The 49798-nt window shown below is 41.4% G+C and carries 43 protein-coding genes, 1 tRNA gene and 4 pseudogenes; 27 read left to right on the top strand and 21 right to left on the bottom strand.

The features are described 5' to 3' along the window. Window positions 1-343: pseudogene (locus NWP22_RS18195) on the top strand (photosystem II q(b) protein); the annotation flags it as partial. A gap of 180 nt (window positions 344-523) precedes the next feature. Here NWP22_RS18195 and NWP22_RS18190 read toward each other — a convergent pair. After that, window positions 524-1027, bottom strand: a complete 504-nt coding sequence (locus NWP22_RS18190; protein WP_271733061.1) for a thermonuclease family protein — start codon at window positions 1025-1027, stop codon at window positions 524-526. Further along, complete coding sequence (locus tag NWP22_RS18185; RefSeq protein ID WP_280802211.1) at window positions 1021-2778, bottom strand: ABC transporter ATP-binding protein; 1758 nt, start codon at window positions 2776-2778, stop codon at window positions 1021-1023. Before NWP22_RS18185 ends, NWP22_RS18190 begins: the two co-directional genes overlap by 7 nt. A 41-nt stretch (window positions 2779-2819) precedes the next feature. On the opposite strand from NWP22_RS18185, the gene NWP22_RS18180 reads away from it, so the two are divergent. After that, window positions 2820-3767: an ROK family protein gene (locus NWP22_RS18180; protein ID WP_271733057.1), complete on the top strand. Its 948-nt coding sequence runs from the start codon at window positions 2820-2822 to the stop codon at window positions 3765-3767. A 67-nt stretch (window positions 3768-3834) separates the two neighbouring features. Here NWP22_RS18180 and NWP22_RS18175 read toward each other — a convergent pair whose 3' ends face one another. Next, window positions 3835-4773, bottom strand: coding sequence for a phosphoribulokinase (locus NWP22_RS18175; RefSeq protein WP_271733054.1), 939 nt, complete (start codon window positions 4771-4773; stop codon window positions 3835-3837). Between the two features lie 360 nt (window positions 4774-5133). Between NWP22_RS18175 and NWP22_RS18170 the strand changes: the two genes are divergently transcribed. After that, window positions 5134-6735 (top strand): peptide ligase PGM1-related protein, encoded by a 1602-nt coding sequence (locus NWP22_RS18170; RefSeq protein ID WP_271733051.1) that lies wholly within the window; start codon window positions 5134-5136, stop codon window positions 6733-6735. 346 nt (window positions 6736-7081) lie between these two features. On the opposite strand, the gene NWP22_RS18165 is transcribed toward NWP22_RS18170, so the two are convergent. Further along, a complete protein-coding gene (locus NWP22_RS18165) occupies window positions 7082-7291 on the bottom strand; it encodes a plasmid partition protein ParG (RefSeq protein ID WP_271733049.1) in 210 nt (69 codons plus the stop codon). A 423-nt stretch (window positions 7292-7714) separates the two neighbouring features. On the opposite strand from NWP22_RS18165, the gene NWP22_RS18160 reads away from it, so the two are divergent. From NWP22_RS18160 to devC, 7 genes are all read left to right on the top strand, one after another. Beyond that, entirely contained in the window at window positions 7715-8749 is a 1035-nt protein-coding gene (locus tag NWP22_RS18160) for an aromatic ring-hydroxylating dioxygenase subunit alpha (RefSeq protein WP_271733047.1), read from the top strand. Between the two features lie 93 nt (window positions 8750-8842). Further along, a complete protein-coding gene (locus tag NWP22_RS18155; protein ID WP_271733045.1) occupies window positions 8843-9856 on the top strand; it encodes an aromatic ring-hydroxylating dioxygenase subunit alpha in 1014 nt (337 codons plus the stop codon). A 140-nt stretch (window positions 9857-9996) separates the two neighbouring features. Further along, complete coding sequence (gene hemF / locus NWP22_RS18150) at window positions 9997-10998, top strand: oxygen-dependent coproporphyrinogen oxidase (protein ID WP_271733043.1); 1002 nt, start codon at window positions 9997-9999, stop codon at window positions 10996-10998. A 256-nt stretch (window positions 10999-11254) separates the two neighbouring features. Then, window positions 11255-11887: a helix-turn-helix domain-containing protein gene (locus tag NWP22_RS18145; RefSeq protein ID WP_280802210.1), complete on the top strand. Its 633-nt coding sequence runs from the start codon at window positions 11255-11257 to the stop codon at window positions 11885-11887. A 106-nt stretch (window positions 11888-11993) separates the two neighbouring features. Then, window positions 11994-13382, top strand: coding sequence for an FAD-binding protein (locus NWP22_RS18140; protein WP_271733041.1), 1389 nt, complete (start codon window positions 11994-11996; stop codon window positions 13380-13382). An 11-nt stretch (window positions 13383-13393) separates the two neighbouring features. Further along, window positions 13394-14617: an ABC exporter membrane fusion protein gene (locus NWP22_RS18135; protein ID WP_271733039.1), complete on the top strand. Its 1224-nt coding sequence runs from the start codon at window positions 13394-13396 to the stop codon at window positions 14615-14617. A 68-nt stretch (window positions 14618-14685) separates the two neighbouring features. Further along, window positions 14686-15843: an ABC transporter permease DevC gene (gene devC, locus NWP22_RS18130; RefSeq protein WP_280802209.1), complete on the top strand. Its 1158-nt coding sequence runs from the start codon at window positions 14686-14688 to the stop codon at window positions 15841-15843. A gap of 26 nt (window positions 15844-15869) precedes the next feature. Here the strand turns inward: devC and NWP22_RS18125 are convergent, their stop codons facing one another. Together NWP22_RS18125 and NWP22_RS18120 are read right to left on the bottom strand one after the other, a co-directional pair. Continuing rightward, the gene (locus tag NWP22_RS18125) at window positions 15870-17174 is read right to left on the bottom strand and encodes an efflux RND transporter periplasmic adaptor subunit (protein WP_280802208.1); all 1305 of its coding nucleotides are present in this window, start codon (window positions 17172-17174) and stop codon (window positions 15870-15872) included. Window positions 17175-17464: 290 nt separating this feature from the next. Continuing rightward, window positions 17465-18403 carry a serine hydrolase gene (locus NWP22_RS18120; RefSeq protein WP_280802207.1) on the bottom strand — a complete coding sequence of 313 codons (939 nt, stop codon included), beginning with the start codon at window positions 18401-18403 and terminating at the stop codon, window positions 17465-17467. Window positions 18404-18409: 6 nt separating this feature from the next. Between NWP22_RS18120 and NWP22_RS18115 the strand changes: the two genes are divergently transcribed. From NWP22_RS18115 to NWP22_RS18105, 3 genes are read left to right on the top strand one after another with little or no spacing between them, the layout of a single operon-like run. Beyond that, complete coding sequence (locus NWP22_RS18115; RefSeq protein WP_271733031.1) at window positions 18410-19114, top strand: C40 family peptidase; 705 nt, start codon at window positions 18410-18412, stop codon at window positions 19112-19114. A gap of 10 nt (window positions 19115-19124) precedes the next feature. Further along, entirely contained in the window at window positions 19125-20138 is a 1014-nt protein-coding gene (locus tag NWP22_RS18110; RefSeq protein ID WP_271733028.1) for a glycosyltransferase family 2 protein, read from the top strand. Between the two features lie 44 nt (window positions 20139-20182). Further along, complete coding sequence (locus NWP22_RS18105; RefSeq protein WP_271733026.1) at window positions 20183-21412, top strand: MFS transporter; 1230 nt, start codon at window positions 20183-20185, stop codon at window positions 21410-21412. Between the two features lie 63 nt (window positions 21413-21475). On the opposite strand, the gene NWP22_RS18100 is transcribed toward NWP22_RS18105, so the two are convergent. Next, window positions 21476-21549, bottom strand: a tRNA-Arg gene (locus tag NWP22_RS18100). Between the two features lie 162 nt (window positions 21550-21711). On the opposite strand from NWP22_RS18100, the gene NWP22_RS18095 reads away from it, so the two are divergent. The 3 genes from NWP22_RS18095 to NWP22_RS18085 all read left to right on the top strand — a co-directional run bounded on the left by NWP22_RS18095 (window position 21712) and on the right by NWP22_RS18085 (window position 22722). Then, window positions 21712-21969, top strand: a complete 258-nt coding sequence (locus tag NWP22_RS18095) for a 2TM domain-containing protein (RefSeq protein ID WP_271733024.1) — start codon at window positions 21712-21714, stop codon at window positions 21967-21969. A gap of 119 nt (window positions 21970-22088) precedes the next feature. Then, on the top strand, window positions 22089-22397 hold the full coding sequence (locus tag NWP22_RS18090; RefSeq protein WP_271733023.1) for a DUF3181 family protein: 309 nt from the start codon (window positions 22089-22091) through the stop codon (window positions 22395-22397). 94 nt (window positions 22398-22491) lie between these two features. Further along, window positions 22492-22722 carry an acetyltransferase gene (locus NWP22_RS18085; RefSeq protein WP_280802206.1) on the top strand — a complete coding sequence of 77 codons (231 nt, stop codon included), beginning with the start codon at window positions 22492-22494 and terminating at the stop codon, window positions 22720-22722. A gap of 2 nt (window positions 22723-22724) precedes the next feature. Here the strand turns inward: NWP22_RS18085 and NWP22_RS18080 are convergent, their stop codons facing one another. Both NWP22_RS18080 and cobW read right to left on the bottom strand, forming a co-directional pair. Further along, a complete protein-coding gene (locus NWP22_RS18080; protein WP_280802205.1) occupies window positions 22725-23195 on the bottom strand; it encodes an ABA4-like family protein in 471 nt (156 codons plus the stop codon). 14 nt (window positions 23196-23209) lie between these two features. Beyond that, the gene (cobW, locus tag NWP22_RS18075; RefSeq protein ID WP_271733018.1) at window positions 23210-24250 is read right to left on the bottom strand and encodes a cobalamin biosynthesis protein CobW; all 1041 of its coding nucleotides are present in this window, start codon (window positions 24248-24250) and stop codon (window positions 23210-23212) included. 101 nt (window positions 24251-24351) lie between these two features. Between cobW and NWP22_RS18070 the strand changes: the two genes are divergently transcribed. Together NWP22_RS18070 and NWP22_RS18065 are read left to right on the top strand one after the other, a co-directional pair. After that, window positions 24352-26847, top strand: coding sequence for a hypothetical protein (locus NWP22_RS18070; RefSeq protein ID WP_280802204.1), 2496 nt, complete (start codon window positions 24352-24354; stop codon window positions 26845-26847). Beyond that, window positions 26840-28147, top strand: coding sequence for a coiled-coil domain-containing protein (locus NWP22_RS18065; RefSeq protein WP_280802203.1), 1308 nt, complete (start codon window positions 26840-26842; stop codon window positions 28145-28147). The genes NWP22_RS18070 and NWP22_RS18065 overlap by 8 nt, the downstream gene beginning before the upstream one ends. A 107-nt stretch (window positions 28148-28254) precedes the next feature. Here the strand turns inward: NWP22_RS18065 and NWP22_RS18060 are convergent. From NWP22_RS18060 to NWP22_RS18050, 4 genes and pseudogenes are all read right to left on the bottom strand, one after another. After that, window positions 28255-28353: pseudogene (locus NWP22_RS18060) on the bottom strand (biliverdin-producing heme oxygenase); the annotation flags it as partial. Beyond that, window positions 28354-28551, bottom strand: a pseudogene (locus tag NWP22_RS18405) (Bpu10I family restriction endonuclease); the annotation flags it as partial. Window positions 28552-28585: 34 nt separating this feature from the next. Further along, window positions 28586-29728: pseudogene (locus tag NWP22_RS18055) on the bottom strand (IS4 family transposase). 44 nt (window positions 29729-29772) lie between these two features. Beyond that, window positions 29773-30225: a type I restriction-modification system subunit M N-terminal domain-containing protein gene (locus NWP22_RS18050; RefSeq protein WP_271733012.1), complete on the bottom strand. Its 453-nt coding sequence runs from the start codon at window positions 30223-30225 to the stop codon at window positions 29773-29775. 326 nt (window positions 30226-30551) lie between these two features. Here NWP22_RS18050 and pheT point away from each other — a divergent pair, with 326 nt between their 5' ends. Together pheT and NWP22_RS18040 are read left to right on the top strand one after the other, a co-directional pair. Then, complete coding sequence (gene pheT / locus NWP22_RS18045; protein WP_271733011.1) at window positions 30552-32987, top strand: phenylalanine--tRNA ligase subunit beta; 2436 nt, start codon at window positions 30552-30554, stop codon at window positions 32985-32987. 133 nt (window positions 32988-33120) lie between these two features. Next, complete coding sequence (locus NWP22_RS18040) at window positions 33121-33390, top strand: YciI family protein (protein WP_280802202.1); 270 nt, start codon at window positions 33121-33123, stop codon at window positions 33388-33390. A 144-nt stretch (window positions 33391-33534) separates the two neighbouring features. On the opposite strand, the gene NWP22_RS18035 is transcribed toward NWP22_RS18040, so the two are convergent. Then, the gene (locus tag NWP22_RS18035; protein ID WP_271733008.1) at window positions 33535-33726 is read right to left on the bottom strand and encodes a hypothetical protein; all 192 of its coding nucleotides are present in this window, start codon (window positions 33724-33726) and stop codon (window positions 33535-33537) included. 349 nt (window positions 33727-34075) lie between these two features. On the opposite strand from NWP22_RS18035, the gene NWP22_RS18030 reads away from it, so the two are divergent. Then, a complete protein-coding gene (locus NWP22_RS18030; RefSeq protein ID WP_280802201.1) occupies window positions 34076-36604 on the top strand; it encodes a sugar phosphate nucleotidyltransferase in 2529 nt (842 codons plus the stop codon). Window positions 36605-36730: 126 nt separating this feature from the next. On the opposite strand, the gene NWP22_RS18025 is transcribed toward NWP22_RS18030, so the two are convergent. Next, window positions 36731-38026, bottom strand: coding sequence for an ABC transporter ATP-binding protein (locus NWP22_RS18025; protein ID WP_271733005.1), 1296 nt, complete (start codon window positions 38024-38026; stop codon window positions 36731-36733). 172 nt (window positions 38027-38198) lie between these two features. On the opposite strand from NWP22_RS18025, the gene NWP22_RS18020 reads away from it, so the two are divergent. The 5 genes from NWP22_RS18020 (at window position 38199) to NWP22_RS18000 (ending at window position 41768) form a co-directional block, all read left to right on the top strand. Beyond that, window positions 38199-38378: a hypothetical protein gene (locus NWP22_RS18020; RefSeq protein WP_271733003.1), complete on the top strand. Its 180-nt coding sequence runs from the start codon at window positions 38199-38201 to the stop codon at window positions 38376-38378. A 48-nt stretch (window positions 38379-38426) separates the two neighbouring features. Then, a complete protein-coding gene (locus NWP22_RS18015) occupies window positions 38427-38972 on the top strand; it encodes a single-stranded DNA-binding protein (protein ID WP_280802200.1) in 546 nt (181 codons plus the stop codon). A gap of 38 nt (window positions 38973-39010) precedes the next feature. After that, on the top strand, window positions 39011-41116 hold the full coding sequence (gene pabB / locus NWP22_RS18010; RefSeq protein ID WP_280802199.1) for an aminodeoxychorismate synthase component I: 2106 nt from the start codon (window positions 39011-39013) through the stop codon (window positions 41114-41116). A 167-nt stretch (window positions 41117-41283) separates the two neighbouring features. Then, window positions 41284-41547 (top strand): helix-turn-helix domain-containing protein, encoded by a 264-nt coding sequence (locus NWP22_RS18005; RefSeq protein WP_280802198.1) that lies wholly within the window; start codon window positions 41284-41286, stop codon window positions 41545-41547. Next, window positions 41544-41768, top strand: a complete 225-nt coding sequence (locus tag NWP22_RS18000) for a hypothetical protein (RefSeq protein WP_280802197.1) — start codon at window positions 41544-41546, stop codon at window positions 41766-41768. The genes NWP22_RS18005 and NWP22_RS18000 overlap by 4 nt, the downstream gene beginning before the upstream one ends. A 587-nt stretch (window positions 41769-42355) precedes the next feature. Here NWP22_RS18000 and NWP22_RS17995 read toward each other — a convergent pair. From NWP22_RS17995 to glmM, 6 genes are all read right to left on the bottom strand, one after another. Beyond that, a complete protein-coding gene (locus NWP22_RS17995; RefSeq protein WP_280802196.1) occupies window positions 42356-43120 on the bottom strand; it encodes a COP23 domain-containing protein in 765 nt (254 codons plus the stop codon). Window positions 43121-43234: 114 nt separating this feature from the next. Next, a complete protein-coding gene (locus tag NWP22_RS17990) occupies window positions 43235-44140 on the bottom strand; it encodes a DUF5331 domain-containing protein (RefSeq protein WP_271732992.1) in 906 nt (301 codons plus the stop codon). 57 nt (window positions 44141-44197) lie between these two features. Continuing rightward, a complete protein-coding gene (locus NWP22_RS17985) occupies window positions 44198-44524 on the bottom strand; it encodes a (2Fe-2S) ferredoxin domain-containing protein (RefSeq protein ID WP_271732990.1) in 327 nt (108 codons plus the stop codon). Between the two features lie 121 nt (window positions 44525-44645). Continuing rightward, window positions 44646-45623: a cysteine synthase A gene (locus tag NWP22_RS17980; protein ID WP_271732988.1), complete on the bottom strand. Its 978-nt coding sequence runs from the start codon at window positions 45621-45623 to the stop codon at window positions 44646-44648. A gap of 264 nt (window positions 45624-45887) precedes the next feature. Continuing rightward, window positions 45888-46526, bottom strand: a complete 639-nt coding sequence (locus NWP22_RS17975) for a peroxiredoxin (RefSeq protein ID WP_271732986.1) — start codon at window positions 46524-46526, stop codon at window positions 45888-45890. A 150-nt stretch (window positions 46527-46676) separates the two neighbouring features. Beyond that, complete coding sequence (gene glmM / locus NWP22_RS17970; RefSeq protein WP_271732984.1) at window positions 46677-48125, bottom strand: phosphoglucosamine mutase; 1449 nt, start codon at window positions 48123-48125, stop codon at window positions 46677-46679. A gap of 481 nt (window positions 48126-48606) precedes the next feature. Between glmM and NWP22_RS17965 the strand changes: the two genes are divergently transcribed. Continuing rightward, window positions 48607-49323, top strand: coding sequence for a biliverdin-producing heme oxygenase (locus tag NWP22_RS17965; RefSeq protein ID WP_271732983.1), 717 nt, complete (start codon window positions 48607-48609; stop codon window positions 49321-49323). Window positions 49324-49798: the final 475 nt, after the last annotated feature.

The raw sequence follows: 49798 nt of genomic DNA, 5'->3' as shown, positions 1-49798 counted from the left end.
CATCGTAGCTGCTCACGGTTACTTCGGTCGCTTAATCTTCCAATACGCTTCCTTCAACAACAGCCGTTCACTACACTTCTTCTTAGCTGCTTGGCCTGTAATCGGTATCTGGTTCACCGCTTTGGGTGTAAGCACCATGGCTTTCAACTTGAACGGTTTCAACTTCAACCAATCAGTAATTGATTCTCAAGGTCGCGTCATCGCTACCTGGGCTGATGTCATCAACCGCGCTAACCTGGGTATGGAAGTAATGCACGAGCGTAACGCTCACAACTTCCCCTTAGACTTGGCTGCTGGTGAAGTTGCTCCTGTTGCTTTGACTGCTCCTGCAATCAACGGTTAATCATAAAGTTTAGCTGAATCGAAACCGCCTCTCAGAAATGGGGGGCGTTTTTTGTTTGGGTGAATATTTGACAGTATAAAATACAGATATTAATTGTCAAACTATAGTGAGGTACGCATCCTGACCGCCCTGGTCTACCTCAATTAGATCAAATCCGCCGTATTGTATTATTTGTTTAAACTATTTGTTGAAACGCCGAAAATCCCAAGGCATTTGAGGGCGGCGTTGATTCCAAAAACCTAATTTCTGACTCTTTGCAGATTTCTCGGCCTGCAATAAACTATTTCTCAACTCTGGACAATTGCGCAGGAAATAGTGATAAACTACAGCTTGCCCCTCTTCGACCATACTTAGGCTAAGATTGCGATCGCCCACAAACACCTCAGATACTAAGCGATTATATTCATCAGTATATAGGGGTTTGAGGCTGACATCTTGTCCAATAGGCAGTAATTGTTTTAATGTTGCAGTTGATCTACTCCCCCAGGGCTTCTGTTTTCGCTCCGGTGCGTCGATACAAGCTAAACGTACAGTAACTGTTTGTTCATCCCTTTTCACCTCAATAGTGTCGCCGTCTATAATTCTCAAGACCCTAGTGGTGGTATGATTGGTATTCCCAGGGAAGAATTGACATCCTACTACCGCACCACAAAGAACCATAAAAACCAGAATTTTTTTCAACATTCTTTTGAACTCTCTGTGGGTAGATGACCTTGTTGCTGTCTGAGATAAAATCGGGCGTAGCGTTGGTTAAGTGCTAATAATTCTGTGTGGGTTCCTGATTCAACAATTTTCCCTTTTTCCATCACTAAAATGCGATCGCATCGGCGGACAGTGCTTAAGCGGTGAGCTATAATAAACACCGTGCGATTCGCCATCAGTCTTTCTAATGCTTCTTGTACTAATGCTTCCGACTCAGAATCTAAAGCAGATGTAGCCTCATCTAAAATCAAAATTTGCGGGTTGAGAAATACCGCCCTGGCGATCGCGATTCTTTGGCGTTGTCCACCGGATAAATTTACCCCCCGCTCACCCACCCAAGTATAGTAACCCTCTGGTAACTGACTAATAAACTGGTGAGCGTTGGCAATTTTAGCAGATGCGGTGACTGCTTCCATCTCAAAATTATCTTGACCGAAAGCAATATTTTGGGCAATAGTTCCGGAAAACATCACAGTTTCTTGGGGAACAATACCAATTTGTCGCCGCAGACTATAAAGCTTAACATCGCGAATATCTACACCATCAACTAAAATCTTACCTGCTTGGGGGTCATAAAACCGAGGTAGGAGATTAACAAAGGTAGTTTTACCAGCACCGGAAGCACCCACTAAAGCGATGGACTCACCCGGTAATGCCAACAAATTGATATCTTTTAATACAGGTTCCCCTGGTTTATAGGTAAAAGACACATGACAATATTCTACTTGCCCTTTCACCGGCGGTAAAGCGATCGCCTCAGACTTTTCTAATATCGTCGGTTGAATAGCCATCAACTCAAAAACCCGGTCAACGGATGCTTCACCTTGCTTAAATTCGTTGTAGTTATGAGTAGTATGACCAATAGGGTCAATTAACAACGCCGCCGCAGTTAAATAACTAAAAAACTCTCCCACCGTCAAGTTATTTTGGGCAATTTGCCATGCACCCACTATTAATAAAAATATGGCACTGACAGCCTCTAGAAACCCCACTATAGGTATTTGAACTGCTTTGAGGCGTTCGGCGGAGTATTTAGCTTTAAAACTGCGTTCTGCTTCATTTCCAAACCGATCAATTTCATAATTTTCTGCCGCAAAAGCTTGGACTAAACGGATACCGCTAAATACCTCCGTGAGAATTGCCGATAACCCAGAAACACGATTTTGACTTTTAACAGAGTACTTGCGTAAACGTTCACCAAACCAGCCAATTAAAACTCCCATCAGTGGCGCTACAATCACTGTAGCTAATGTTAGTTGCCAATTCAGGTAGATCATGTAGACGGGTATAGCCACCAGCTGCAAAATACAGGGGATAAAATCGTGAAAGACCTTATTCACAACTTCCCCCACCCGGTCAACATCTTCAGTGAGGCGGTAAGATAAATCACCCGCTTTTGCCGTTTCAAAATAGCTCAAATCCAGTTTTTGCAGATGGGAGTAAACCCGCTTGCGGAGGTCAAAAGCTACCCTTAAAGCCACCTTAGCCATGTACATATCCTGCACAGACTGAAAAAAGCCCCGCACCAAAAAGACTAAAAGCAGCATTCCGGCTAATTGAGCGATCGCTACTATATCACCCTTACCAAAGGGTTCAGCCAATCTACCCGCAAGATTAATTAAGGTTAAAGTCGCCAGTACATAACCGATAATCCCCACAAATCCCTTAGTAATATTTTGCCAATGGGGTTTCAGATAAGGTAATAATTGCCAGTAATGAGAACGAGTTTTCAAGCTGTAAATTCCACAAAAATATTTTTTCTTGTTGAGACATTATGACACTAATCTTGGCCCTAGATTTTGGCGGTACGAAGTTGGCCGCAGCACTGGTAAATATTGGTTCTAGGGAATGGTTACGCCATGAAAGTTGTTTATCTCCAGATGATGGTAATGCTACCACCGACCTAGAAATCATGTACTCGCTGATTGACTCTTTACTAAAATCACAAAAACCTGATGCAATTGGTGTTAGTTTTGGCGGACCCGTAGACGCCACCACTGGAACTGTGCGACTGTCTCATCATGTTGCAGGTTGGGAAAATATTCCCCTTCAAGATTTACTACAAGATAAATTTACTGTTCCGGTGAGTGTAGATAATGATGCTAACGTCGCCGCTTTAGGAGAATATCGCTTTGGTGCTGGTATAGGAAACAACAGCTTGTTTTATATCACCATTAGCACTGGTGTAGGTGGTGGTTGGATAATCAACGGCCAGCCTTGGCGGGGTATGGGGGGAATGGCGGGTGAAATTGGACACATGGTTATAGATCCTGCTGGTCCTGTGTGTTTGTGTGGAAAGCGCGGATGTGTGGAACGGTTAGCTTCTGGCCCTTATATGGCGCAGAATATGCGGGAAACTTTGCAAAATCAACCCCACAGAGGCGAAATATTACGCAGGTTGGTAGGTAATAATTTAAATTTAATTACGGGAAAGGTAGTAAGTGCTGCTGCATCCCAAGGTGATGAATTAGCCCAGGAGATTCTATTCAAAGGTGCTTGGGCTTTGGGTCTGGGTATTGGTAACGTGGCGAATTTGATTAACCCCCACTTGTTTATTTTAGGTGGAAGTGTAATTAAATCAGGGGATAATTGGTGGGATGTAGTCCGCAAAGCGGCGCGAAAAACAGCTTTACCAGAAATTGATTTGACAATTGTTCCGGCCGCTTTGGGTGATGATGCACCCCTTTGGGGGGCTGTGGCTTTGGCTGAATTAGCTTGGTAATTGCTATATTATGGGCAACAAAACTCACAAAAACCCCCTATTGTATTGAGTACAGTTAAGTCCCAATTTACTGATACATCTGGGTAGCTTTGAGCATATGGTAGGTAATAATCAACTGTGTGAGCGCCAGAGGATAACTTTGCAAAGTTTCCCCAGTAGTTCCCGCAACTTTTCCTAGTTCGGGATTAACTTCGCGATCGCACACGTTGAGTAAGTAAGGCATATCGGAACATAAAATATGCTCTAATTTACTTACCTGTTCTAAAGTCGCGTGACCATCAACTTCCAGCACATCCACAGGTTTACTCATATCCCGGTCTAACCCTAAACGGATTGCCGAATCAGAATTACCATCAGTTAAGTTCAGAATTGAGGTAAAATCAGGATGGGGGATTGTCGGTCGTAACACTAACCGCACATTTAAATGTCCATTGCCATCATCAACATCATCACTAGGGGAATAAAAACTCACCACTATATCAGACCATTGTCGTTGGGGACGAATAAAACTTTCTGAATCTGGTTCACGCTTTTCTAGTTCTGCCAAAACTTCTTCAGGAGTGTACCCCCGCTTTTGGGTATCGCGTTTAACTTTCCATTGGGCGCGTAGGGGTTCCGGGGGCGCTAAATATACCTTCACGTCGTAGGCTTCACGAGCTACCCGAGTAGAATAACCGAGCAACCCTTCAATAATCACAAACTTCGTAGGTCGGATGTATTGTGGCGGCTCAAATGTACCTGTTTTGTGGCTGTAAACCGGTTTGAGAATGGGCTGTCCGGTGCGTAAGAGGGATAAGTGCTGCTGCATAATATCGAGGTGATTGCAGTCAGGATGCAGCGCCGTGATGCCAATTTCTGCACGTTGTTGACGATCATAACGGTGATAATCATCGGTACAGATGACGGTGACATTTTCAGGTCCTAGTACCTGAGCAATTCCTCTGGTCAGTGTTGTTTTACCTGCGGCGCTGTCACCGACAATTCCCAAAATTATTGGACGTCCCATGATTCCCCTCCGGATATGAACAACAAGTACAGTAATAAACGTTTTTAGTTAATTTTTACATTTTAGAAGGTAATTGACCCATTAACTCAACTCAAACATCCTGCGTAACATCTCTATACATTTAATTTATTCGCGTTTACTTATAATTAAGTAGGTCAATATAGTTAAACATCAATACATCCAACACCTGTTTGATAACTATTGAATCTGCTTATTAAGTTTTTTTAAGTTGAGTTAATTAGGTGTTTTTAGTGCTTAACTGAGTACTCAAAGAAGTGTTGCACATTCGGGGTATGTGATGCTTTTTAGTATATACCAGAGAGGTAAAGCAGTTTTGGGAATCAAGACGGACTAGGGATTATGGTGACGCTGAATATTTCAGATTCCGACAAAATTGATAAGTTTCGGCATCTTCAGTTAAGTTTATGCGATCGCTGGCCGACTATTGAACTATTTGACAATAGTGAGGCGGATATTTTAATTATTCCCTCCCTGAGCATCGACCAGCATGAACTGCATAAAGTAGAAGGCTGTGAGCATTATGAAGAAAGATTACTATTTTGTTTGATGCGGTTGCGAAATCCCCGCACTAGACTAATTTATGTCACTTCCATGCCCTTGCATCCTAGTATTATTGATTACTATTTACAATTATTACCAGGAATCCCATTTTCCCATGCCCGCAATCGCCTGTTACTACTTTCCACTTATGATGCTTCCCTCAGACCTCTAACCGCCAAAATTCTAGAACGTCCCCGGTTGCTAGAGCGGATTCGCCAAGCATTAAGGCTAGAAAAATCCTTTATGACCTGCTACAACTCCACATTTTTAGAGGCGGAATTATCTTTACAATTAAATGTACCATTATATGCAGTCGCCCCAAACCTACAGACATGGGGGACAAAAAGCGGTAGTCGCCAAATATTTGCAGAAAGTGGAGTACCATTACCAGACGGTAGCGAAAAGGTATGGAATCACCAAAATTTGGCAGAAGTTGCTAGTGATTTATGGGAACGCCAACCAACACTACAAAGAATAGTAATCAAACTCAATGAAGGAATTTCTGGAGAAGGAAACGCCCTATTAGATTTGCGCCCCATCATGGATGTAGCACCAGGGAAAGTTACTCGCAGCCAAACAATAGCCACAATTGGCGATCGCTTCTCCACTATGCGCTTTCAGTCCGCAAAAGAAAGTTGGGGGAATTTTCGCGCACGGATTAGGGAACTAGGGGCGATCGCAGAAGCATTTATAGAAGGAGAAAATAAGCGATCGCCCAGTGTCCAAGGACGCATCACACCTAGTGGAGAAGTAGAAATTCTCTCCACCCATGACCAAATTCTAGGCGGTCCAGACGGACAGATTTATCTAGGTTGTAAATTTCCCGCTGATTCTAGCTATCGGTTACAATTGCAGGAATTTGGTTTAAAAATCGGTAAAAAACTCGCCGAAAAAGGCGCATTAGAAAGATTTGGCGTAGATTTCATCACCGTTGACCAAGGAAATGGCCAATGGGACATTCAAGCCATTGAAATTAACTTACGTAAGGGTGGTACAACTCACCCCTTTATGACCCTGAAATTATTAACCAACGGACGTTACGACCTAGCCACAGGGTTATTTTACAGTCAACAAGGGCGGCCTAAATACTATATAGCCACCGACAACCTGCAAAAAGACCCATATCGGGGATTACTACCCAACGATTTGATGGACATTATCGCCCATCACCGGCTGCACTTTGATAGCGGTACCGAAACAGGGACGGTTTTTCATCTTATGGGTTGTCTTTCCCAGTTTGGTAAATTGGGATTAACCAGTATTGGCGATTCCCCACAACAAGCAGAAGACATTTATAACAAAGTCGTCCATGTTCTGGATGAAGAAACCCGCCGCGACAATCCGGATCTACCTTTGTTCTCAGATTACACTTTTCCTATAGCCGGGGATGGATATAACTAGGGAATAGGGAGGAATTTTGCACCCATACCCAGTCTTGATACTTTTTTTTGTCAGTGTCAACGTGACTGCGAATAAACTCGCCAGCGCCTTACCCCCATGTCTAAAACCAGACGGTTCTGGTCGGCGCTGGTATTGCGGTCAAATTTATGCAATATAATCCATGAAAATATTGCTACATCAGGGTTTCAACCATAGTTGTTACCCAATTATCACCAAATCCATCAGCAGTTATTCCAGGTTGGCATAATAGCATACCAAGCTTTAACAACTAACTACCCCGGTGTAACTACACACCCAGAGCAGAACTACAATTACAGTTGCAGCTTATTTAATCAACTTTTTGGAATCATGCGGACCTATTACCATTTTGACCTGTGGGCGATGGTGATATTTTCGGGGAATTTGGTAGTTCCATCTCATTTTTAGCTAACCAATCTTCAATAAGTTCAGCCGAAACATCAGACATATTCAATCCTTTAAAAAAGCAAATTGTTTTAAACCTGTCTTTAATTTCAGGGGGAAGGTAAACCCGAATCGAAGCTTCTCCTTGTGCCACACTATACTCCAAGTAATAAACTTATTAACCAGTTTATTCGTGTAATGGTTCATCAGGGAAAAATATTAACTAGTTGACTAATGCATCAGTTAATTGGTATAGTATCACCTGTACCCCAGGAAAGAGAAGTAAATCTATCCGAAAGATGACACATAACAAAGGCTATAGCATCCAGAAAGTGTCAGCACCAGCAAATGAATATCACAGGCGCAATAGCAAGCAAATTGATCTCAATTTGCTTAAATTAGCTGCAATAAATACCTGTAAGCAAAAGACAGCAGAAAAAATCTGTCAAAAAATGTTTCATCGCCAAACTACAGACTAAAAGCCACAAAAATCAGCAATAGCTTCATAAAAACCGATTTTTAGCCAAAAATTTAGGATCACAAAACTCCAATCAATTATTTATTTCAAAGCTGAGAAATGCTAAAAAATTTCTGGTACGCTTGTGAATTTACCTCAGCCGTTACTAACAAGCCTAAACAAGTTTTGATGTTAAATCAGAGATTTGTTCTCTATCGCAATTCTCAAGGCGAAGTAGTTGTATTAAAAGACCAGTGTTCCCATAGAGGTGCAGCATTATCTCTAGGTTGGCGAGAAGACAACTGTATCCGTTGTCCCTATCATGGATGGAAATTTCAAGCCGATGGGAAATGTGTAGAAATCCCTGCTAATGAAATGGGAACACCAATTCCACCCAGAGCTAATGTCAAGAGCTACCCAGTACAAGAAAAATATGGTTTTGTCTGGATATTCTACGGAGATTTACCAGCAGAATCACGTCCACCCATTCCTCCGTTCCCAGAATATCAAGACCCCAAAATGCATCCAATTTACTTAGAATATGAGATGCAAACTCACTATACCCGTGTCATAGAAAATGCACTTGACCCCGCCCATCTTTATGCAGTTCATGGTAATTCCTTTGGTGCGGGATTGGCAGAAGATACCACAGTAGATGAGTATGTCATTAAAGATGAAGATTGGGGCATAAGTACCAAAATTATCTACAGGAATTATACCCAGCCCAAAAATGGCATCTTTAAATCTTTTTTCGGTCCAAAAAAGACACAATTAAATGCCAAAATTAGCTTTTACCTACCCAATATAACTAAAATTGAAAGTGACTTTGGTCGTGGTAAAATTATCAACTATGCTATTCATGTTCCCGTTAATGACCAGAGAACCATTAGTAAACGAATTCAACTGCGTAATTTCTTTACCTATGCTTGGGCAGATAGATTATTTATCAAGTTTCATCATCAAGTTGGTTTAGAAGATAAAATAGTCACAGAGTCACAAATTCCCCAATTAATCCCAGATAATTTAACAACTGAAGTTCATGTTGCTGCTGATGCTATGAACCTGGCTTATCGCCAGATACGACAAAAATATTTAGCTATGGGATGGGGTTTGAATTATCATCAAAATCAACGAGAACGGTCATTGACAAAATAGATTTGATTTATTTTCACTTGTGAGGCTAATAATTATGAAAAAGTAATTCCCCGTTACGCCAATTACACAACGAAAAAGGAAGTAAAGGCGCTGATGTTGAAAAACTTTTGGTATGCTTGTGAATTTAGTTCTGCAATTACCAATAGGCCAAAGCAAGTTTTGATGTTCAATCAGAGATTTGTTCTTTATCGCAACTCTCAAGGAGAAATAGTAGCTTTAAATGACCAATGTCCCCATCGCGGGGCTGCTTTTTCTCTGGGTTGGATTGAAAAGGATTGTATCCGGTGTCCCTATCATGGCTGGAAATTTCAAGCTGATGGCGAATGTATTGAAATTCCCTCTAATCCACCTGATACCCCTGTACCTAAAAAAGCTCGTGTTCCTCACTATCCAACCCAGGAAAAATATGGTTTTGTCTGGCTATTTTATGGTGATTTACCAGCAACAGAACGCCCTCCTTTACCGACTTTTCCAGAGTACATGGTATCGACTATGCGCCCTGTATATGACGATAGTATAGATAATGCCAACTATGCTCGGCTCATGGAAGCTAATCTTGATTTTACCCATGTAATCGCCGTCCATAAAAAATCTTTTGGGCAGAGAATACCCATAAATACAACTATTAACTATCAAGTTGATAAATATGATTGGGGTGCTGTGGCTAAGGTTAACTATGAATCTTTAGGTAACTCCAAAAGTTTCTTAAACTTTTTATTGGGTGGACGACCAGAACTGAAAACAAAATTGACCTTATATCTACCTAATGTTACTCTGGCAGAAATTAGTGTGGGTCGCGGTAGTAGGTTTGATGTCAAGTTTGGCGTTTTAGTGGCTCACCTACCTATTGATGATCATACGACTCGTGTTAAACGGGTGTTATATCGCAATGTTTTACCATTTCCTTGGCTTGATGGATTTTTTAGAAAGCTTGACCACAAATTAGCACAAGAAGATACAGTAGTGGTTTCAAGTTTAAATTCTCAACCAATACCAAAAATATCAGAGGAAGTTCATGTAGCTGCTGATGCTTTAGATATTACTTTTCGGCGGTTTTTGCAAAGCTTTCAGACTGACTTTGATGGATTGAGTCAGGATAAAAACTAAAAGATAGGGAACCCCAGATCAGAAGGTTTTATTTTGGGTGCTGAGTTTATATGGGGTTGAGTTTTGTAGCAATAATGATTTCTGGTAGATAAATACACGCAGGTTGATATAAGTATTTGACTAATACTGGGGAGATAAGTATGAACCATGTACTGGAAAAAATCACTGAGGAACTAGGAATGCGTGGAGTTATTGATAAGTTTTTCAGGCGGATGTTTGATAATACTTGTCAGGCTCTGGAAGCGTTGGATGGTAAGCATCTGTGTGAACAGTCCTGGAATCGTGACCAGGAGGGAGTCTGGAAGGTGGGTGAAAGTAGTCAAGATGCTATCTATATTGACCGGGTTCTGCACAATGGTAATGTGTTGGAAAAGGTAGGGGTGAATTATGTAGCCATAGAAGGTGAGTTACCTCCGGGAATGTCTTTTCAGCAATCGGGCGCTCTGGGTACAGATGTAGCTGATAAAATCACCCGCAGTCAGGCTAACCGCTATTTCGCTACAGGTTCTAGTTTTGTCATCCATCCCCATAACCCCATGGCTCCCACTGCTCATGCTAACTACCGCTATTTCGAGATTTGTCATGGTGACCAACCGGTTTATTGGTGGCTCGGTGGTGGTGCTGATTTAACACCAGCATATCTGTTTGAGGAAGATGCAGTTCATTTTCATCAGGTGCATAAACAGGTTTGTGATCAGTATGATTCTTCTTATTATCCGCGGTTTAAACGGTCATGTGATGAATATTTCCACATACAACATCGCGGTGAACACCGCGGTATTGGGGGAATTTTCTTTGACCATTTAAATAATCAAGATCCGCAAAAACTACTTGATTTTGTGACTGATTGCGCTGATGCTTTTATCCCTGCTTATATGCCAATTTTGGAAAGGCGTAAAGATATGTCTTTTACAAAGCTAAATAAGTATTGGCAACATCTGGTACGTGGGCGCTATGTAGAGTTTATCTTATCATGCGATCGCGGGGTGCGTTTTGGTTTAGCTAGTGGTATGGTTAACCAACAAAGTGTTTTTAACTGTATGCCTCCCGCTGCTAGTTGGGAATATGATGATCAACCTATTCCCGGTAGCAAAGAAGCTATGTTAAAAGAAGTCTTGAAAAATCCTCGGGAGTGGTTGTAAATCGGTTTTGATGGCTCCCCAGATGATGGAACACAATTTAACATCAAAATTTAATATCAAACCAACATATAGCGACTACAGGTAATGAAGAAAGACTTTACTTTTAACAAAACCAGAAAAGATACATCTTTGAGCAGTGACATAGAAATAGATATGGCATTATCATGTCTTAATGCTTGTAAATATGTACTAGTGTGGATAATTATACTTTGCCTGTATTCCAGTATATAAATAATTTATTCAATCAGAAATGACCATGGAAAAGGAACTAGTTACAGGTAATCTCCGCATGGAAGATATCATCAATCTAGATGAATCTAAAGCCATGAATTTGTTTCGCAAGAGATTACAAAGATACAAAACTCTGGTTGCAGAAAAAGGAGATGCAGCCGCTTTTGAACAAATGATGGCAAAATATCCTGAACAACAAAAGGCGCTGATGGGTACTTTTATCGAGCATAACACCTTAGCGAAAGGTTTCACCCAAGCTGCACCCTTGCTGGGATTAATGGGTTTTGTGATGGATGTGGTAGATATTTCCCAAAATGGTACAGATGCAGCATTAGAAATACAAAGAGTTTGCCCAGTTTTATCCTTGGCGAAAGAGTACGGTTTTGATAGTCCTTGTCGTGTCTTCTGCGAAATGGAACAAGAAGCTACCAGAAGAGCTTTTCCGGGAATCAAGGCGGCAATTTTGAGTAAACAAGCAGAGGGTGACTGTGTTTGTGTATTCAAGTATGAAAGAAGTACAAATAATTTACCGGTGATGAACACAGACAATAAAATTACTTTATCTCAGGTAATGTCTCGGTTTTTTGATCTCATAGGATTAATTCCTAGTTTGTGCGCAATCGGTTGTAAAATGCTGAAAATTCGTTTTTTTCACTAGTATCAATTCCCATTAATTATCAATAAATAAACTGTGATTAATTAAACAGTTGCTGGGACATAAAACACAAGATTCTTAAGAAAAAACTATAATTTAAACTAAAGTTATGAGTGGTATACTTACAGACTTAAAACAGATTATTGCCGGAGAAGTTAGTAACAAAGAATCAGACTTAGAAGCAGTTTCTCAAGATTTTGGCAACATTATTAAAAAACAGCCCCAAATTGTGATTCGTCCGCAAGATTCTAGTGATGTTGCTCAAGCAATTAAATATGCTGCTCAACAGGGTTTAACAATTTCCTCACGGGGTGCGGGACGTTCTTTAAGTGGTCAATCTTTGAATCAAGGGGGAATCCTCTTAGATATGAGGAATCTCAATCAAATTGGTGATTTCCGCCCCGATGAACTCTGGTTCCAAGCTGACCCTGGTGTGACTTGGAAGCAAGTTATTGATACTGCTATACCTGATGGTGTAATTCCCCCAGTCCTGACCAATAACTTTGACGTGACTTTGGGGGGAACTCTCTGCGCTGCTGGTTTAGGTTTGAGTTCTTTTCGTTATGGTTCTCAAGCTGATAACTGTTTGGCTTTGGAAGTTGTGACGGGGACTGGGGATATTATTTGGTGTACACCGGAAGACAACAGCGAACTTTTCTATCATGTTCTGTGTGGCTATGGTCAATTTGGTATTATTACTAAAGTTAAAAATCGTCTGAGGAAATATCGCCCTTACACTCGCAGTTATTTTCTTTGCTATGACGATTTAGATAAACTTTTAGATGATGCACGTGGGTTAGTCACAGAAGGTCGGATAGATGGTTTAGTATCTTTGTTTTCACCCTGCTTGCAAGGAATGAGCAGAAAAGAAAATCAGATCAAACCATTAATTCAATGGTTTTACAGGATGCAAATTACTGTAGAATTTGATGCTGTCAATCAGGTAAATGATGCAGAATTGCTGGCTGATTTAAATTTTTATCGCCATATCCACACTGAAGACTTGACTTTTGAGCAGTTCATTCAACCATTAGGTCAAGTTCCTCATCCTGTCAATACTGCTAATACTTGGATAGATTTACTTTTACCTGGTTCTAGTGCTCAGGAATTTATTAAGATTGCTCTGGAGCGTATACCTAATTTCTTGGATTTCCGCACTTTACCTATAGGTTCTTTTTGTCTCAATTCTCGCCATCATAAATTACCCATGTTTCCTTTACCGGATGATGAGTTAATTATCGGTTTGGGAATGTATCCGAGTATTCCCCAAACTCAGGTGGAAGTTGTGTTACAGCAGTTAAATTTACTGACTGATTTGGGCTTCCAAATGGGGGGTAAAAGATATATGGCGACTTGGGCGGAATTTGATTTACCAAAATGGCGATCGCAATTTGGTGATTACTGGTTGACCGTCAATGAAATCAAAAGGAAATACGACCCCTGTGGGATTCTGAATCCTGGTTTCTTCAAGTATGAACAACCCGTTGGTGCTATGTAAGGAAATAGAGAATGTTGCGAAATTCTGAAAATTCCTCTCTACTCCCCCCCAATTTTCGCTGGTTATTGGCTCTGGGTATGACCTCGCTCACAGCTATGGGGGTGGGTATCCTGTCTATAACTCGTCCGCTCAATACTCAAACCCCAGGGGTGACTACCAAAGTTAGTCAACCAGTGATTTCAAAAGTGAATGCGCTCGGAAGATTGCAACCAGCTGGTGAAGTCATGAGAATTTCGGCTCCTACTGATGTTAGTGGTGCTAGTCGTGTGGCGCAACTTTTGGTGACTGAAGGTCAGGAAGTAGGCGCTGGAGATGTGATTGCTATTTTGGACAATCGCGATCGCTTACAAGCTAATCTTAAGGAAGCACAGCAACAAGTGCGAGTGATGAAATCACGGTTAGCTCAGGTAAAAGCTGGCGCACAACCAAGTGAAATTTCCGCCAGAAAAGCAACTGTGAGCAATCTGCAAGCACAGTTAGATGGTGAAATCCCAACCCAGCAAGCTACCATCGCTCGCTTAGAAGCTGAGTTACAAAATGCACAGATAGAATTTCGCCGTTATGAAAATCTTTATCAAGAAGGTGCGATCGCTATTTCCACTCTTGATACTCGCAGATTAACTTTAAAATCCGCCCGGGAAGAATTGAATGGTGCGCAAGCTAATTTAGCCAGAACACAACGCACCCTCACCGCCCAAATTCAGGAAGCTAAGGCTATTTTAGCCCAAACAGCAGAGATACGTCCTACAGATGTGGCTATAGCACAAGCAGAAGTAGATCGGGCGATCGCCACTGTGGAAAAAATGCAAGTAGAACTAGATTCAGCATATATTCGCGCCCCACAAGCGGGTCAAATTCTCCAGGTTCAAGCTCATCCGGGTGAAACCATCGGTGAGGGGGGAATTGTGGAACTTGGTCGAACTAATCAAATGTATGCGATCGCAGAAATCTATGAAAGTGATATCAGTAACATTCGCTCTGGTCAAATTGCGACTATTACTAGTCCTAGTAATGCGTTTGAGGGTGAATTAAGGGGAACAGTCGATAGTATTGGCTTTCAAGTGGCGAAGAAAGATGTGTTAGACAGTGACCCCACCACAGCTACGGATGCTAGGGTAATTGAGGCTAAAATTCGTTTAGATGCAGCATCTAGTCAGCAGGTAGCTAATTTGACTAATCTCCAAGTGAATGTAGAAATACTTACCAGTCAAGATGTGAGTAAGTTAATTAGGTAAAAGTCATAAACATACTGGGTGTTGCTCTAGTTTTTTTATCCTTTTTTTTCCTTAAATCTTAAATATTTATGTTTAAACGGAGAATCCCTTTGGCTTGGCGACAATTAATGAAGCAAAAGGGGCGGTTTTTAGTCGCTATTTGTGGTATTACTTTCGCTGATTTTTTGATGTTGATGCAGTTGGGCTTTCAGTCGGCTTTATATGATAGTAATACCAGATTTCATGAAGTTTTACAAGCGGATTTAGTCTTGGTTAGTCGCCAAGGGCAAAACTTAGGGCTTCTGAGTAGTTTTCCTCGTCGCCGTTTGTTTCAAGCTGCTAATTTGTCGGAGGTTGAGTCGGTTAATCCTGTCTATGTTCGTTTAGGTGTTTGGAAGAGTCCCCAAACTAAGTTAGATGAGTCAATTTTAGTGATTGGTTTTAATCCGGAAAACCCGGCTTTTAATTTACCGGAAGTCAATCAACAATTGGCTACGATTAAATATCCTCATACTCTATTATTTGACCGCAATTCTAGCGGAAAATATGAACAAGCGATCGCCCAAATATCTCAAGGTCAACCCGTCATCACAGAATTACAAGGGCGTAGGGTGCAAATTCAGGGTTTGTATGAGGTGGGCGCTTCTTTTGTGGCCAATGGTAGTGTCATCACTAGTGACCAGAACTATTTACGGATTTTTTCGGGACAAAAACCTGGTCAAGTTAACTTAGGTTTAATCAACCTCAAACCTGGTAGCAATGCTGATTTAGTCGCCAAAGCCTTAGAGTCCTACCTGAGTGATGATGTCCGAGTTTTCACCCATCAAGAATTTATTGATTTTGAAAAGCAATATTGGCGAGAAAATGGGGCGATTGGTTTTATTTTTTCCCTGGGTGTTACCATTGGCTTTTTAGTGGGTGTGATTATTGTTTATCAAATTATTTATAGTGATGTTATGGATCACTTGCCGGAATATGCCACACTTAAGGCTATGGGTTATCGCAATATATATTTAATGTTTGTTGTTCTTCAGGAAACATTAATATTAGCTATATGCGGTTTTATTCCCGGTGGTTTAGTATCGTTTTTTATGTATAATTTTACCCGTAATATTACTAAATTACCATTATTTCTCACGCCGGAGAGACTCATTTTTGTACTGTTATTAACAGTGAGCATGTGTTTAATCTCCGGTGCGATCGCCATGGGTAAATTAAAGTCAGCAGATCCAGCCGATATTTTTTAAACAAGAATCAATCTATAATTATAAAACTATTCAGGCACTATTGGCATACCATCTTTTAGATTCAAAACGCCTGAAGTAACAATTTTATCTTCTGATTGTAATCCTGCCAAAACTTGGTAATGATCATCTCTAATATTACCTAATTGCACCCGTCTTTGGCGAGCTATAAGTTGAGATATCCCTTGTGGTGATTCCTCTGTTGTCATCACATAGACAAAAGTTTCCCCACCTACGCGAAACACTGATTTGGTAGGGATTAATACCCCAGAACGCTGATTCCAAATCACTCTCGCCTGTACTAATTGATCAGGTCGTAACTGACCTTCGGAATTATTAAACAGTGCTTTAACCAAAACTTCTCGCCGCTCATTTTTAGCATCAGGAGTAATTGCAGATATTTTACTACTACTTATCACCTCAGCTTGTGGATTCAACACTTCCACGGCCATTCCCTGACGTAATTGGGTGCTTTGTTCCACCGGGACAAAAATATGCAGTTCTAAGGGTTGATTTTGAGAAACAGTAACTAGTGGTGTAGAAGTATTGACTAAATCACCTACTCTCACAGAAATATTACCAACTGTACCGCTAAAAGGTGCTGTAATTGTATAACTCTGGGGGTGGAGTCGTTGACTGCGAATCTCGGACTGGGTTTGTTGCAAGGTTTTTTCAGCTTGTGAGATAGTCAGTTGCTCTCTTTGAATCTGAGCATTAATCGCCCCAAGATCAGCCTTAGTTGTAGCCACCCGATTAGCATACTGATTTCGCGCACGTCGAGAGATAGCTCCCTGGGTTGCTAGGTAAGCATACTTTTGATAATCCTCTTCGTGCAATTGTAAATCAGCAACTTGAGATTGGCGTGCTGCTTCCAGAGACTCAAGTTTAGCACGGGCATTTTCCCGTTGTAACACAGCAGCTTGATAAGTAGCATTAAGCTCAATTGTTGCTGGTCTAGAATCTACTTGGATAATTGCCGTTCTGGCTGTAACTTGATCCCCTGGTTTGAGAAATATTTGGGTAACTTGTCCGGGAATTTTCGACTTGATCTCTACCGAACGCCCAGACTTTAAGCTAGCAACAAAATTTGAACTTTCATCGACTATACCAGAGCGTACTGTTAACACCTTGACCCTGACGCCGGGAGTTTTAATATTAGTAGGTACTGCTTGATGTGTAGGAGTCAAAACACGCCAAAATATAGCGCTACCACCTGCAATAATTAGTATAGAAGCTAACAATAATCTCTGCCATCTTCTTTCTGGCAACCGTGGCTGATATGACTTTGGCGAATGATTATCTCCAAAATTATTTGGCGGCTCAGGCAATGTCATGGCTAACTAAATATAAATAACTCAATAGTAAGTCATGATTCGATATTTTGCCATCATAACCATTCATTTAGGATCATACTTACTTAAAAATTTTGTGTCATATATTTTAATATAATCCTGAATCAATTATCTCTAAATCTATCCCAGGTTCAATAATTAACAAGATTATTAAGCCCTCCCCTAGTTCAGGAGAGGGTGGGGCTGAGGGTTGATAAATCCTCAGAAAAACAGATTAATACAACCGAATATTAGTAATATTCCCTTGTATCTGTGTTCTTACGAATTACAAATTATAAATTACTCATCCCCTTGGCAAATAGCCCAGAAATAAAAGGTAAGATATCCCGGCGTTTGGCGTTAGCTTTACCTTCAGTAAATACAACTAAGATGTAGGGAAGCTGTTCTGATAACTCAATATAAGCTGCGTCATGACGAACTTGACTTGTCCAACCGGCTTTTGACCAAATTTGAGTATTTTGGGGAAGTCCACCCCCCAAGAAACCTGTTACCTGATCCTCTTCTACATCGGTGGGTAAATGATTGGGGTTAAGACTACGTTTGAGCAAATTCATCATGGCTTGCGATCGCTTACTAGACACTGCCACCCCACCTACAATAGTATGAATTAACTTAGCCGTGGCATTAGTGGTCACCATATTGCGATTATCAAGCATTTCCCCATAAAATGCTCGTTCCCTACCATAGGGACCATCACCCCAAGTTTTTTGACAAATATTAATTGTCTCCAACTCTTCCCAACCCAAAGACTGGTAATAGCGGTTAATAATATGACGTTGATATTTCCAAGTTTCAAAGGGTGCGCTTGGTAACTCTGGACCGGAAGTAGTGCCACTCAGGACATCTACAATTAAGCTAGTAGCATCATTGCTAGAGTCCACAATCATATCAGTTAAGGCGCGTTCCAACTCCTGACAGGGTGGGGTCATACCTTTTTCCAGCCATTCGTGGACAGCGACTAAATAAAACAATTTGACCACGCTAGCGGGATAAATTCGCTCCACCCCCCTATAAGTAAAACCACGGGGTATAGGGCTCCAAAAAGCATCAGGAGTCAAAGCACCACCAGTATTTACAGGTACTGGAGGATCATAAACAATCCAAGTTATAGCCACTTGGTTACGGGCTAAACTGGGAAATGTTGCCCAAGTTGCCTCTAAAATATCATTACCAAGATTTTCGAGTTGTTCGTCTTTTCTAAAGAAAATCATTGCAGAATGCTCTCTAATTCAGAATCCCCAATCCTCAAGACATCGGCTCAAGAATACCAGTGTATTGCTAATTTGAATTTATATGATTCTCCTGAATGTATAAGCCTGAGCACTCAAGCAGCTACAGGGCGACATTTGCGGGTCACATTAAATCATCAGTTCTCAGCATTTGAGGTGTATTTATGTGAAGATGACTATCCAGGGTGGGTATCTTGTGCCGACTTGGATATATTACAACCTGCTACCACACTTTATCAGGCCAAATCATTTTCCCAGTCTGAGATCACAAAATTACTCCCTGATGTGATTAATTTTACCCAAAAATCCATGGAACAGTCTAATTATTATCTGTGGGGTGGTACAGTCGGTCCGAATTACGACTGTTCCGGGTTAATGCAGGCGGCGTTTTTGTCGGTAGGCGTTTGGTTACCCAGAGATGCTTATCAACAGGAAGCTTTTACCCAGAAAATTCATATAAATGAATTACAACCAGGGGATTTAGTTTTTTTTGGAACTGTAAAAAAAGCCACTCATGTAGGGCTATATTTAGGCGATAATTCTTACATTCATAGTTCGGGAAAAGACCAGGGACGCAATGGTATTGGCATTGATATTCTCTCGGAACAGGGGGATAGGGTAAGTCAGTCATATTATCACCAGCTGCGGGGTGCAGGTCGGGTGATTCAGAGTTATCAACCACACAGAAACTAAGGACGTTAATATGAGGAGTGGCTTAATTTCCCAGGGTTTAAATCAGGAAAATGGTTCAAGTGGGGTAGTTGTCCCCGATGTTTCGGTGGTAGTACCAGTGCGGGATGAGGTGGAAAGTTTACCACTTTTGCTCGCAGCGATCGCTACTAGTGTCAGCGCCAGTAATTTCAGTTATGAAATCATTTGCGTGGATGATGGTTCTACAGACGGATCGGCGGAATTTCTCAAGTCACAAGCCCACATCCGTAGTGATTTAAAAGCGGTGCTATTACGGCGAAATTACGGACAAACTGCGGCAATGGCCGCTGGGTTTAATTATGCGATCGGTAAAGTGATTGTCACATTGGATGCTGATTTGCAAAATGATCCGGCGGATATCCCCTTATTACTAGCTAAATTGACAGAAGGCTATGATTTAGTGAGTGGTTGGCGACATCAACGCCAAGATGCTCTAGTTTCCCGCCTAATTCCTTCTCAAGTTGCTAATTGGCTGATTGGTAAGGTGACGGAAGTCAAGTTACATGATTATGGTTGTTCCCTCAAGGCTTATCGGTCGGAGCTTGTAGCTGATATGAATCTCTACGGGGAACTGCACCGATTTTTACCGGCTTTGGCTTACATTGAGGGGGCGCGAATTACTGAAATTCCCGTACGTCATCATGCGCGGCGTTTTGGCCGCAGTAAGTATGGTATTTGGCGCACCTTTCGCGTCATGATGGATTTGTTAACTATTTACTTCATGAAGAAGTTTCTCACCCGTCCCATGCACGTTTTCGGGTTGCTGGGATTGGGATCTATAGTTACAGGTATGCTGCTGGGTATTTACTTGAGTTTTATTAAATTGGCTTTAGGGGAGTCAATTGGTAGTCGCCCTTTGTTAATTTTGGCGGTGCTGCTGTTAGTCACTGGGATGCAGTTGTTTTGCTTTGGTCTGTTGGCTGAGTTATTGATGCGTACTTACCATGAATCCCAAGGTCGTCCCATCTATCGGGTGCGGGAAGTAGTAGCCAAAAATGTTAAGTAACGTAACAATATGAGAAACACTCTGGAACTAAACTGACATTTATTTTGAAAGCTATTCAGACCTTAGACAGCCAACTTAGACGTAACCTGCTGATTTTGTTTACCGCAGGTTTATTATTCTGGTCTAGCATTGCCTCATTATTACCCACTCTGCCCCTATATATCGAAGATATTGGCGCTACCAGTCAAGAGATTGGCATTGTTATGGGCAGTTTTGCCATCGGGATGCTACTATTTCGCCCTTGGTGTAGTAGTTTAGCAGACCGTCGGGGTCGTAAGATTGTGTTGCTCATTGGGATGTCAGCAGTGGCTATTGCACCTCTGGGTTATGTGTTAGCAAAGTCAATTATCCCATTAATGGTGTTACGCGCCTTTCACGGTATCAGTATTGCCGCTTTTGGTACTGCTTATGTAGCATTGGTGGGAGATTTAGCCCCTCCTCACAATCGCGGTGAGGTGATTGGCTACATGAGTTTAGTCAATCCCCTTGGTGTGGCTATTGGCCCAGCTATGGGGGGATATTTACAAGCTGCTGCTGGTTATACTCCCTTATTTCTGTTGTCCGCGGCTTTGGGTTTTGCGGGAATGTTATGTATTGTCCCCCTGGGGAATCCATCTGTGGCTCACCAGCTGGACAATAACCCTGAAAATAATCTATTCTGGCGATTATTATGGGCTCCTCGTGTGCGTGTTCCGGCAATAGTCATGCTGTTGATTGGTATGGTTTTAGGAACTTTACATACTTTTGTGCCATTATTTATCAAATCCACTAATGTAGATTTGAACCCAGGACTATTTTACACAGTAGCGGCGATCGCCAGTTTTAATGTCAGGCTATTTATTGGCCGCGCTTCTGATAAATATGGACGGGGTTTATTTATCACCCTGAGCTTAATTGCCTTCACCTTAGCCATGGTGGGTATATGGCGAGCTAACAGCGCCCCTATTTTCTTACTCTCAGCATTTGTCCAAGGTGCTGCTTCGGGAACTGTAATTCCCATGATGGCGGCGATGATGACAGACCGCGCCCAACCCCACGAACGCGGGCGGATATTTGGCGTCTCTTTAGTAGGATTAGATGTTGGTATTGGGGTCGCGGGTCCGGTTCTGGGTGTCATTGCTGAACAAGTAGGTTACCGCCAGATGTTTGGTTATGGTGCTGCTTTGACTTTTCTAGCCATGATTATATTTCTCACCCAGTCCAGTCATAACCTGAATAATTCTCTCCGCTTTGCCTTGGGGCGTGGTGAAGATAGTTACGCCTTAGATAGATAATTCCAAGTATAGGAAAAGGCAAAAGTGATTTTTAAAAGTAAAAATCATTTCTGCCTTTCTTAACGGGCGAGGAGGGATTCGAACCCCCGACACCGTGGTCCGTAGCCACGTGCTCTAGTCCGCTGAGCTACACACCCTTACAACAAAATAATCTTAACACTACTATGAAAATAATGCAAGGCCATTTTTTATTTAATTCTGCCGAACTAACACACCTGAATCATGAGGGGTAAGCACAGATGGTGAATGTGTCTGCTAAAGTTGAGTAAGTACATGGCTCAAGTCTCAAATAAATCCTTATGCCTCCTCGTTGGCCTCGCAAACCCGACCGCAAAGATCCAGATTTCCGCAAGTTAGATGACCGGATGAATTTTGCTGTCCATGTAGCATTGACTACGGCTGTTAATTCCGGTTTATGGTTTGTCCACAACTTAAAATCGGCCACCTGGGAATGGCTACCCTGGTTAACCGCAGGTTGGATATTAGTATTGTTGGTGCATCTGATTTATATTAGTGCGATCGCCAACTATAGCGAAACTCCACCCAAATCTACCTGAAGATTGATTATTGCGGCTAGGGGGATTGTAACCTGTGGTGGTAGATCCCAATACATAATTGTGCGATCATGTGAGAAACCCTGACATTTAACGCTCTTTGTTGATATAAGGTGATTTTTATGGCTACAACCAACACCGCTGAAATACTGGAAGCCCTAGCTGCTGAAATTGGCGAAGCGGTATATATAGATATTGCCAAATGGCATCTTTATTTATCTGATGCGAAACTGCATACTGTAGTTGCTGAACAGATGTATCCCTTAATTACTTCCCAGACTGTCAATGAAGACACTGTTATAGCAGTATTAACATCTATCCCAGTCAAAATTGGCGGTGGGAGGAAAGAATTACCTTTAAATGATCTCCTCCCACTACAATGTCAAGTCAACTTGGTAGATATTTTAGAGAAATATCAACGCCAGATTTAAGTTCTGCTCGGTTGAGGTGAGGCGGTATATCTTCCCCAACAAAAAGATGAGGGGTATTTTCCATTGTACCTTCAAATTTATTGAGGTGATGAATATGTTTTTACAACTCAAAGATTCAGGTGATATTATTAAAGTCCTTGATTTTCAGGAATTAATTGATCCTAATAGTCGGGTCATCCGCGCCCAAGACCAATTAGGTCAAGAAGAACAAGAACCGGAAACCTATCAAAAACAGAATCTTGTATTTCCCTCTGGTGAAAGCCTACCGCTTTGTTGGGTTGATCCCAATTATCGACATCCTCAACTTTGCACATCTGGTCACTAACTCTAATTGCTAACAGAAACCGCTGGTTCTCCCACATCCTTAGTCTGTGAATTGGGGAAAAATGCCCTAGTGATCCAGTAGGTGACTATATGAGATAATAAACCTAGAGGTCCAGCAAACAAACATAAAGCCAGAGAATGAATTGTCCAGATACCTGTTTTCTGACCCTCTAAATATATCCAACGACCTACAAATAAATCCATGACCAGGAAATGAATCCATCCTGTTGCAGCTGCTGTTTCATTAGTAAAAAATCGCGCAATATCTGCTAACTGGGGATTAGATAAAGCGGCAGCATTTTCTGGGGTAATACTATTGACAAACAGATACAAATATGCACTAGCTAAAACTACAAAAGGTAGATATGATCCCATTACCCACCGTGTAAATTTCCAGTTAGGTAAGAAAATCATTAACGCCCAAAAGGGTAAAACGAAAATATTGGCAATGTCAAATAGTTGAGAGATATTCATACAATTAGGGGTGATTATAAAGCTACTAATTGGGATGCTATTTCCGCAGGTTTCAAATCACGACCAATGAAAACTAAACTGGTTTGTTTAGGTTCTTGGACTTTCCAGGGGCGATCGTAGAATTTGTCAAACCGCGTTCCTACACCTTGCATTACTAAGCGCATAGATTTATTCGGTACGGAGACAAAGCCTTTAATCCGATAGATTTCTTGTTGATGTGCTAGTTGTTGCAGTTGCTGTTGTAGCTTTTCTGGGTCAAAGCTCCGGTCTAATACTACGTGAGTTGAGGTAATTTCTTCGTCGTGTTCGTGGTCTTCCTCCGTGTCGTGATGACTGGGACGACTATCTAAATTATCTTCAACTGCGGCTTGAAATCCCAGTAAGATGGAAGCATCCACTTGACCGCGATCGCTTTCCACAATCTTCACCACTCTGGGTAACTCTTGCTTAATTAGTTCCTCAACTTCCAGCTTTGTCTCCAGATCCACTAAATCAGTTTTATTCAACACCACCAAATCTGCACAGGCCAATTGGTCCTCAAACAGTTCTTGTAAGGGTGTTTCATGTTCTAGGCTATCATCTGCTTGGCGTTGAGCAGCTATAGCCTCCGGGTCGCTAGCAAATGTACCTGATGCTACCGCCGCACAGTCTACCACGGTAATTACTGCATCCACTGTAGCAGCGGCGCGAATTTCTTGCCAGCGAAAGGCTTTAACTAAAGGTTTCGGTAAAGCTAAACCAGAAGTTTCAATCAAAATACAGTCAATGCTATCTCGTCGCTTAATTAACTGCTGCATCGTGGGATAAAACTCTTCTTGCACAGTACAGCATAAGCAGCCGTTAGTTAACTCAAAGATATTACTCCCCTGTTCCCCATCTTCAGGGCAAATCTCACAGGATTTTAACAACTCACCATCAATACCCAGTTCCCCAAACTCATTGACTAACACCGCAATACGGCGACCTTGGTTGTTTTGTAGTAGGTGGCGAATTAGGCTAGTCTTACCACTGCCTAAAAAACCTGTAATCACTGTTACTGGTATTTTACCGGACATTATATACTACCTTTACTCCCTGCGCGACAAAAATTATATACTCATGATAAACTGGAACTTAGACTAAATTTTTACATAGTTGACATTACTTCGAGTATTTCATGTGTAATTATACTATCAAAATCACCAGGGCTGTTATTCGGCATATCCTCAAGTTACATAATTATTTTGAGGATATAGCACAAGTCTTGACAGACCTGAGTCAGGGAAACCTGGGAGATAAAAAAAAATTACGGGGATACCAAGATTTATGGCGCACTAGAAGAGGTGATATTAGAGTTGTTTGGACTCAAAATAATTATGAAATTTTAGTAATTGCGGCGGGGTTAAGACGTGATGTTTATAAAAAAATCCCCATTGATATAAATCCAGAAGGTGCGATCACACTAGCCGAGCTACTGGGAATTGAACCAACACGTGTACGGCATCTCCCCACTTACCAATTTGATCATAAACGAGTTACTTCTTGGTATGAGTTTGTTTATGGTGGTTACTTGTATTCACCTCTTCTTACTCCTGAGCAACAAGCAATTTATCAGCAATTAATAACCTCCGCACCACCAAATCATATTGAAATTAATAGTTTTTTATTACAGAGCGCACCAGGTACAGGTAAAACGGTATGTGCTGCTTTAATAGCTTGTGAATTATTCAAAACAGCAGGTTGGAATGTTGCCTTAATTGTTCCCGAAGCTTTACGCTCTGATCTGGAAAACTTTACCGAGATAAAATCAATTTTACAGGACCAAGATTTAAATTCACAAGACCAAAGGGCAAATTTTTTCCTAGGTACTTTTAAAGAGTGGTTGCAGCAGGCGGAACCAAACATATATGCTCAGATTGCCACGGATGAAGAAGAGTTAACTGCTTTACAACAAGAACTCCGAAGAGTTCATATAATTGGTCACTCTGACGAAATCAAATATCGGGATTTAGTGTTATTTAGGGCGTTTGTGCTCAACGGAAATAATTTAAAAGAAAATAAAGATGCGCTCACCAGGGTAGGAGGAGTTAATATAAACAACTGGAAAGAAATACTAGGAGATAAAAAAACTTGGCTAGATGGGTTAAGAGAAATTACAAAAACTATTCCTCCACCAGCAGGAATTACAACGCTGTTGATATTTGATGAAGCTCAAGATTATTTAATGGCTGAAATTGAAGCTATCAAACAAATGTTGTTAAGATGGCATCAACATAGCCATTCTCATGTCCTCTGGCTGTTAGGAGATATGAATCAAAGGATTCAACCCACTGGTTTTCATTGGGGACAATTACAACTGAATATAACACATTCTCTGACATACAATTATCGCAATACCCAGCGTATTTTAGAATTTGCCAATATTTTTCACGATTTTGCACAAGCAGCTAACTTACAAAAAGACGGAGAACATTTACCTCATCCCAGTGATCCTAAAAACTGTTTTGAAGAGGGTGAACCCGTAAGGATTTTAGAATGCAACTCACCAGAAGAATTATCACAAGTTCTCTCTCGACTCAGTAAGAGGGTAAGATACACATCAAATCAAGATGATCGAGATGATCGCTCTGTTCTGCAAGAGCTTTCTAGCCGTGTCAAGTTAATCCATCAAGATATTGCTCATATTCCTCCAGAAGATCAGAAACCGGGAATAGATTACCTGAAGGTTACGGAAGCTAAAGGGAGGGAGTTTGACGCTTGTGTGGCTTTTTCCGTATTCCAGGGACAAGGAACACTATCAATGGAAGAAGCAAGTAATTTATATACAATTTTTACTAGACCTCGTTATAGATTACTAATCCTTACCACTACTGATGAAATTAAGCGCATTGGTAGAACCCATTTTAATCAATGTCAGGTTTTCAATTTTTCTAATGCTGATCAACCATTAGCATGGATTACAGAGTTTGCTAATGGAGAACAGGTATTTCAAGATCCAGATAGAATATCTAACCTCATTTATGAACGTTTACGCAGTCAGCCTTTGAGAATTTACTGGGATACCTATGCGGCTTTGAGAGCAGCCAGGCTTGACAATCAAACAGTATTAGAAATTGAGCAGAAAGCTATAGAATTTTTAAGATCACCTAAAAAGGATGAATCTCAAAAGGATGAATCTCAAAAGGATGAATCTCAAAAGGATGAATCTCAAAAGGATGAATCTCAAAAGGATGAATCTCAAAAGGATGAATCTCAAAAGGATGAATCTCAAAAGGATGAATCTCAAAAGGATGAAATTATTCTGCAAGAATTAACAGAATTAAGAGAATTAGAACAACAGCAACCTAGTACTTTTTGGAGTCCCATTGATATCGTTCCCCTGAAATGCCTATTATTAAGGGCTTTAGGTAGATACTGGGATGCAGTAGAAGAAATATCCCAATTACAGGAAAGCAACCCGGAAGAATATCGGTCTGTAGTAGAGCGCATTGCAAATGAACTTGAGCAACAAGGACTGATATATGAAGGGGCTAGAGTGAGAATGAGGATTGGTGAAGATATTCCTCAAGATTATCCATTCCGAGATATAATTGCCCATCAACATGGTTCCATTGTATCTGTCCTGTGCCAAGCTGCTATAAACCAAATTTCTCAAGGAGAAACCAATGACTAATGATCAAAACCGGACAGATTTAGAACTTGCTAAAGACCTTAAAAAACTCACCGAGGTAATTGATAATTCTCTACACAGAGCCAACGCAATTCTTGAACAAGCCAAAGAAGTTGAGGAAATAAGAATTGTAATTGCTGAAGTTCGCACTAGCCGTGATCAACTTATAGAATCTCAAAGGGAAGCCGGAGAAATTGGAGATCAACTATCTCAGAGATTAGAAGATTTACAAACTCTTGAAACAAATATTCGACAACTTGACGCTCAAGTATCCCGGAATTTAGAAGCTGTAGAAAGTTGTGGCAATCTTCTCGATGAATTAACGCAAGCAAAAAGAGAACTGGAGGAAATTGGTGTTACCAGTCTTGTGGAACAAGCAAGATTAATTTTGGAAGATGTAAATAATCTTACAGCAGAATCCCGGATGATTTTACTAACAACACAAAATTATTTAGAGCAATCTCAACAAATTAAGGAAGACAATCTGGCAATATCTACTGCTAATGCTAGAAGCATTAATGAGTCCATCTCACAGATTGATAGATATAATCAAAATATTGAAGCTCAAGTATCCCAGAACTTAGAAAATTTACAAAGTTTTAGCAATATTCTCAGGGAATTAAAGGAAGCAAAAAGAGAACTGGAGGAAATTGGTGTTACCAGTCTTGTGGAACAAGCAATATTAATTTTGGAAGATGTAAATAATGTCAGAGCAGAATCCCAGAAAATTTTACTAACAACACAAAATTATTTAGAGCAATCTCAACAAATTAAGGAAGACAATCTGGCAATATCTACTGCTAATGCTGCAAGCATTAATCAGGCTATCTCACAAATTGATAGATATAATCAAAATATTGAGGCTCAAGTATCCCAGAACTTAGAATATTTACAAAGTTTTGGCAGTATTCTCAAAGAATTAAGGGAAGCAAAAAGAGAACTGGAGGAAATTGGTGTTACCAGTTTTGTGGAACAAGCAATATTAATTATTGACAATGCCAAAGGCATTTTAACACAACTTGAGTCTATTAAGAGTGAAATAGACGGTATAGGAGGTTTAGACGAAATTAGAAACCTACTGCAACAGGTAGATAATACCCGTGTGGAGTTGACGAATTCAAACCATCAATTGTCATTGTTACAAGGAGAAATAAGGGAGATCCAATATTTGGAGAACTATTTACAAGATTTTGGCAGGGTTCGTAATCATAAACAACTTAGGCAGTTTTTAAGACAGGAGTTAGGATTTATAGGATTGATAGTTTACGTACTTCACTTACTAACTCGTAACAGAAAAAGATAGATGGCCAAGATCAGGTTTTGGGGGTAATTTCCCTCTGGTTGTCTTCATATACAGAAAACAATCACAGGGCCACTACCCCCATATATAGTCACTCCAACTCCAAAAAATTACGACTCAGTAGCTAGTTCGGTGTTACCACGTTGACGACGACGGGTGAGACTATTAAACAGCATCACACCGATGGACTTGATAAAATTACCTTCCAATTAAAAATATCCTCTATCTAGCACTACTTCTACCTGATCATGTCCAGAATCAGGAAAGCATTCATTCAGGTGAAAAATAAATCTTTTAAAACAATCTAAATTAAGAGGATGTTCATCAACATAACTGACATAGGTGTCTCTATTTTCTCTTCTGTCATTAGAATTTCTAAATTTACTTCGTATATCAGATGAAAGTCTTTTTGCTTTTCTGCTGAAGGGGGGACAAAATAAACTAAAAGACCGACTGTATAAGGTTCATAGCTCTTAGACCTTGTTGATAATACTTGCGCTTATTAGGATTTAGTCTCATTAATTGGGCTACCAAAGATTGACAATTATCCATAAGAATGACCCAAGTATAACCATATAGACCAATATAAAAACTGCTATGTCGTCTGGTACTACGGCTCTTTTCTTTAACTCTTCCGACATATTCTTGTACACCCTTGCGTTTAATCTGTTGTCCTTGAATTGTCGCTGATGTGTAGGCAATAGCTATTAACAAAATTAGTGAAATCAACCCTTCTCCCGTGACTTTTGTATCTTCTAAATTATAGCCTACTGTTTTAAAATCTCTAAACATTTCTTCAAGTTAAAAGCGTTGTTTATAAGCTGTAATGGCTGCTCCTAGCTCTGGTAAATCTGTGAGAATCAACCATCCTTATTTTGGTGCTATACCCTTGAGCTTCCGTTTCCATTTACAGGCTAAATTAAAATATCCAAAACCTTTAAGTTTCGTGACTTTAACTCCTGGTAAAAATAATGATAATCCTGGTGCTAAACCCAAATCTTTCAACTCTAACCAAATCTCCGATTCTTTTTTGATAAATTCATTTTTTCTTCACCTTAAACAAAAGCTTAAACCTTGCTGATTCAACCAATTTGCTAATTTTACCGAACAAAATTCTCTATCTCCTAACACACATATTTTATATTTTTTTACTATCGCCAAAATCTCGGTCAACGCTTCTGTTTGTTGTTTGAGATTACTATTTCCTTTTTGCTTCAATAATTCAAAATATATCGGTATTGCTCGTTTGTCCCACACTATGCTTATCATGAATAAATTTATACATGACCATTTAGTCCGGTCTATTACTAGATATATTGTTTCTTTGTTTTCAAAGTATGTCTCTAACCAAACTTCAATTATTGGCAACCATATTTTCTTTATTGTTAATTTTGGTGATGATAAAAATCTTTGTATTTTTTTGCGTCTGCTTTGAAATTTTATGGGTATTGGTAGCGCATTCGCTAAAGTTTCTAAACTCACCTGTTTGATTGATTGTAAAATATCGAGCAGGATTTTTAACAACAGGTATTCTCCTAGACTTAATTGACTTCTGATATAGTTTTGATAAAATGTTGGTATCATTTTCATTAGATAGGTCTTATTGACAATACTTGACCTATCTTTTTCTACCATAAATCGTCACATTCTTGACACTGCCTTGCTTTCAGCCTTGTTTGTCTCCCCTTCAGGTAAACTATATTATCAATGGGTAATACACCTTTGAGAGAGGGATTTTCCTTTTCTATGGCTTCCATCCCTTGATCAACTAATTGCCCAATCCGTGGGTTTTTAGCGTTACCCTGGAAATGTAACCATCGTGCAGGTATGGGAACATAAAATACATTTTCCGCCTTGTATTCGTCCCGATCTTCGGGGTCGGCGTATTCATCCTGTGCTAATTTATCGTAGAGTTCATTAAAAGCATCAGAGATGTACTTAAGGAAAATCAAACCCAAGACAACGTGTTTATACTCAGCAGCATCTAAGTGACCCCGCAATTTATCCGCAGCTTGCCATAATTTCTCTTCAAAGCCCAAGTTAGTGCTACCAGCTTTAGATTTAGTTTGTTTCTTGGCCACTTAGTCCCTCACCCTTTACCTGCTGTTGTCCTGGTTCTGATTGATTAAATCATACCATCAACTTAGTCAGTGATTTTACGTTGATTTTAGTAATACTTATGATTGTAAATCAATCAAGTAACAAACTCAGGGGGGAGTGTCAACAAAAATCTTTGCTCAACTCGCCATAAAACTGGGACGCTCTCACCCCAAATTTTCGGTAGGATGATTCAAGATGCAAAAGAGGCTAGGTAAAAACTAGATATTAGTATTCTCCCTCTTTGTTAGAGATACCTTAATTCCGTCTCTACAGCACTCGACAATATTTCAACAAGTAAGCACACTCCATGCGTATTTCTCTAAATTGGCTGCGGGAACTGGTAGAAATTAAACTGAGTCCAGAAGAATTAGCACAAACCCTGACAATGGCTGGGTTTGAAGTGGAAGAGATCGAAGATCGCCAAACTTGGGCTAATGGCGTGGTTGTGGGTAAAGTGCTTGAGCGTCAACCCCACCCCAACGCTGATAAATTAAGTGTTTGTCAAGTGGATATCGGCGCATCTGAGACTTTAAATATTGTCTGTGGTGCGCCTAATGTCAAGGCGGGTATTTACGTACCAGTGGCTACTACTGGTACTTATTTACCAAATATCGATTTAAAAATTAAGCCGGCAAAGTTGCGCGGTGTCCCTTCTCAAGGTATGATTTGTTCTTTAAAAGAACTGGGCTTACCTAGTGATGTGGATGGAATCCATATTTTCCCCCAGGAAAATCTACCTTTGGGTAGTGATGTGCGTCCGTTATTAGGTCTAGATGATGTAATTTTAGACGTTACTGCTACTGCTAACCGTGCTGATGCTCTGTGTATGGTAGGGATAGCCAGGGAAGTGGCGGCTTTGACTGGCGGTAAGTTAAGTATACCTCAACCTGAGACTACATCAGTATCCAGGGGTGCTAGTAATTTAAAATTAAAAGTTGCTGATACCCAGGCTTGCCCTGCTTATATTGGTACTGTAGTTGCACAACTGAAAATTGCCCCTTCTCCTGATTGGTTGCAACAGCGTTTACGGGCGGCTGGGGTAAGACCTATAAATAATGTTGTGGATATTACTAACTATGTTTTATGGGAATGGGGACAACCACTACACGCCTTTGACAAAGACCGTTTACAATCTGTTGGGGGCGGTGAGGGTCTGACTGTTGGTGTTCGCTTTGCTACTGCTGGGGAATCTTTGAAAACCCTGGATGGGGTAACGCGCAAATTGTCAAGCCAAAATTTGTTAATTACTGTTAACAATACACCGGTTGCGCTGGCGGGTGTGATGGGTGGAGAGGAAACAGAAGTCTATGACGGTACTCACAGTATTGTTTTAGAAGCTGCTTTGTTTGATTCTGTGGTTATTCGTCGTTCTGCTCGGAGTGTGGGGTTAAGAAGTGAGGCTTCGGGAAGATATGAACGGGGTGTTAATAGGGCTGAGTTAGAAATAGCTTGTAACCGTGCTTTATCTCTGATGAGTGAATTAGCTGGTGGGGTGATTGTCCAACAGGAAATTGCTGACACTCGCCCAGACCCATCTACTTGGAGTCGTTCTATATCTCTACGTCTTGACCGAGTTAATCAGGTGCTCGGTCCTGTGGATTTGGGAGAGGATACCGGAGAAATTACCGCCGCTGATGTGGAACGCATTCTGTCTGCTTTGGGATGTAACCTAACTTCTACGGGTGAACAAACTTGGAGGGTGACAGTACCGCCCTATCGTTACCGTGATTTAGAACGGGAAATTGATTTGATTGAGGAGTTAGCCCGTCTCTATGGCTATGACAATTTTTGTGATACTCTGCCAGAAAAGTCGGAGGCTGGTTATTTACCCGTAGATCAAGAGTTAATCCGGAAGTTACGCGCTATTCTCAGGGCGGAAGGATTAACTGAAGTGATGCATTATTCTTTGGTCAAACCAGGGGATGATAGACAAATTGTTTTAAGTAATCCCTTGTTTGGGGAATATTCGGCACTGCGAACTGATTTGATATCCGGTTTGATTGATGCTTTTCAATACAATTTAGAGCAAGGAAATGGTTCTCTGAATGGTTTTGACATGGGGCGCATTTTCTGGGAAGAAGAAGATGGTTTGGAAGAAACCGATGCGATCGCTGGTATTATGGGAGGGGACAGGTTTTTGGGTAAGTGGTCAAAAGGCGGTCGTGAACAACCTATGACCTGGTTTGATGCCAAAGGTATTTTGGAAAGTGTTTTTAATGCACTCAATTTAAAGGTAGAGTATCAACCAGATTGTCGCGATCAGCGTTTACACCCAGGACGCACTGCTTCTTTGTGGGTGGGTGGTAACAGACTGGGTATATTTGGGCAACTTCATCCCCAATTACGACAGGAGCGGGGTTTACCTGATTCTGTCTATGTGTTCCAGCTAGATGTTAATGTGTTGTTGGATGCCATTGATCAAGATGAAATTCTCATTCCCACTTTTGTGGCTTATTCTACCTATCCAGCGAGCGATCGCGATATTGCATTCTACGCACCTGTAAACGTCTCGGTGGCAGAAATTGAAAAATCTATTCACAAAGCCGCAAAGGGACTGCTGGAATCTGTAGAATTGTTTGATGAATATCGTGGTGAAAATGTCCCCCCAGGACAACGGAGTTTAGCTTTTCGTCTAGTATATCGAGGGAGCGATCGCACTCTTACTGATACTGAAGTTGAGCCTGTACATAATAAGGTTCGTGAAGCTTTAGTGGAGAAATTTGGCGTTAGTCTCAGAAGTTAATTAACAGTGATTGGAGGTTTTGACCATCAAAATCTCCAATCTTGAAATTCAAGAATTGCCCATCTTAACTGTCTCAGATATATAGTAGAATCTTGGGAAAGAAGTATATTTTCAAGATAAAAAAACAGTAATTATGCCGAAATACATCATGTGGGGAACTTACTGCGAAAACGTTTTGGAAAAACGGGACCCCTATCGTCAAGACCACTTAGATGGGTTAGCAAAACAAAAAGCATCAGGTTTACTGATTACTCTCGGTCCGACCAAGGATACTACTAAAGTGTTTGGAATTTACGAAGCTGAAGACGAAGGAACTGTGCGCCAATTAGTGGAAAATGACCCCTACTGGAAAAATGGCATCTGGACTGAATATTTTGTGAAAGAGTGGATTCAAGCCTTTTGAATAATTATAGGGTGCGTTGACGAACGCGTAACGCACCGAGAAATTTTCTGTTACGGCTAGTCTAATTCACTCCCTCTAACTCTCACAGCTTCGGATACCTATTGAACATTTACCTCAACTGGACTGGCTTGATTAATGAGTTTATTAGCCTTTTAAAGCTTTTCTAAAATTGCGCCGATATGACTTATTGGCAATAAATAAAGCTGGCCATAACAATGATAAACTCAGGCGATTAGATAAAGTTTGACTGAAATTAGTTCGTTCAAACCCATTCCATAACTTCCAAACACCACCCACATAAACCACTATTAAGCCAAAAATAATTAACTTGATCATTGTCATCGACTCCGTTATTGACACTTAAAATCTGTAATCTATGATACTTACTCTCGGCAAGTTCATATTTTACAGCTAGTTAACATTGAGCAAAATGAAGTACCTAATGCCACCATAAAACATAGAGACAAGAAAAACCAATTGAAAGTCAAAAGATCCCAAATTTTCCTTGTTCCTTGTTGTGTCATGGCTTCCTGATGAAGAGATCATAAATCTGCCTATTTCTCACTAGATGCTTCTTAGGTAAGTTACTTAAATACCAATATCCATAGGAGACTAAAGAAAGAACATACAATATACTCTCACGGGTGTGTAAGCAGCAAAAACTGCAAATAACTAAGGAGAATTTATGCGTGCAGTACTGATGGCAGGCGGTTCGGGTACTCGGCTTCGCCCGTTAACTTGTGATCTGCCTAAACCAATGGTGCCTATTCTGAATCGGCCCATTGCCGAACATATCATCAATCTACTAAAGCGACATCAAATCACAGAAGTTATTGCTACATTGCATTATCTACCAGATGTCTTGCGAGACTACTTTCAAGATGGCAGCGATTTTGGCGTGCAGATGACCTATGCTGTGGAAGAAGACCAACCCCTAGGAACCGCAGGCTGTGTCAAGAATATTGCCGAACTGCTGGATGAAACATTTTTAGTGATTAGCGGTGATAGTATCACAGATTTTGACTTAACAGCGGCGATCGCATTCCACAAGCAAAAACAATCAAAAGCCACCTTAGTTTTAACCCGAGTTCCCAACCCCGCAGAATTTGGAGTGGTAATTACGGATGAAGAAAGTAAAATTAGGCGCTTTTTAGAAAAACCTTCTAGCAGTGAGATTTTTTCTGATACCGTCAACACAGGTATTTACATTCTGGAACCAGAAGTATTAGATTATCTACCATCTCATACAGAATGCGACTTTTCCAAAGACTTATTTCCCTTAATGCTGGAAAAAGGTCAAGCCCTGTATGGTTACATTGCTAAAGGTTACTGGTGCGACGTTGGTCATTTAGATGCCTATCGTCAAGCTCAATATGACGCCTTAGATCGTAAAGTAAAACTTGACTTTGCTTATCCAGAAATTTTACCAAACTTGTGGGTAGGGCAAAATACCTTTATCCCCTCCACAGCCATAATTGAAACTCCCGCCCTAATTGGTGATAATTGCCGGATTGGGGCCAGAGTGCAAATTGAAGCAGGAACCATCATCGGAGATAATGTCACCATTGGCGCTGATGCCAATCTGAAACGACCGATTTTATGGAATGGGTCAATTATCGGAGATGAAGGACATCTGAGCGCTTGCGTGATTTCTCGCGGTACCCGTGTTGATCGGCGCGCTCATGTCTTAGAAGCGGCTGTAGTGGGTTCCCTGTCTACTATAGGGGAAGAAGCACAAATCAGCCCTAATGTCAGGGTTTGGCCCAGTAAAAAGATTGAATCAGGTGCAGTGCTCAATATTAACTTGATTTGGGGGAACACTGCTCAAAGAAACTTATTTGGGCAGCGTGGTGTACAAGGATTAGCTAATATTGACATCACCCCAGAATTTGCTGTGAAGTTGGGATCTGCTTACGGTTCTACCCTGAAACCCGGTTCTAAGGTGACAGTTTCCCGTGATCAACGCAACATTTCTCGCATGGTTACCCGGTCATTAATTGCTGGTTTGATGTCTGTAGGTATTGATATTCAAAATCTCGATGCTACAGCTATTCCCATAGCACGGACAGTTATACCCACAATGTCCGTCGCCGGTGGGGTTCATGTACGGGTACACCCAGATCGCCCTGATTATATCCTGATTGAATTTATGGATGCTAAGGGGATTAATATTACCAAAGCTCTGGAGAAGAAAGTTGAAGGAGCTTATTTTAAGGAAGATATGCGGCGATCGCAAATTCATGAAGTTGGCGATGTAGCCTATACCAGTCAAGTAATTGAACGCTATTGCACAGCCTTTGAGAAGCTGTTAAACGTTGATACCCTGCGCAACAGTCGAGCCAAAGTAGTAATTGACTATGTTTATGCTGTATCTGGGGCGGTTTTACCACTCATGTTAGATAAATTTGGGGCTGATGCAGTGGTACTGAATGCGAGTGTGAATAAATCGGCCATGTCAGTTACCGACCGCGAAACACTGCTGACTCAGCTGGGTCATGTAGTGGAGGCGCTCAAAGCCAACTTTGGTGTGCAAGTCTCAGCTAATGGGGAACAGTTGATTTTAGTTGATGAATCAGGCTTTCCCATCCGGGGGGAAATTTTAACAGCACTGATGGTAGACATGATATTAACATCTAACCCCAGAGGCACGGTAGTTGTACCTGTTCATGCTTCTAGTGCTGTGGAACAAGTCGCCCGTCGTCACGATGGCAGGGTAATTCGCACTAAAGCTAATCCTACAGCTTTGATGGAGGCTTGTCAAAAAAATTCTAATGTCGTCTTAGGCGGTAGTGGCGAAACTGGTTTTATTTTCCCCCATTTACATCCGGGTTTTGATTCCATGTTCTGCATCGCTAAGTTAATTGAGATGCTGACTATTCAAGAGCGATCGCTGGCTACGGCGCGTTCAGAATTACCCCGTGTGGTTCATAAAGCTTATACAGTCCGTTGTCCTTGGAGTGCTAAAGGAGCGCTGATGCGTTATTTAGTGGAAACACACCCAGCCCAAAACCTAGAGTTAATTGATGGGGTGAAAATTTGCCAACCCTACGATGATAGTTGGCTATTAGTTTTACCAGACGCCAGCGAGCCTTTAGTACATTTGTATGCCAACAGTAATGATCGCGATTGGGTAGATGAAACACTCAGAAACTACCGCACCCGTGTTCAGACCTTCGTGGAAAGACAACAAGAATACCAACCAGCAGAGGTGTAAATATTGATAGGATAGCGTGGCGATAGCCATACAATAGTGGTTATTTAGAAGTCATTCTTAGACCACTGGGAAGCTCGGAAGTTAAGTGTAGACTTGGTTAGTTTTGAGTAGGTTTAACAAAGCGGATTAGCCGGGGTAACCTATCGCTAACTCAGTTTGAGGATCAAAAAAGTGCAGTTTTTCTGGATTTAACGAGAACCATAATTCCTCACCAACCTTGACTAATCTATCCGGTGGAACTCGCACCTGTAGATAGTTGTCTGTATACTCAATTTGAGATTCAGGTGGGGAAATTCTCACAGACACAAAAGAATCATTGCCCAGATTTTCTACCAAGTCTACTTTGACGGGTAAATTTTTGGTCGCTGGTACACTCAAAATTAAGTGTTCCGGGCGAATACCTAAAATGATGGTTTGCTGATCATATTTCCGCAGGGGTGTCGCCCAAACGTCTGGGAGAGTGAGGCGAAAATGGTTATGGGTAATTAATAACGGAGCATGGAACCTCACCGGAATAAAATTCATGGGCGGGGAACCAATGAATTCAGCCACAAAGCGGTTAGCAGGATGGTTATAAAGTTCTAATGGGGATGCGACTTGCTGAATTTGACCTTGATTCATAATGGCAATGCGATCGCCCATAGTCATAGCCTCGGTTTGGTCATGGGTGACGTAAATGGTGGTGGTTCCTAGTTGGCGTTGCAATTTGACAATTTGGGCGCGGGTTTGGGCCCGCAATTTAGCATCCAAGTTAGAAAGGGGTTCATCCATTAAAAACACTTGGGGGTCACGGGCGATGGCTCTTCCTAAAGCTACCCGTTGTCTTTGACCCCCCGATAGCTGTTTGGGTAAACGATTCAGCAAGGTTTCCATTTGTAATAATTGGGCAACATTTAGCACCTGCTGATCTACCTGCCTTTCTTGATCAGAAATGTAACGTAGTCCTTTAGGTAACTTTCTGGTGATTCCTACAAGGATATTTGTCGCCCATGTTGGGAGTGAGGAGTTTTGACTTTCCCCATTGCCTAATGGGCGGCGACGGAGTCCAAAAGCAATGTTGTCATAGACAGTCATGTGGGGGTAGAGGGCGTAATTTTGAAACACCATGGCAATGTCTCTTTCTTTGGGTGGTAGGTGATTAATTAAGCGATCGCCCACCCAAATATTCCCTGCTGTCATCGCTTCTAACCCGGCAATTAACCGGAGTAGAGTGCTTTTACCACAACCTGAAGGACCCACCAGCACCATAAATTCACCATCGGCGATGGTCAAATTAATTCGCCGTAAGACATTGATAACTTCTGCCGGTTCTGGGGTAGCATTTTTTTTATTCCTATGACTAGGAAAGGTTTGGGATGCTACACTTTCCCCTTTCCGCTGGGGAAACGTTTTATAAATATTTTCTAAAACAACTTGCGCCACGAGTATCTGAAGTAACGGTAATTATATGGCTGACTCCGCACAGGGGAAGGTATGGCTTACCCCACGCTACGCTATCAGCACCCATGATATATGTTACCTGTGACTAGGAAAAGTAAAAAAACTGTAACCAACAAAGCAGACTACCCTAGATTTATGAGAGTATTTTTTGCCCATGAAGTGGTATGATTGTACTACTCATGCAGAATTTAATGCTCGTTGTAGTCAGGCGAAGGTAGGGAATGGTATCGCAAGTACTATTCAAAGCGATCGCTTGGCTTTTATGCTAGAAAAGACTCAAAGCTCAAAGTGTATGTCAGGAATTCATTTAGGCAAATTAAATATAGTTAGCTAATTAAAATCTTATTGCTTGATCAAAAACTTGTCCAATTAGGAGGATTCAATGAATAGCTGCGTTTTAATGGCGGAAATCATTCAAGAACCACAATTACGCTATACAGCGGATAACTTAGCAATCACAGAAATGCTGGTACAGTTCCCCAATTCTCAGCGTGCAGAAGACCAGTTAGTTACCCTAAAGGTAGTGGGCTGGGGGAATATGGCTACAGAAATTCAGCAAAACTACCACCAAGGCGATCGCGTGATTTTAGCAGGACGCTTAGGGATGCACACTGTTGAGCGTCAAGAAGGGTTTAAAGAAAAACGGGCTGAATTAACAGTACAACAGATTCAACCTCTAGGAAGTAATTTTACATCATCCACAACGATAAATTCGTCAGTCACCTCAACACTCCTACAAACAGCATCCCCTGTTGTTACACCTTCACGCAACGAAGTTGAATTACCTCCAGTCAGCGCCCCGACTCCCGTTGGCGCTGCACCTCAGCGGAACAACTTCCCATCCACACAGCCAGTCCAAAATTTTGAACGCACTGCTTATCCCCCTGTGAACGAGCAAGAACAAGATCCCGATGACATTCCTTTCTAAGTCGGGGATGGGAACTGGGTCACAAGAACCGTTGAGTAATGAGCAAGGGGAAACATGAAGTGCGATCGCTGATTATTGATAACTACGACTCCTATACATTTAATCTCTATCAGATGCTCGCTCAGGTGAATGGAGAACTTCCCCTGGTAATTCGCAATGATCAGATTGATTGGAAGGATGTAATCAAACTCACATTTGACAATGTTGTGATTTCCCCTGGTCCGGGTCGTCCAGAAAAGGTCTCGGACTTTGGTATCTGCGGCCAGGTGATTCAAAATCTCCAAAATCTTGATGTACCCCTGCTGGGTGTTTGTCTTGGTCACCAGGGACTAGCTCATGTATACGGCGGTACTGTAACTCATGCACCGGAGGTGATGCATGGGCAATCTAGTAAAATATATCACAATAGTTCTGCTCTATTTGAGGGAATTCCCCAGGGCTTCTCTGTGGTACGCTACCATTCCTTAATGGTTGCCCAAGAGTTACCCAACTGTTTAGAAAGAGTCGCTTGGACAGAAGCCGGATTGATCATGGGGCTGCGTCATCGGTATTTACCATTTTGGGGTGTGCAATTTCATCCCGAATCAATCTGCACTGAATACGGCTGGAAGATTTTAGAAAACTTCCGTAATTTTACTAAGAACTTATCCCCGAACCGAGAGAGAGAAACTAAGTATCAAGACAGTGCCAAAAAATTGACTCGACAAAATCCTATTCTTCCTTGCCAGTACAAAGTTTATAGTCAAAAACTGGATATCTATCCAGATCCAGAACAGGTGTTTGTACATCTGTATGGCCAAGCCACACAAGCGATCGGTAAAGATACTCACGCCTTTTGGCTTGATAGTAGCTTAGTTGAGCCTGGTCTTTCTCGCTTCTCTTTTATGGGAGGAAGTGGCGGTTTAAATAGCTTGTTGGTTGAATACCGCACGGAAACTAGAGAATTAACTATTACCCAATCTGGTCAAAAGACACAGATAAATGTCAGTATTTTTGACTATCTTCAAAGTCAAATTAATGAGCGTAGTTATCAGTCTGATGAGCTACCCTTTGACTTCAATTGTGGGTTTGTGGGCTACTTTGGTTATGAAATCAAGGCAGAATGTGGTTCTGAGTTAGTTCATTGTGGACCCCTTCCCGATGCTATGTTTCTGTTAGCTGATCAAATCATTGTGTTTGACCACCAAGAACAAACTACCTATCTGGTATGTCTGGCCAAACAGCATCAAACTACAGCAGCAAAGGAGTGGTTAGAGTCAACAGAAAAACAACTGCGCACACTCCCAGACCTTCCACCTATTGTACCGCCCCTTAGTCATACCCCCATCAATTTCCGTCTGAGTCGTTCTCACCAGACCTACATAAATGATATTTACCAATGTCTGCACAAAATTAAGGACGGGGAAAGCTATCAAATTTGTTTGACTAATAAACTTTACACAGATGCTGCTCCCGATCCATTATGCTTTTATCGTACCTTACGCCGAGTTAATCCGGCTCCTTACTCGGCATTTATGCGCTTTGGTGAAGTTGCTATTGCTTGTTCATCCCCAGAACGATTTTTACGTATTGACCGCGCTGGGTGGGTAGAAACTAAGCCGATTAAAGGAACTTTAGGCCGTGGTCAGACTCCAGAGGAAGATAAAATACTGCGGGAAAAACTGCTCAGTAGTGAAAAAGACCGCGCCGAAAACTTAATGATTGTGGATTTGTTACGCAATGATTTAGGTTTGGTATGTGAAGTGGGTAGTATCCAGGTGACAAAGTTGATGGATGTGGAAACTTACGCCACAGTACATCAACTTGTGAGTACGATTCGGGGTTATTTACGCGCGGATATGACTGCTACTGATTGTATTAGAATGGCGTTTCCCGGTGGTTCGATGACGGGTGCGCCGAAAATTAGAACTATGAAGATTATCGATGAGTTAGAATCTGAAGCTCGTGGAGTTTATTCCGGTGCTATTGGGTTTTTAGCTCTCAATGGTGCAGCAGATTTAAATATTGTCATTCGTACCGCAGTGTTGACTCCTAGAGGGACTTCTATTGGGATTGGCGGTGGTATTGTGGCTTTATCTGAACCGGAAGCTGAGTTTGAGGAGGCTTTTCTCAAAGGTAAGGCGTTAATTCAGGCTTTATCGTAATTTATGATCATAGTTTTTGAGAATCCGCGATCGCCTCTCCTATTAAACTGGACGGACAAACACAGGAATCTTGTTAATTAGCTCAACCCACCTTTTATCCTGTTTTGGGATTATCCGAAAATAGGTTTATTGTACTGACATACATATAGTGCTAAAGCCAAAGCCCTATGAAATCTATCTCCAGCCATGAGTATGAAATATTCCGGCGCTGTATGATTGCGGCACGCAAGGAAGCACAACTTACTCAGGAATCTCTCGCTAAATCTCTTGAAAAACCCCAATCTTTTGTTGCTAAATATGAGAATGGCGAGCGGCGCTTGGATGTCGTTGAGTTTATCATAGTTACTCGGGTAATTGGCGTGGATCCTTGTGCCATTCTGAGGAAGGTTGAACAACAAATATCTAAAGCATCTTGTGAAGAAAAATTATGAACACACAAGATGTAATCAAACTCGCGGCTGAGTATTTAGCTAATTTATCGGGGCATACATTTGATGTTTTAAACATATCTAAACCTATGACAGTTAATGCAGCTGTCAATTTAGCTAAAGTGATCTCGAAGCTTTCACCATTACTGGGAAATCTAATCGAATTTAACACTGTTGAGTTTTTAAATAAGCAGGATGATTTTGCTGAATTTGGAACATGGTAGAGGCAAGATCCGGGATTCCCTGATGCTATCTTTGTGGGAAACATTCAACCAATACCAGGATTAGAGATTAAAGCATGGTTTCCATTGGCAACAGAGATAACAGCGCGATTCAAAGATAGCCAGAATCACTTTCAATTTGATCAAACTCACGTTGCGATATTGGCATGGCTACCTGAGAAGATTATTTACGGAAACCCTCGTATTTTAGAGGATGTTTGATAAGTCATGATTAGTGTATCAAACATTGTTTGACCCCACCCTAACCCTCCCCTTGTCAGGGGAGGGGACTGGATTTTATTGTTTTTTGTGTGTTCCCCAATCCTTCCCATTCCCCAATCCTTCCCATTCCCCAATCCTTCGGTGTTCGGTGTTCCCTGTTCCCTAATATAAAAATTACCTGTTTAATACTTTCCAAACAACCTCTTAGGGTAATAAGACTTACGCAAGATTGGACTAAAAACCTAGTTCTGATGTACGGGTGATTCATGAATTACCCCTACTTTCGTTCTGTTTTGCGTAAGTCCTGGGTAAGTCTAGATAAATCTTACCCTAGAGATAGCCTTGGGGACTAATCAAAATTGCCAGTGTTAAGGGAAACTATTAGGATTCAAGCGACGGCGGTTTGCAGGTGCTGACTCAGGGTTCTGGGTAGTGCTACTGGTCAAAGTTCCACCATCTTCACGGGTGAGGAAAGGTTTTAAATTAATAGCGCTTCTAGATGCAGTCATGGGATTGTTACCACGACCTAGAACTGTGCGCGCTAAGTTGTCTAATCCATTTACTCTTCTACCATTGGTAATATAAGTATTCACGGGTACTGTCTGTCTTCCACTGTCAGCGGTAATCAAGTTTTGGAAAACGTCATTGAGTACTACAAATGGGTCTTTATCACGGGGTACAGTCAACACAATCCGACATAAAGGATTAGCCCGTGTAGTCACACAAACTATGTTTTCATTATTTTGTACAGATGTTTGCAGTTCTTCCAGACCATCTGGGCGATATAATTCTAAGCGACTGGCAATAGCTTCACAGCGTCTTTGGGGACTCCAACCACCACCTAAAGTCCTAGGTGCAGCCCAGGGGAAGAATTCTCCTGGTATACTTTGTGGTTGGTACATGACAGTGTACTGTCCATTATAAAATTGACAAGTAAACCGAGTGCCACTAGTTACGGTTGGTGTGTTTATGGGTGGACTTGTTGGCGCTGATGTATCACCTGAGGGTATGGTGGGTACAACCACCTCACCGAAACTAGAATCATTAAATTGAGCTAGTGCTGCAGAATTACTCATTAGTAATGATAAGCCAAGACTGCCCAAACATCCAAACTTGAAAAGTTGTGCAAACATAAATGATTTCCCACTCTCAACCTAGTTAGGTGTTGATAACTTCAGTGACGAATAATTGGGGATTTTTGATTCATCAAAGATGCTGCTTTTTTTGTAGAAGTAGCGGCCTCAAGATTACATGGAAATAGCTTGTTCTGGGTTATAGTTTCTACCCTGACAAAACTCATCTATCCAATTCGCCAGACTACGACTATGGGTACTAGGTGATGGGGTGAGTTGAGGGCGAACATTTTTCGGTTTTGGCGATATTTCCCCCTGATTCCGGGAAACTGGGCGTTTGAGGTAGTCAAGTAGGAATAAAACCCCAGTTAAATAGTTTTTTTGTAGTAAAAGAGTCCAAAACTTCATAGGTAGATGATCAAACCGAGGATCTCGGACTTTTGCACAAGGTCGAGTTTTGGCTTTGTGAATTACCTCCATTGTCATTGCTAGGGGCGATCGCCTTTCCCCTACTGTCAGAGGTAATCGCACTGGTTGATATTGACGTAGTAAATTGGCAGGTAGTTTAGTAGAATATGCTATTTTAGCACCCGGTGCAGAAGTAACCTTAGTCGCCATTGCAACCGTGGGAATAATTTCATGATTTTTTGTATACGGTGCAACAGATTCAGGCAAGCGCGGCAGATTAACATTCGCAGTGGCAGGACTAGCAATCTTAATAGTAGGTGCAACTAAAGCCACATCTTTGGTTTGAGTATAATTTTCTGGCAAAGATTCCCTTTCCCACTCACTTGTAGAATCCTCAGAGTTAATTACATCTAATTCTTGGTCAGGATTAAAGTTAAGACCTAAAGCTGTAACTATCTGATCGGGATTACTATTTAAATCCACCATAAAAGAAAGATAATCCTGAAATTGCGGCTCTAAAACCGACAAAGTGGCCAAAATAAACCCAGATGAAGGACGACGCAGACCATTGTAAGTACCCCAAACCCTGATTTTTGCCAGCCAAGAGCGATTTTGCTGGTAGTAACTCAGCCACTTAATTTTCACGGACTGGCGCAGCTGCTGAATATTCATGGATTTTCCCCTTGGTCAGAAATTGAGTAGTATTTTATATTTTGGATTTACTTAATATTAGCGATGAAAGCGACGATATAGCATTTTTTTGACACTTTCACCACCTAACAAATGTTGTTTTACCAGTAGAGGTACTTCATCGGGTTTAACGCCGCTATACCAAACCATATCGGGTAAAACTAGCACCATTGGCCCGTTACCACACTGTCCTAAGCAGCCACTGGCTATTATCGTTACATTGGCAACTGGTAAACTTGTAAAAGCGGCTAATACCTTTGCTGCACCTTGCTTTTTACAAGTACGATTTTGGCACACTCGCACACATCTAGCCGCAGACTTTGGGTCTGTCTTTGGGAAGTTGGATGGTTGACTTATATTTGACATTGCTCTATCAAGTGGTAGATATACAGCAAAAATATTGACTGATAAGCTCCCTCTCCTTACCTAGGAGAGGGTGGGGCTAAGGTTTAATCAGGTGAGATATTCCTAGCGCCATAACCAACTACTAATCACTAATGACTAATCCTTTTGAGGCTAGCCATTGGTGATTGAATATGCGTGACTGATACCGGGAACCACTATCACATAATATGGTAGCAATAGTATGTCCTGGTCCCATCTGCTTTGCTAAAGCTACAGCCGCGCCAACATTAATCCCCGTGGAACCGCCCATTAATAGCCCATCTTTCCGCAGCAGTTGATATACCACCCGTAAAGCCTCTGTGTCATCTATCTGAATAGCGTCGTCAATGGGTGCGCCTTCCATATTGGCAGTGATGCGGCTATTACCGATGCCTTCTGTAATAGAACTACCTTCAATCTTGATTTCACCGGTTTTGATGTAGCTATACAGTCCACTACCTAGGGGGTCGGCAACTACACATTTAACAGATGGATTTTGTGATTTTAGGTACATTGATACACCAGCAAAAGTACCACCAGTACCAGTTGCAGCTGTCCAAGCGTCAATTTTCCCCTTTGTCTGTGCCCAAATTTCTGGGGCCGTGGTTTCGTAGTGGGCGAGGCGGTTAGCTAAGTTATCAAACTGATTAGCCCAAATAGCATTATCTAATTCGGCGGCGATTCTGCCAGATAGTTTAACGTAGTTATTGGGGTCTTTGTAGGGAACTGCGGGAACGGTGCGCACTTGTGCCCCCAGGGTCGTGAGTGCATCTATTTTCTCTTGGGATTGGGTATTGGGAATAATAATTAGGCATTTATAGCCTTTAGCGTTGCAAATATGCGCTAGTCCAATACCAGTATTACCGGCGGTTCCTTCAACCACAGTACCACCGGGCTTGAGTAGGCCTTTTTTTTCCGCATCTTCAATAATATAAAGTGCAGCGCGGTCTTTGACGGAACCCCCAGGATTCAGAAATTCTGCCTTACCAAGGATTTCGCAACCCGTTTCTTCACTAAAGCTGTTTAGGCGAATTAGTGGTGTGTTACCAACGGTGCCAACAAATCCATTTTTGATATCCATTTTGATTTTACCTGAGTTCTTGTCTATAAAAATTTTGCCTGATGGCAGTGTTCAGATGTACAGATTCTGCCATGAATATCTCTTGCTTTGGGTCGGTCTCAAGACCAGCTATTGAGCGATCGCTTTTGTTGTGTTATTAAAGGATTTGCACCCTTGGCCACTGTGACAAGAAGACGGTTTAATCTAGATTGATAGGCAAAAACGCCAAGGTATCGTCTGGTCTTGGCGCTGGGTTTAATATTGTAAGTGGACTAAGGAGCAGTTTTACTTGTTAGGCTGAGGGGTCATTCTCAGATAAGGCTTAATTTCTTGGTAGCCTTTGGGGAATTTCTCTTTGAGAACTTCTGGATCTTTGAGTGAGGGGACTATGACACAATCATCCCCATCTTTCCAGTCAGCAGGTGTAGCTACGCTGTAATTATCGGTCAGTTGTAGAGAGTCAATTACCCGTAAAAGTTCATCAAAGTTGCGGCCAGTGCTGGGGGGATAGGTAAAGCTCAGGCGCAGTTTTTTATTAGGGTCGATGATGAAGACAGAACGCACGGTGATGTTAGCAGCTGCGTTGGGGTGAATCATATCATAAAGGTCAGAAACCTTTTTGTCTGCATCGGCGAGAATTGGGTAATTGAGGGCGGTTCCTTGAGTTTCTTCGATATCTCCTACCCAGCCATTATGGGAGTCAACATCATCAACGCTCAGGGCGATGGGTTTGACGTTACGTTTGTCAAATTCCGGTTTGAGTTTGGCCACTGTGCCTAGTTCAGTGGTACAAACGGGGGTGAAATCAGCCGGGTGAGAAAACAGCACTACCCAGCTGTCACCTGCCCATTCATAAAAGTTGATATCGCCGTGTGTGGATGCTTGTGTAAAGTTAGGTACTGTATCACCAAGACGGAGAGTCATGTAAGATTCCCTGTAATTTAGAAAGGCATATGTATTCTACTTTGCCATCATGACACAATACACGGTTTTCCTAGAGGCTTTTAGCACTTTTTAACAAAATTTCATTTTCCCGTCAAGACTGGAAAATCAACTTATGAAAATTTAACAGTTTTAAACTGCTAGGTGCTGCCGGACTTGAGATACTAATTCATCTGTCCAGTGGTTAGCCAATTCATCATTAACAGCTTCTACCATGACTCTGATTACCGGTTCTGTACCGGAAGCCCGGACTAATATTCTCCCCGCATCACCCATTGCAGCTTCGGCTTGGGCGATCGCTTGTTGCAAGGGTTGGCAATCTTGCCAATTTAATCGCCGATCGCGATCTGTAACTCGCACATTCCGCAATAATTGGGGGTAAGTTTGAAAACTTTCATCTACCATTTGACTGAGGGGAACACCCGCTGCTGTCACCAATCCTGCTAGATGTAATGCTGTTAACAACCCATCACCGGTAATGGCATAATGGCGGCAGAGAATATGACCAGATTGTTCACCACCTAACATCCCCCCTGTGCGCATCATTTCTGCTTGCACATATTGATCACCTACGGCGGTGCGAATTAACTTCCCACCCTGTTTTTGCCAAGCTCTCTCAAAGCCTAAGTTAGCCATGACTGTAGAAACAATCAGGTTATCTGGTAGTTGTTGCTGTTGTTGTAGGTGTCTACCCCATAGGTAAAGGATGTAATCGCCATCTACTGGCCTACCAGTATGATCTACAGCTAAAATGCGATCGGCATCGCCATCAAAGGCAAAGCCCAAGTCTGCGTTATGTTCTTTGACCGCGGCTTGCAGAATTCCTAGGTGAGTCGATCCACAGTTAACATTAATGCGATCGCCATCAGCTTGATTATGTAGGCTGATCACCTCCGCCCCCATGGCGGTAAATACTTTGGGTGCTAACCCCACCGCTGCACCCCACGCTAGGTCTAAAACAATTTTCAGTCCTTGCAGATTGACCTTTTCCGGCAAGGATTGCTTTAAGATGTCCCCATACTGGTCTACTAGTTCCCGGCGAGAATAATGCCGTCCACAATTAGTAACTTTACCTGCAACTCCATCACCCCTTACTCCCGCCTCGATTTCCGCCTGCAAGGCTGGAGATAATTTAGTACCATTACCATTAAAAATCTTAATCCCGTTGTCTTCTGGTGGGTTATGACTAGCAGAAATCATCACTCCACCTATGGCCTCACTCATACTGGTGAGGTAAGCCACGGTAGGAGTGGGACATAACCCCAAATACCAAACCTCCACCCCGGACGCTGTTAACCCCGCACTCAACGCCATTGCCAGCATATCACTAGAGTTTCTGGAATCTTGCCCCAGGATAACTGGCCCTGTGTGACCACCATGTTTTTGCAAAATCACACCCGTCCAGAAACCCACTTCCAAAGCTAAGGGAGCATTTAGTAATTCTCCTACTTGCCCACGAATACCGTCTGTACCAAATAAGCGGGTATTAGCTACTGAACTTAGGTTTAACCTCCAATTGTGAGATTCACATGGATAACTACCTTGAACGTTACTTTGGTTTGTGTTGATAGATGTCACCATAAGTTCAATATCCCACGTAATTACAGGTTGACTCAGCAGTTATACTTGAGTTAAGTTTCTCTGTGTAAGTAATATATGCGCTTTTTTTGGCGAAAATCATTTGAATCACACATTATTATGTGACAATACTGTATTATCCTTTCTCAATTGTCAATATTTAATATTTACCGAGTTTTATCTTATTTAATGGTTTTCAATTCAATTATTCCTTTCTACACTTGTTAGCTGCTATTTAGCAATTTGAACACAGGCGGAATAACTAGGATTGATACCAGGATGGTAAAAATCAGATGTTTTAGTTTTGACTTCACCCTGGTGGTAGTGGTCTATAGACCCTTGGAGCAACCTACAAATTCAAGATACTTAAAAAAAATTAATATAAATTCTCATCAAATAGTTCTAATCTAACATCTTAATGGCTTTTTTAGTCATTCATAAATCCTAAATTCGGCAATTAACCTTTTAACTTGAGAGATTTAGTATGAGCAGCAATTTAGCAAGCAAATTACGTGTAGGCACTAAAAAAGCCCATACAATGGCAGAAAATGTGGGTTTTGTCAAGTGCTTTTTAAAGGGAGTTGTAGAGAAAAACTCCTACCGAAAACTAGTTGCTAACTTTTACTTCATCTACTCGGCCATGGAAGAAGAGATGGAAAAACACCGTCAGCATCCCATTGTCGGTAAAATTAACTTTCCCCAACTCAACCGTAAGCAAACTTTAGAGCAAGACCTAAGTTACTATTTTGGTGCTAACTGGCGGGGGGAAATTCAACTATCGCCAGCAGGTGAGGCTTATGTGCAACGCATCCGCGAAATTTCCCAAACAGAACCAGAATTATTAATCGCTCATTCCTATACCCGCTATTTAGGTGACCTATCAGGGGGTCAAATCCTCAAAAACATTGCAGTCACAGCCATGAACTTGTCGGAAGGTCAAGGTACTGCTTTCTATGAGTTTGCAGAGATTACCGACGAGAAGGGATTCAAAACTCAATACCGTCAAACTCTGGATGAATTACCTATTGATGATGCTACAGGCGATCGCATTGTCGATGAAGCTAACGCCGCCTTTGGGATGAATATGAAGATGTTCCAGGAATTGGAAGGTAATTTGATCAAGTCCATCGGTGTGATGCTGTTTAATAGTCTCACCCGTCGTCGTCAACGTGGTAACAGTGAACTAGCTACTGAGTCGTAATTTTTTGGAGTTTGAGTGACTATATATGGGGGTAATATCCCTGTGATTGTTTTCTGTATATGAAGACAACCAGAGGGAAATTAGCCCCAAAAAATTAAACAATTTAGTAAAATACTTTTTAGGCGACATTGAAAACACTGATGAAGACAAAAACTGTTATCAAGAACTCCCCTATTGCTATAAGCTATAGGTTTTTGCTAGTCAAGTATACAAATCTATTGTATCTTAGGGTTTCATATTAAAATGACATCAATAGTATTCCCAAATATTGAAACTATAGTGGAGCGTGTAGCACAGATTCAGATAGATAAAAACAGTGCTACACAATCATTTCTGGCTCTACCGTACTTGTTATGCTAATTTAACAACTGGTTCGAGGGAACAGGGAACAGGGAACACACCGAACAGAGATTAAGAAGGAATATTCAGGCATTTTCTTCAATAACCAACATTATTTCCCTTATACGGTAAGCCT

The organism is Anabaenopsis tanganyikae CS-531 (assembly GCF_029891675.1).
Taxonomy (GTDB): Bacteria; Cyanobacteriota; Cyanobacteriia; order Cyanobacteriales; family Nostocaceae; genus Anabaenopsis; species Anabaenopsis arnoldii.
Note: the sequence above shows the minus strand (reverse complement) of the source record. Positions and strands in the feature narration are given on the sequence as shown.

Excerpts from the sequence above, each read along its gene's own strand:
- NWP22_RS17980 (WP_271732988.1), bottom strand. The coding sequence starts at position 45,623 with ATGGATATCAAAAATGGATTTGTTGGCACCGTTGGTAACACACCACTA.
- NWP22_RS18175 (WP_271733054.1), bottom strand. The coding sequence starts at position 4,773 with ATGGGACGTCCAATAATTTTGGGAATTGTCGGTGACAGCGCCGCAGGT.
- NWP22_RS18080 (WP_280802205.1), bottom strand. The coding sequence starts at position 23,195 with ATGAATATCTCTCAACTATTTGACATTGCCAATATTTTCGTTTTACCC.
- NWP22_RS18085 (WP_280802206.1), top strand. The coding sequence starts at position 22,492 with ATGTTTTTACAACTCAAAGATTCAGGTGATATTATTAAAGTCCTTGAT.
- NWP22_RS18155 (WP_271733045.1), top strand. The coding sequence starts at position 8,843 with ATGTTGAAAAACTTTTGGTATGCTTGTGAATTTAGTTCTGCAATTACC.
- NWP22_RS18000 (WP_280802197.1), top strand. The coding sequence starts at position 41,544 with ATGAACACACAAGATGTAATCAAACTCGCGGCTGAGTATTTAGCTAAT.
- NWP22_RS18035 (WP_271733008.1), bottom strand. The coding sequence starts at position 33,726 with ATGATCAAGTTAATTATTTTTGGCTTAATAGTGGTTTATGTGGGTGGT.
- NWP22_RS18190 (WP_271733061.1), bottom strand. The coding sequence starts at position 1,027 with ATGTTGAAAAAAATTCTGGTTTTTATGGTTCTTTGTGGTGCGGTAGTA.
- NWP22_RS18180 (WP_271733057.1), top strand. The coding sequence starts at position 2,820 with ATGACACTAATCTTGGCCCTAGATTTTGGCGGTACGAAGTTGGCCGCA.
- NWP22_RS17965 (WP_271732983.1), top strand. The coding sequence starts at position 48,607 with ATGAGCAGCAATTTAGCAAGCAAATTACGTGTAGGCACTAAAAAAGCC.
- NWP22_RS18030 (WP_280802201.1), top strand. The coding sequence starts at position 34,076 with ATGCGTGCAGTACTGATGGCAGGCGGTTCGGGTACTCGGCTTCGCCCG.
- NWP22_RS18160 (WP_271733047.1), top strand. The coding sequence starts at position 7,715 with ATGCTAAAAAATTTCTGGTACGCTTGTGAATTTACCTCAGCCGTTACT.
- hemF (WP_271733043.1), top strand. The coding sequence starts at position 9,997 with ATGAACCATGTACTGGAAAAAATCACTGAGGAACTAGGAATGCGTGGA.
- NWP22_RS17990 (WP_271732992.1), bottom strand. The coding sequence starts at position 44,140 with ATGAATATTCAGCAGCTGCGCCAGTCCGTGAAAATTAAGTGGCTGAGT.
- cobW (WP_271733018.1), bottom strand. The coding sequence starts at position 24,250 with ATGTCCGGTAAAATACCAGTAACAGTGATTACAGGTTTTTTAGGCAGT.
- pabB (WP_280802199.1), top strand. The coding sequence starts at position 39,011 with ATGAGCAAGGGGAAACATGAAGTGCGATCGCTGATTATTGATAACTAC.
- NWP22_RS18125 (WP_280802208.1), bottom strand. The coding sequence starts at position 17,174 with ATGACATTGCCTGAGCCGCCAAATAATTTTGGAGATAATCATTCGCCA.
- NWP22_RS18120 (WP_280802207.1), bottom strand. The coding sequence starts at position 18,403 with ATGATTTTCTTTAGAAAAGACGAACAACTCGAAAATCTTGGTAATGAT.
- NWP22_RS17975 (WP_271732986.1), bottom strand. The coding sequence starts at position 46,526 with ATGACTCTCCGTCTTGGTGATACAGTACCTAACTTTACACAAGCATCC.
- NWP22_RS18135 (WP_271733039.1), top strand. The coding sequence starts at position 13,394 with ATGTTGCGAAATTCTGAAAATTCCTCTCTACTCCCCCCCAATTTTCGC.
- NWP22_RS18070 (WP_280802204.1), top strand. The coding sequence starts at position 24,352 with ATGTGTAATTATACTATCAAAATCACCAGGGCTGTTATTCGGCATATC.
- pheT (WP_271733011.1), top strand. The coding sequence starts at position 30,552 with ATGCGTATTTCTCTAAATTGGCTGCGGGAACTGGTAGAAATTAAACTG.
- NWP22_RS18095 (WP_271733024.1), top strand. The coding sequence starts at position 21,712 with ATGCCTCCTCGTTGGCCTCGCAAACCCGACCGCAAAGATCCAGATTTC.
- NWP22_RS18110 (WP_271733028.1), top strand. The coding sequence starts at position 19,125 with ATGAGGAGTGGCTTAATTTCCCAGGGTTTAAATCAGGAAAATGGTTCA.
- devC (WP_280802209.1), top strand. The coding sequence starts at position 14,686 with ATGTTTAAACGGAGAATCCCTTTGGCTTGGCGACAATTAATGAAGCAA.
- NWP22_RS18065 (WP_280802203.1), top strand. The coding sequence starts at position 26,840 with ATGACTAATGATCAAAACCGGACAGATTTAGAACTTGCTAAAGACCTT.
- NWP22_RS17995 (WP_280802196.1), bottom strand. The coding sequence starts at position 43,120 with ATGTTTGCACAACTTTTCAAGTTTGGATGTTTGGGCAGTCTTGGCTTA.
- NWP22_RS18040 (WP_280802202.1), top strand. The coding sequence starts at position 33,121 with ATGCCGAAATACATCATGTGGGGAACTTACTGCGAAAACGTTTTGGAA.
- NWP22_RS18090 (WP_271733023.1), top strand. The coding sequence starts at position 22,089 with ATGGCTACAACCAACACCGCTGAAATACTGGAAGCCCTAGCTGCTGAA.
- NWP22_RS18020 (WP_271733003.1), top strand. The coding sequence starts at position 38,199 with ATGAAGTGGTATGATTGTACTACTCATGCAGAATTTAATGCTCGTTGT.
- NWP22_RS18170 (WP_271733051.1), top strand. The coding sequence starts at position 5,134 with ATGGTGACGCTGAATATTTCAGATTCCGACAAAATTGATAAGTTTCGG.
- NWP22_RS18115 (WP_271733031.1), top strand. The coding sequence starts at position 18,410 with ATGCTCTCTAATTCAGAATCCCCAATCCTCAAGACATCGGCTCAAGAA.
- NWP22_RS18145 (WP_280802210.1), top strand. The coding sequence starts at position 11,255 with ATGGAAAAGGAACTAGTTACAGGTAATCTCCGCATGGAAGATATCATC.
- NWP22_RS18015 (WP_280802200.1), top strand. The coding sequence starts at position 38,427 with ATGAATAGCTGCGTTTTAATGGCGGAAATCATTCAAGAACCACAATTA.
- NWP22_RS18005 (WP_280802198.1), top strand. The coding sequence starts at position 41,284 with ATGAAATCTATCTCCAGCCATGAGTATGAAATATTCCGGCGCTGTATG.
- NWP22_RS18140 (WP_271733041.1), top strand. The coding sequence starts at position 11,994 with ATGAGTGGTATACTTACAGACTTAAAACAGATTATTGCCGGAGAAGTT.
- glmM (WP_271732984.1), bottom strand. The coding sequence starts at position 48,125 with ATGGTGACATCTATCAACACAAACCAAAGTAACGTTCAAGGTAGTTAT.
- NWP22_RS17985 (WP_271732990.1), bottom strand. The coding sequence starts at position 44,524 with ATGTCAAATATAAGTCAACCATCCAACTTCCCAAAGACAGACCCAAAG.